Raw genomic sequence first — 54,782 nt, 5'->3', positions numbered from 1 at the left:
CTACCTGGCCTACCCGGTGAGCAGCCTGGTGAACGGTGGGCACAGCACGGGCGCGCGGGTGCTCGGCTGGATCTGCCTGGGCTTCTTCGTGGGCAGCTACGTCCTGCTGGTGATCTTCCGCTCGACCCAGGGGATGTGGCCGCGCACCTGCCGGGTGATCGTCGCGCTGATGGTGGTGCTCGCGGTCGCGTCCTCCGTCGTGCTCGGCGAGGCCTTCCTGACCCTCTTCATCTACGCCTCGGTGTGCGTCGCGATCATCACACCGGCGCGGTACGCGCTGCGCGCCCTGGCCGCCATGGCCGGGCTCATCGCCGCCGTCGGCCTCGTCATCCACGCCAGTACGGACAACATCGCCACCTTCGCGCTCAGCGGCTTCCTCTCCGGCATCGCGATGACCGGCCTGCAGCGGCTGGTCGCCACCATGAAGGAACTGCGCGAGGCCCGCGCCGCCGTCGCGCACCTGGCCGCCTCCGAGGAACGGCTGCGGCTCGCCCGCGACCTGCACGACCTGCTCGGGCACTCGCTCTCGCTGATCACCCTGAAGAGCGAGCTGGCCGGACGGTTCATGGACGCCGGCAAGGACGAGGCGGCGCGAGCGCAGGTCGCCGACATCGAGCAGGTCGCCCGGCAGTCGCTGATCGACGTCCGGGAGGCGGTGACCGGCTTCCGCCGCCCGACCCTGCCGGTCGAGATCGCCGCCGCCCGTACCGCGCTGGCCGCCGCCCAGGTCCGGCTGGAGGTCGCGCCGGAGCTGGTGGACCGCTGGCCGGGGCTGGCCGACGAGGAGGCGGGCGCGCTGGCCTGGGCGCTGCGCGAGGCCGTCACCAACATCGTCCGGCACGGCGAGGGCGCCACCGTCTGCACGGTGACGGCGGACGAGAACTGGGAGGCGAGCGGCGAGCGCTACGCCGTCCTGGAGATCGCCGACGACGGACGCGGGCCGGGCAAGTCCCAGCCCGGGAACGGCCTGTCCGGGCTGGAGGAGCGACTGGCGCTGGTCGGCGGGCGGCTGGAGACCGGGCCGGGGGAGCGGGGCAGGGGCTTCCGGCTGCGGGCCTCGGTGCCGCTGCGGACGGTGTCCGTCGCACCCGAGTCCTCGGCCGCCGACCGGGCCGACCGGGCCGACCGGGCCGGCTAGGCGGACGGCAGCTCCAGTACGAAGCGGGCGCCGCGCGGCGCGTGGGCGACGCGCAGGGTGCCGCCGTGCCGGGTGGCGACGTCCGCCGCGATGGCCAGGCCCAGGCCGCTGCCGCCGGCGTCCCGGCTGCGGGCCTCGTCGAGCCGGGTGAACGGTTCGAAGATCCGCTCACGGTCCTCCGGCGGCACGCCCGGGCCGTCGTCCCGGACCTCCAGGACGCAGCCGAACGCGGTCTGCCGCGCGGACAGCACCACCTCGGTCGCCGCGTGCCGCTTGGCGTTGTCCAGCAGGTTGCGCACCAGCCGGTGCAGCCGGATCCGGCTGCCGCGCACCAGGACCGCCTCGGGCGTGTCCACCCGCAGGACGAGCCGGGCGTCGAGGACCGGGCGGTACTGGTCGGCGAGTTCGCGCAGCACGGCGGCCAGGTCGACGGTGGTGAGCTGGCCGGCCGTCGCCGGGTGCGTGCCCCGGGCCAGGAACAGCAGGTCCTCGGTGAGCTGCTGGAGGCGCTCGACCGAGGTGAGCGCCTCCTGGGTGGCGGCCGGCCAGTCGGTGCGCTCGGGGTGGGCCAGCGAGACTTCGAGGTTGGTGCGCAGCGCCGCGATCGGGCTGCGCAACTCGTGCGAGGCGTCCGCGACGAAGCGCTGCTGCTGGGCGGCCGAGCGTTCCAGCCGGTCCAGTGTGGCGTTGGTGGTCCGGGCCATCCTGGTGATCTCGTCGCCGGACGGCGGCACCGGGACGCGGCGGTCCAGCCGGTGCTCGCCGATCTCGGCCAGCTCGGCGCGGATCGCCTCCACCGGGCGCAGCGCCCGGCTGGTCGCCACCCAGGCCATCAGCGCGACCAGCAGCGCCGCGGCGGGCACGCCGACCCGGAGCACCGGGTCGATGGTGTGCAGCGAGGCCTCGGCCGCGAACGGGGTGGCCAGCACGTAGATCGTGAACGGGCTGCTCCCCGGCTTCGGCTGCAGTCCGTCCTTGTCCAGCAGCGGGCTCCAGGCGCCCATCGCGACGAAGGTGCGTCCCGAGTAGCGGTTGGCGGCGGCCGTGCCGACGGGGCCGATGGCGATCCGCTGGACCGACTGCCAGTTGTCCGGCGCCAGGTCCGGTACGAGCGTGGGCAGCGGCCCGACCAGGTGCTGGGTGGTCAGCGGGCCGCCCATGAGGACCAGTTGGCCGCCTCTGTCCAGCACCAGGTACGGCAGCTGCCCGTTGTTCGCCAGCTGCCGGCCGTACTTGAAGCCGTTGCTGAGCTCGCGGGCCTGCGCCTGCGCCTCGGACTCGGCGGCCGCCAGCTGGGCGTCGTACAAGCGGCTGCGCAGCCACCAGGCGCCGCCGCCGAGCAGCAGCAGGGCCGCGAGGCCGGCCGCCAGCGAGGTGCGCAGGCGGGTGGAGAGGCGGCTGAGCACGGTCAGGCCTCCAGTCGGTAGCCGGCGCCGCGCACGGTGGTGATCGAGCGGACGCCGAACGGGGAGTCCACCTTGCGGCGCAGCATGCTGACGTACACCTCGACGATGGACTCCTCGCCGTCGAAGGCGATGTCCCACACCTCGTCGACGATCCGGCGCTTGGACAGCACCTCGCCGGGGTGCTCGGCCAGGCAGCGCAGCACGGCGAACTCGCGCTCGGTGAGGGTGATCTCGGCGCTGCCGCGGCCGCAGCGGCGGCCCGCCGGGTCCAGCCACAGCTCGCCCACCCGCAGCAGCGGGCCGGGGGTCTGGCTGCGGCGGATCAGGGCGCGCAGGCGGGCCAGGAAGACCAGGTAGGAGAACGGCTTGGTGAGGTAGTCGTCGGCGCCGGTGTCCAGGCCCTCGGCCTCGTCGTACTCGCCGTCCTTGGCGGTCAGCATCAGGATCGGGGTGGTCACGCCCTCGGCGCGCAGCGCCTCGCACACCTTGTAGCCGTTCAGACCGGGCAGCATGATGTCGAGCACGATCGCCCGGTAGGCGTGCCGCCGGGCCAGCCGCAGGCCGGTGAGGCCGTCCGGGGCGAGGTCGACGGTGTAGCCCTCGGCCTCCAGACCGCGCCGTACGGCCGCGGCGACCTGGGGATCGTCCTCCACCATCAGAATTTCCATGCGGATCAGGATGCCACCGGCGCCGGATCCGTTCCTTAAGCGGTCTTCAGCTTTCTCAGGCTCGCTTCAGGGCACTTGACGCATGCTCTCGCCGTTCTCGCCGGCCTGTTCGGGCCGGTGCCCGGAGCGAGAGGGGCTGGCGGATGACCGTTCTTCAGGAAGCCGTCGGGGCCCGTGAGCTCGGGCCCCGGGGGGAGCCGAGGTCCGGCGGGGAGCACGCGGCCCCGAGCGGTCGTGTCGGCGGGGGCTCCGCGCCCCGGCGTCCGGTGCCACCCGGCGTGCGGTCGGCGGTGGGCGTGCCCGGTCGGCCCGTTCCGTCGGCTCCGCCTGTTCCCACGGCCCCGTCCCTTCCGTCCGTTCCGTCCGCCCGGCACCGCAAGCCGCGGCGCACCGTCCCGCCGAGCCTGGTGATGGCGGTGGGGACGGTGGTGTCCCGGGCGACCGGCTTCGTGCGCTCGGCGGTCCTGGTGGCCGTCCTGGGCTCGGGGGTGCTCGCGGACGGCTACAACGTGGCGAACACGGTGCCCAACATCCTGTTCGTGCTGCTGATCGGCGGCGCGCTGAACACCGCGCTGGTGCCCCATCTGGTGCGCGCCGCCAAGGAGTCGGCGGACGGCGGGGCGGCGCACGTCAACCGGCTGGTGACGGTTCTGGTGGCCGCCCTGCTGGTGCTGACGGCGGTGGTGGTGCCGGCCGCGCCGCTCGTCGTCCGGGCGTACACCTCGTACGGCGGCGCCCAGTTGGACCGTACGGTGCTGCTGGCCTACCTGTGCCTGCCGCAGGTGTTCTTCTACGGCCTGTTCACCGTGCTGGGCCAACTCCTCAACGCCCGGCAGCGGTTCGCGCCGATGGCGTGGGCGCCGGTGCTCAACAACCTGGTCGTGATCGGGGTGTTCGGTGCGTACGTCGGACAACGGTCCTTCTCCGCCGCCGACTTGACGGTGCTGGGCGCCGGGACGACGGCGGGCGTGGTGGTGCAGAGCCTGGTGCTGCTGCCCTGCCTGCGGGCCGCCGGGGTGCGACTGCGGCCGCGCTGGGACTGGCGGCAGGCCGGGCTCGGCGAGCCGCTGCGGGCCGCCGGGTGGACGCTGCTGCTGGTGCTCAGCGACCAGGTGGGCTACTGGGTGGTGACCCGGCTGTCCACGCTCGCCGGCTCGCAGGCCGCCGCCGCCGGACTGCCCGGCGTCGGGTACACGGCCTACAGCAGCGCGTACCTGCTGTGGATCGTGCCGCACGGCGTGATCACGGTGTCCCTGGTGACCGCCGCCGTCCCCGCGCTCAGTGCGGCCGCCGACACCCCGCGCGCCGTCCGCGCGATCCTCTCCCGGACCGTCCGCACGATCGGGGTGGTGACCGTCCCGGCGGCCTGCGCGCTCGCCGTCCTCGCACCGCAGCTGTGCGCCCTCGCCTTCGGCCACGGCCGGACCGGCTCCGCCGACGTCCAGGCCATCGCGGGCATGCTGGCCGCCTTCGCGCCCGGCCTGGTCCTCTACTCGGCCGCGTACGCGCTGACCCGCACCTTCTACGCGCTCGGCGACAGCCGCACGCCCTTCCTGCTCAACCTCCTGCCCGTCGCCGCCACCGTGCTCGGCGCCCTGCTCTGCCACCGGCTGCTGCCGCTGCGCTGGGTCGTCACCGGGATGGCCGGCTGCTACGGCGGCTCCTTCCTGCTCACCTGCGTGGCGGCCCACCTGCTGCTGCGCCGACGCCTCGGCCCGCTGCGCGTGCTGGGCGCCCACCTCAAGCTGCTCGCCGCCGCCCTCCCGGCCGCGGCCGCCGCCTGGTGGACCGCCCGCTACGGCCTGCTGCCCGCCGGCGCCGCCCTCGCCGTCGTCTACCTGCTCCTCGCGCACCTCCTGCGCATCGAAGAACTGTCCGCCCTCACCACGCGATTGCGCCGCCGATGAACCAGCTCCCCGCCGACGTCCGCCACACCCTCGACGTCCTCCTGCCCGACGGCCACCCGCTGCGCGCCCAGGTCCCGCACCTGAGCATCCGGGCCCGCTGCGCCTGTGGCTGCACCGTCCACTTCACCGGCCCCGACCCCGCCGCCCGCCCGGAGATCGCGGCCGAGGAGGACCTCGGCGAGGACGGCGAGGTCCTCCTCTTCGCCGAGGACGGGCGACTCTCCCGCCTGGAGGTCTGCTCCTGGACCGACCCCAAGCTGACCCTGGCCGACGCCGCCCGCTTCCTGCGCGGGGAACCCGGCGAGGCCGCCTGATCGTCCTTCCGGACATGCCCACCGTTCTCGTTCTCGGCTTCGACCCGCACTCCGTCCCCGGCATGGACGGTGACGCCATGCGGGCCGTCCTCGACGCCGAACTCGCCCGCTTCGCCGACCACGGCATCGACGCCGCGATGACCCTGGTCGCCCCCGACGCCACGGCCGAGCCCGCGATCGTCGCCGCGCTCGACGGGCACGGGTGGGACGTGGTCGTCATCGGCGGCGGCATCCGCAAGCCCGAACCGGCCCTGCCGTTCTTCGAACTCGTCGTCAACCTCGTCCGCCGCCATGCGCCGCGGTCCGCGATCGCCTTCAACACCAGCGGTTCGGACAGCGTCGACGCCGCCCTGCGCTGGCTCTGACCGCTCCGCCCCCGGCCCGGCCGTGGCCGCCCGGTGCTCCGCTCCGGCTACTGCACCGGGCGCAGGTCGTCCAGGTCACGGCGGTAGGCGAGGGCCGGGAGATCGTCGAGCAGGAACTCGCGCTCGAAGCGGAAGCCGTTGCGGACGAGCACGGCCTGCGAGGCGGTGTTGTCGACGGTGGTGGCCGCCGTCAGGAGGCGCAGACCGTAGGGGCCGGCCGCGAGCCGGCAGACCTCGGCGACCGCGGCGGAGGCGACCCCGCGGCCGGCGGCGGCTTCGGCGACCCGGTAGCCGAGCTCGGCGGAGCCGTCGGCGACGTCGACCAGGTTGACGCGGCCGACGAGCTCGCCGTCCGCGTCCCTGATCACGTGGAACCGGCAGGTGCCCGCGGCCTGTTCGGCGAGCAGCGCGGCGTGCCGGGCCGGGAACCCTGCGAAGTAGTCGTCCCCGCGGTCGGGGACGCTGCGGGCGAAGTACGCGCGGTTGGTGCGTTCGAAGGCCAGCAGGGTCTCGGCGTGGTCCGGGCGGAGGGGTTCCAGGCTCAGCATCCCGACAGTCTGGCCCGCAGGGCCTCGCCGAGCCACTCGAATACCTCCCGCAGGCTCTCCGGAGCGGGCCAGCCGTTGACGGTCGCCAGCAGGTGCCAGTAGCGCTCGGCGCGCGGGTCGTCGGCGATCCCGAGGCGGTCCAGCAGCCACCGCCGGAGGTCGGCGTCGTCGGGGCGGTCGAAGGCCTCGGCGTAGGCGGCGGTGAGGGAGTCGACGACGGGGTCGGCGGCGGGGGAGTCGGGGGCGATGCCGTCCGCCAGGGCCGCGCCCACCGAGGACCGTACGGTCGCGGTGAGCCGGGTGTGCAGGCCGCCGCGGTCCCCGTCCGCCCGCTCCGCGGCCTGGCGCTCGGCCATCCTGCGCACCACCGCGCGGAAGTCCGGGTCCTGGACGAGTTCGCCCAGCTCGACCCAGGCCTCGACCTGCTCCGGCCTTGGCTCGTCGGGCAGTTCGGGCATGGCGGCGCGCATCATGGCGACGAACTCGGGGTTGGCGTCCAGGCCGCCGAAGGCCTCGTCGATGAAGTCGTGGACGAGACGCCGGCGTTCGGCGTCGGAGAGCTTGGCGAGTTTGTGCATGAGTTTCATCTCCTCTGGGGTGGAACCGCGTTGGGCGACCGCGAGCAGCACCGCCCGACGCAGCCGCAGGGTGCCGATCTGCACCTCCAGCGCCTCGGCGTGCGCGGCGGCGACCTCGTGCAGCGGGGACTCCCGCTCCAGGACCCGGCGGATCGCGGGCAGGTCGAGGCCGAGCTCGCGCAGCGTGCGGACGAGGTCCAGCCGGGCGAGCGCGTGGACGTCGTAGCGCCGGTAGCCGGCGGAGGTGCGGTCGGTGGGCGGCACGAGGCCGGTGTCGGCGTAGAACCGGATGGTCTTGACCGTGAGCCCGGTGCGCCGGGCGAGGTCGCCGATCGAGTACCGGATGCCGTCCGGGGAGCTGCCGTCCATGGGCACCACTGTGGACTCTCCCCCTACCGGAGACTCAAGTCCGTTGCCAGCCCGCCCGCTCGGCCAGCCTGCCCGCCCCGGCCCGCCCGCCCGCCCCCTAAGGTCAGGGCCATGGACGACACTGAGAACGGGGCCTCGATCCGCGTGCTGCTCGCCGAGGACCAGGGGATGGTCCGGGAGGCGCTGGCGGCGCTGCTCGGGCTCGAAGGGGACATCGACGTCGTCGCGCAGGTCGGGCGCGGTGACGAGGTGGTGGCGGCGGTGCTGGCGAACGACGTGCGGGTCGCCGTGCTGGACATCGAGATGCCGGGGATGACGGGCATCGAGGCGGCCGCCGAGCTGCGCCGCCGGGCGCCGCACACCAAGGTGGTCATCGCGACGACCTTCGGCCGCCCCGGCTACCTGCGCCGGGCGATGGAGTCGGGCGCCGACGCGTTCCTGGTGAAGGACGCGCCGGCCGCCGAGCTGGCGGAGGCGATCCGCCGGGTGCTGCGCGGCGAGCGGGTGATCGACCCGGCGCTGGCGGCGGCCGCGCTGGCGGAGGGCGCCAACCCGCTGACCCCGCGCGAGCGGGACGTCCTGGCGGCGGCCGCCGACGGCGCGGTGAACGCGGACATCGCCAAGCGGCTGCACCTGTCGGAGGGCACGGTGCGCAACTACCTGTCGATGGCGATCCAGAAGACCGAGGCCCGCAACCGCACCGAGGCGGTCCGGATCGCCCGCGAGAAGGGCTGGCTGTAGCCCCTGCCGGAGCTCAGTTCAGCCGGTGCCGGGCCGCCCGTGCCTCCTGCCGGACCTTGGCGGCGCCGTCCGGGTCGAAGGCGTCCAGGATCTGCGCGTACGCGTCCATCTCCGCCGAGCCGCCGAGGAAGTCCCCGGTGCGGACGAGGAGTTCGGCCCGCTCCAGCCGGAGTTGGGCGGGGTGGCGGGGCAGCAGCAGGGCGAGCTCGGTGGCCCAGAGCTGGGTGCGGGCCTGCTCGGGACGGTCGGAGGCCCAGGCGCGGATGTTGCCGAGCACGCGCAGCACGACGTCCAGGGGCTGGGCCGGGGTGAGCAGGGCGGGTGTGAACTCGTGCCCGGCGGCGGCGACCAGATCCTCGACGTCCTCGGGGTCGAGCAGCCGTCCGCCGTGGAACGGGTCGGCCAGGACGTAGTCATCGCCGCCGGCCGGCCCGCCGACGGCGACCACGAAGTGGCCGGGCAGCGCGATGCCGTGGATGGTGAGGCCGGCCCGCCGACCGACCGCCATCCACACCAGCGAGAGCATGATCGGCAGCCCGCGCCGCCGCCGCAGCACCTCGGGCAGGAGTGAGGACTCCAGTCGCCGGTAGTCCGCCTGTCGCCCGTGGAACCGCTCCCGCCCGCCGAGGACGGCCGCGAGCAGGGCGGCGGTCTCCTCGGGCCCGGCGGGCGCGCGCTCGGCGACGGCCAGCCGGACGGCGGCCGCGTGCCGGTCCAGCGCGGCCTCGCAGGCGGCGAGCAGGGCGTCCACGCCCGGCGGCTCGCCGGGATCGCCCGGGTCGAGCGCCGGGCCGTGCTCGGCGGCGGCGAGCAGGCAGAGCAGCACCGGGTCGGGCTGCTCGGCGCGGGCGGCGGTCCGGAAGCGGTCTCTGCTCTGCTCGGTCACGGTGACGGCGACGGCTTTCGTACGGCGGACGGACAAGACGACGGACGGGCTGGACGACTGGCGGACGGAACGACTGGCGGACGGACAGGACGACTGGCGGACAGGGGGCGACGGACGGGCGGGGCGGGGACAGACAAGCGGACGGACCGACCCGACCGCTACCCCTGGGGAAGACGGGCGTAGTGGTAAGTGTGACTGGTCGTGAAGCCGAGTCCGTCATAGAGCGCGATCGCCCCCGCGTTCTCCGCCTCGACCTGCAGGTATCCGCCGGTCGCACCCTCCTCGGCCGCCCGCGAGGCGAGCACCGCCATGACCGCCGTCGCCAGCCCGGCCCGCCGCGCGTACGGCTGCACCTCGATCGCGCCGAAGCAGGCCCAGGCCCCCTCGATGACGCAGCGTCCGATCGCCAGCGGCGGCTGCCCGGGCGCTCCCGGCACGGTGGCGAACCAGACCGACGGCCCGCCGTGCAGCACCCGCCGCGCCGCCTCCTCGACCTTCCGGTCGCCGCTCACCCGCCGGTACAGCGACAGCCACGCCTCGTCGGCCGTCCGGGACAGCCGCACCCGGTCGAGCCCGTTGCCGGCCCGCGCGAGCCCGGCCAGCGGGCCGGTGCGGACCAGGGTCGGCGCGTACCCGGCGCCCAGCCGGTCGAGTTCCGTGCGCAGCTCCTCCGGCGACCCGGGGGTGATCACCTCGACGTACGAGGGCAGCCCGCGCTCGGCGTACCAGGCGCGGACGGCCGCCAGGGCCTCCGGCAGCGGCAGCCCCGGGTCCCCGAGCGCCTGGACGGAGTTCGCCCGCCGGGTGAACCCGGCCGAGGCGCGCAGCGTCCACTCGCCGAGCGGCTCCTGCTCGACGGCCGGCCAGCCGCGCCCCGCGATCCGCTGCAGCTCGACCGGCGTCGCGACCGGCAGCGGGGCGCGCCGAGCGGGAAACGGCGGCACGACCTTGCCCGCGACCAGCAGCTTCTCCGGCAAGAAGACCGGATCCCCGGACCGCGGCACGATCGTCAATCCATGATCGTCCCACGATGTGAGCACGCCGATCGAATCCCGGAACACCGGACGGTCGTCCACGAACTCGCCGAGGCGTCGGACGGACACGCGTCGTCCCACGTCAGAGCGATCTATCCGGACCTCCGGACGGCCGTCCACCGGGTTGCCCGTCGCCATGTGGCCACCTCCTGTGCATTTGCGGTCTCCGACCCGCGATACTAGGGGCGGGCATCGACGACGCCGCGCTCACCGCGCACGCGAGCAGAACAGAACGGGCCACCAGGCCCTTCCGAGGAGGAACGACAGCGTGACCTACGTCATCGCGCAGCCTTGTGTCGACGTGAAGGACAAGGCGTGCATCGAAGAGTGCCCGGTTGACTGCATCTACGAGGGCGAGCGATCGCTCTACATCCACCCGGATGAGTGTGTCGACTGTGGCGCTTGCGAGCCGGTCTGCCCGGTCGAGGCGATCTTCTACGAGGACGACACTCCGGAGGAGTGGAAGGACTACTACAAGGCGAACGTCGAGTTCTTCGACGACCTGGGTTCGCCCGGTGGTGCCTCGAAGCTGGGCCTGATCGAGCGTGACCACCCGTTCATCGCCGCTCTGCCGCCGCAGAACGCCGACCACTGACGATCGGTGGCAACGAAGCTGTGAACAACGACAGCACGCGCGCGCCGTTCCCGGGCCACCCGGGGGCGGCGCGCCGCCATTCTGAGCGGGGAAGGCTGTCCGACCTCCTGCCGGTCTTCCCCTGGGACAAGCTGGAGCCGTACAAGACGACCGCCCTGGCGCACCCGGGCGGCCTCTGCGACTTCTCGGTCGGCACCCCGGTGGACCCGGTCCCCGAGCTGATCCAGAAGGCGCTGGCCGCGCACACCGACACGCCCGGCTACCCCACCGTCTGGGGCCCGCTGGAGCTGCGCGAGGCGATCGCCGGCTGGCTGCACCGGCGCCTCGGCGCCGAGATCGGCCCGCAGGCCGTCCTGCCGACCGTCGGCTCCAAGGAGCTGGTGGCCTGGCTGCCGACCCAGCTGGGCCTCGGCCCCGGCGACCAGGTCGCCTACCCGCGCCTGGCCTACCCGACGTACGAGGTGGGCGCGCGGCTGTGCGGCGCCGAGCCGGTCGAGTACGACTCGGTGGACGAGCTGGACGGCTCCCGGGTGCGCCTGCTGTGGGTGAACTCGCCGTCCAACCCGACCGGCCGGGTGCTGGGCGCGGACGAGCTGCGCCGCGCCGTCGAGTGGGCCCGGGAGCACCGGGCGCTGCTGGTCAGCGACGAGTGCTACCTGGAGCTGGGCTGGGAGGCCGAGCCGGTCTCCGTCCTGCACCCGGAGGTGTGCGGCGAGAGCCACGAGGGCCTGCTGGCCGTCCACTCGCTCTCCAAGCGCTCCAACCTGGCCGGCTACCGCGCCTCCTTCGTCGCGGGCGACCCGGTGGTGGTCAAGGAGCTGCTGGAGGTGCGCAAGCACGGCGGCATGATCGTGCCCGCACCGGTCCAGGCCGCGACCGTCGCCGCGCTCGCGGACGACGCGCACGTGGCCGAGCAGCGCGAGCGGTACGCGGCCCGGCGCTCGGCGCTGCGGGCGGCGCTGGAGGCCTACGGCTTCCGGATCGAGCACTCCGAGGCGAGCCTCTACCTGTGGGCGACGCAGGACCGCCCGTGCTGGGAGACCGTGGCCGAACTGGCGCAGCTGGGCATCCTGGTGGCGCCCGGCGACTTCTACGGTCCGGCCGGCGAGCGCTTCGTCCGGGTCGCGTTCACCGCGACCGACGAGCGGGTCGCCGCGGCCGTGGAACGGCTGAACGCGGCGCGCTGAGCGCACGGCACGACCGAAGGGCCGGTGTTCCTCCTCGGAACACCGGCCCTTCGGCATGGGGACTACCGCACGCGGGCTACCGCATCCGGACTACAGCGGCAGGCCGCTGATGCTGCCGCCGTTCACGCCGTTCAGCAGCCCGCCCAGCGGGCCGAGCGCGCCGGTGAGGCCGGACAGCGGGTTGTTCGGGCCGAGGTCGGCGCCGCCGAGGCGGTTGGCCGAACCGTGCTCGGCCAGGCCCAGGACGTCGGCGCCGGGGAGGTCGGCCGGCAGGGCGTGCTGCACCGAGCCGAGCGGCAGCGCGCGCTCCACCGAGCCCAGCGGCAGCGCGTCGGTGACGGCGTTGGTGCCGGGGAGGGCCCCGGAGAGCTTGCCGGCGCCCGGCAGGGCCTGCGCGACGGAGCCCGCCTGGGAGAGCCCGCCGACCGGGCCGGCGCCGGCGTCGGCGCTGCGGGTGGCCGCGCTCCTGCCGGTGACGGCCTCGCCGAGCTTGCCGGCCAGGGCCGAGGCGACCTTCGGGGTGACGGCGGAGAGCTGGCCGGTGGTGGCGGCGGTCTGGTCGACCGGCGCGGTCAGCGAACTGGCCTTCTCGTTCGCCTCGGGGAGCTGCTGGGCGACGATGTTGCCGGCGGCGTCGGCGGAGGCCGGTACGCCCGCGGCGACGGTGGCCGCGCCGGTGGTGCCGGCGGCCTGACCCAGCTGGTGGGTGGTGTGCTGCAGGGTGGAACCGGTGTCGGTGTTGGTCAGCTGGCCCAGCGGTGCCGCGAGGTCGCTCTTGGGCAGCAGGGCGTCCCCGCCCAGGGCGGACGCGGAGCCGGCCGCGAGCAGCGGGGTCGCTCCGGCGGCCACGACGAGCGCGGCCTGTGCGATCCGGCGCGTGAGGGGGTGAGACATGGGGCTCCTCGAAGGGGTCTGGGTCCGTCCCGTCCGCCCATGGGACCGGGCGTGGACGACCGGGCGGACGACGTTGTTACCGCTTGAGAAGCCAGAAGGTTTCGGTCGCTGCAAGGAGAGTTTCTGACCGACCATCGGATCGTACGACCGCAGGGGAGGCGCCCGCCGGGCCCCGCCGGACACCGTGGAACCGGCCCGGCCAAGGGGAGTGACGGTTCTCCGGCGGAGGGCGCCGAACGGGCTGCCGGTCCACCGGGGTTGACCGGAATCACCCGTCCGGCGGCAACCCGTACGTCTGTGCGTCAGCCCTTCCCGGACGCCGCCATGGTGACCTGGACGAGCTTGGTCGAGGTGCCCGACGGCTGCGTCTGCCAGCCGTCCTCCGACTTCGACTTGCGCCAGATCTTCCCGTCGTAGGCGACCGTCGCGATGCCCAGCTGCTGGGCCTGGGCGACCGCCCAGTGGGCCACCTCCCAGCCGCTGGCCCGCTCGGCGCTCACCCCGCCGTCGGCGCCGGCGTCCGCGGAGGAGGTCAGCGCGGCGGTGGCCGGGTCCGGGGTCAGCGCCACCGCGTTCTCGGCGCCCTTGATGGTCGAGGCGTAGCCGGTGGCCGGGGTGACGGTGCGCCCGAACTCCCGGCGCACCCGGTCGGACAGCACCTGGGCCCGGTCCGGCGCCGCTGCCGGGGTGGCGGAGGCGGTGACGGCCGCGGTGGGGGAGGGGGAGTCCTCCGGATCCGGCTTGGCGTAGTCGTGCACGATGCAGGAGAACGAGGCGGGCTCGCGACCGGCCAGCGCCGAGGTGAGCAGGGTCGCCTTGGTCTCGTGCTTGGCGTAGGCCTGCGGGTAGCCGCTCTTCTGCACCGCCTGCGCGGCGTCGGTCAGCGGCAGCCGGGTGTAGCCGGGGACCTTGACCAGGCCGTCCAGGAACTTGTTCGTCGCGTACACCGGGTCCGCGATCTGCTCCGGCGTGCCCCAGCCCATCGAGGGCCGCTGCTGGAAGAGGCCGATCGAGTCCCGGTCGCCGCCCGCGAGGTTGCGCAGCTTCGACTCCTGCATGGCGGTCGCCAGCGAGATCGCGGTGGCCCGGTCCGGCAGCCCGCGCGAGCGCGCCACCGCGGCGATCGTCGCGGCGTTGGCGGCCTGCGGCAGCTCCAGGGTGCCGTTGCCGGCCGCGGTCTTCACCGTGCAGCCCTCGGACTCGCCCGGCTTGAAGCCGAACCACCAGATGCCGACCACGGCCAGGCCCGCGACCAGCGCGAGGCCGAGCAGCCCGACGATCACCATCAGCAGCGCGCGCAGCGGCCCGCGGCGGCGGGCGGGCGCCGTCTCGTCGCCCGGCTCCTCGCTGCTCCTCTTCCTGGCCACCGTCGCCCCTCTCGCGCCTGCTTCTTGATCCGACACCGTACCCACTCGGACGGATGTGCGGCGCCCCCCGGTTGCCGTTACTCGCCCACTCACCTCCGGGCGCTCGGCATCCGGTGCCGACGGTCGGCGCTCCGATGCCCTCGTTCCTCGGGCCTCCTCGCGTCTTCCTCTCGGCTCCGGCGCGCCCTTCGGCTCGGGGCGGCGAGTCCCATCCGTGTCGCAGAACGTGTCCCGACGGTGACGCGGGAGCGTCCGTCCGGTGTCACTGGACGACCACGCGGAGCGCACGCGGCGCGGACTAGGCTGGCGCCATGAGCAGCCCCAACCCGACGCCCCTGGACCTCACTCTCGACGGCGGCACGCTGACCGCCCGGCTCGTCGACTTCCCCTCGGTGAGCGGCGACGAGCAGGCGCTCGCCGACGCAGTGGAGGCCGCCCTGCGCGGCTACCCGCACCTCACCGTGGACCGGTACGGCAACAACGTGGTCGCGCGGACGAACCTGGGCCGCGCCGAGCGGGTCCTCCTGGCCGGCCACCTGGACACCGTGCCGATCGCCGACAACCTGCCCTCGTACGTCGAGGGCGACCTGCTCTACGGCTGCGGCACCTCGGACATGAAGTCCGGCGTGGCCGTCCAGCTGCGGCTCGCCGCCACCCTGCCCGAGCCCAACCGCGACCTCACCTTCGTGTTCTACGACTGCGAGGAGGTGGAGGCCCACCGCAACGGCCTCGGCCACCTCGCCAAGGACCGTCCCGAGTGGCTGGCCGCGGACTTCGCGGTACTGATGGAGCCCAGCGGCGCCATGGTCGAGGGCGGCTGCCAGGGCACCCTGCGGGCGCAGGTCCGGCTCACCGGCGTGCGCGCCCACGCGGCCCGCAGCTGGCTCGGCGACAACGCCATCCACCGTGCCGCCGAGGTGCTCACCCGGCTCGCGGAGTACCAGCCGCGCCGGGTGGAGATCGACGGCCTGGAGTACCGCGAGGGCCTGAACGCGGTCCGGATCGACGGCGGCGTGGCCGGCAACGTCATCCCGGACGAGTGCGTCGTCACGGTCAACTTCCGCTACGCGCCGGACCGCAGCGAGGCGGAGGCGGAGAAGCACGTGCGCGAGGTCTTCGACGGCTTCGAGCTGACCGTCACCGACTTCGCCCCGGGCGCCCTGCCCGGCCTCTCCCAGCCGGCCGCGCAGGCCTTCCTGGCGGCCACCGGCGGCCAGGCCCGGGCCAAGTTCGGCTGGACGGACGTCGCCCGGTTCAGCGCGCTCGGCGTCCCGGCGGTCAACTACGGCCCCGGCGATCCGAACCTCGCGCACAAGCGGGAGGAGCACTGCTCGCTGAGCGCCATCGCGGAGACCGAGGAGCGGCTGCGGGCCTGGCTGACCGACTGAGCCCCCGGCCGCGGGCAGCCGATCCGATCAACGGTCGAATGCCACCTTCCGGTTGCCCAACCGACCTTCCCCCGTTGCCTGAAAACGGGGGAAGGCGGGCGTAGGGTTTCGTCATGACAGGCACAGGAGACGAAAAGCAGTACGGACACGGCCCCGAGCAGGTCGGCGTGCCGCGGAAGAAGAAGGCCTGGCCCGAGAAGCAGAAGGGCCCGGTGCTGGTGCGCCGGGACCAGGTCGGTACGAGCACCACGGACCAGCGCCTGCTGGACACCACCGGGCCGACCGACTGGCTGCACACCGACCCGTGGCGGGTGCTGCGGATCACCTCCGAGTTCGTCGAGGGCTTCGGCGCCCTCGCCGAACTCCCGCCCGCGATCAGCGTCTTCGGCTCCGCCCGGACCGCGGTCGACTCGCCCGAGTACGAGGCCGGCGTGGCCATCGGCCGGGCCCTCGCCGAGGCCGGCTACGCGGTGATCACCGGCGGCGGCCCGGGTGCGATGGAGGCCGCCAACCGCGGCGCCTCCGAGGCCGGCGGCCTCAGCGTCGGGCTCGGCATCGAGCTGCCCTTCGAGCAGGGCCTCAACGAGTTCGTCGACCTCGGGTTGAACTTCCGTTACTTCTTCGTCCGCAAGACGATGTTCGTGAAGTACGCGCAGGGCTTCGTGGTCCTCCCCGGCGGCCTCGGCACCCTGGACGAGCTGTTCGAGGCGCTCACCCTGGTGCAGACGAAGAAGGTCACCCGCTTCCCGGTGATCCTCTACGGCACCGCGTACTGGGGCGGCCTCTTCGAGTGGCTGAAGAACACCCTGGTCGCGCAGGGCAAGGCGGCCCCGCACGACCTGGAGCTGTTCCACATCACCGACGAGGTCGACGAGGTCATGAAGATCCTCGCCGACGCCCGCCGGCCCGTGAACGAGATCTAGGGCCGCAGGGGCGCCGCCAGGAGCCCCTAGGCCAGCCCCCGGCGGGCGACCGCCGGGGGGCGGGTGCCCCGGATCGAGGCGACCATGTCCAGCACCTGGCGGGTCTCCGCGACCTGGTGCACCCGGTAGACCTGCGCGCCCAGCCAGGCCGAGACCGCCGTCGTCGCCAGGGTGCCGAGCAGCCGCTCGTTCACCGGCTTGTCCAGGGTCTCGCCGACGAAGTCCTTGTTGGAGAGCGAGACCAGCACCGGGAAGCCGGTCGCGGTCATCTCCGGCAGCCGCCGGGTGGCCTCCAGCGAGTGCCGGGTGTTCTTGCCGAAGTCGTGCCCCGGGTCGATGATCACCGCGTCCCGCCGCACGCCCAGCTCCACCGCGCGCTCGGCCAGCCCCACGGTCACCCGCAGGATGTCCGCCATCACGTCCTGGTACCCGGTCCGGTGCGGACGGGTGCGCGGCTCGGCGCCGCCCGCGTGGGTGCAGACCAGCCCGACGTCGTGGCGGGCGGCCACCTCGGCCAGCTCGGGGTCGACCCCGCCCCAGGCGTCGTTCAGCAGGTCCGCGCCCACCTCGCAGACCGCCTCGCCGACCTCGTGCCGCCAGGTGTCCACGCTGATCACCGCGTCGGGGTGGCGCTTGCGCAGCTCGGCCACGAAGGGCACGGTGCGCCGCAGCTCCTCCTCGACCGTGACCTCGTCGCCCGGCCCGGCCTTGACCCCGCCGATGTCCAGGATCGCCGCACCCTCGGCCATCGCCCGGTCGGCGGCCGCGAACGCGGCCTCGTCGGCGAAGGTCGCGCCCTTGTCGAAGAACGAGTCCGGCGTCCGGTTGACGATCGCCATGATCACCAGTTCGTCGTCACCGAATTCCCGCGGTCCCAGGCGCAGTGCCACCGATGTCTCCTCCAGAGCTCCTGCGGGTGCGATGATGGCCCCCGGCCTCACTAAGGGACCATGCTGTCATGATCAGTCTGGTTCCCTGGCACCTCGACGAAGGCCGACCGGGAGTTCGGGAGGACAGCTCGTGTTCTGGGTGATCGTGGTCGCCATGGCCGTGGTGGTCGGCGGCGCCGCCCTGGTGGCGCTCGGCGGGGGCGGCTCGATGCCGGAGGCGGTACCGGACCGCATCTCCGCACGGCTCCCGCAGGACCGTCCGCTGGGCAAGGCGGACGTGGACGAACTGCGCCTGCCGATGGCGCTGCGCGGCTACCGGATGGACGAGGTGGACGACGTCCTGGACCGCCTGGGCGCCGAACTCGCCTACCGCGACGCGCGGATCGCCGAGCTGGAGGCCGCGGCCCATCTGCGCGGCGCGGTCGAGGCGACCAACGGCCCCGACCCGGCGGCCGAACCGCTGCCCGGCCTGGAGCAGTTCGCCAAGGTCGTCGAGCCGGCCGTCGCCCTCACCAAGCCGTCGGCCGGGGAGCCGGCCCGGGCCCCCGAGGACGCGAAGCCGGTGAACGACCAGTGACCGGACCCGTCGACGGTTCGGTGCTCGGCACGGACGGGCTGCGCCGCTGCGCCTGGGGCGACTCCACCGACGACTACCGGGTCTACCACGACACCGAGTGGGGCCGGCCGGTGCACGGCGACGACGCCCTGTTCGAGCGGGTCTGCCTGGAGGCCTTCCAGTCCGGCCTGTCCTGGCTGACCATCCTGCGCCGCCGCGAGGGCTTCCGGGCCGCGTTCGCCGGATTCGAGATCGGCAAGGTCGCCGAGTTCGGCGAGGCCGACAAGGAGCGGCTGCTCGCCGACGCCGGCATCATCCGCAACCGGGCCAAGATCGAGGCGGCGATCGCCAATGCGCGGGTCGCCCGGGACCTGGAGGGCGGGCTGTCCGCGCTGATCTGGGGGTTCGCCCCGGAGCCGGGCCGGCCGGCCCCCCGCCGGATGAGCGAGGTGCCGGCCGTCACGCCCGAGTCGACGGCGCTGGCGAAGGCGCTGAAGAAGGCGGGCTTCCGCTTCGTCGGCCCGACCACCGCCTACGCCCTGATGCAGGCCTGCAGGCTGGTGGACGACCACCTGGCGGACTGCCACGTCCGCACCGGGGCGAAGGGCTGAGCCGGCCGCTTCCCCGGCGGCCCGGACCCCGCGCCCGGACCCCCGGCGGCCCGTTCCCTAGCGGCCCACGTACGTCGGCTTCTCCTTGGCGATGAAGGCGCGCACCGCGATCCGGTGGTCCTCGCTCTCGCCGGCCAGGGTCTGCAGCTCGTCCTCCTTGTCGAGGAGTTCGGACAGCGAGTGCGAAGCGCCGTACGCCAGCGACTCCTTGATGGCGCCGTACGCGACCGTCGGGCCCTCCGCCAGCTCGCGGGCGAAGACCCGTGCGGTGGCGGCGAGTTCGTCGGCCGGCACCACCTTGGTGGCCAGGCCCAGCTCCATCGCCTCGACGGCCTTCACCGTCCGGGGCAGCATCAGCAGCTCGGTGGCCTTGGCGTGCCCGACGAGGCGGGGCAGCGTCCAGGAGGCGCCGGAGTCGGCGGTCAGGCCGATCCCGGCGAAGGCGGTGTTGAAGCCGGCCCGGTCGGACAGGATCCGGAAGTCGCAGGCGAAGGCGAGCGAGGCGCCCGCGCCGGCCGCCACCCCGCCGACCGCGGCGACGGTCGGCTTGCGCATCCCGGCCAGGGCCCGGGTCAGCGGGTTGTAGTGCTCGGCGACGGTGCGCAGCGCGCCCTCGCCGGTCTCGTCGGCCCGCTTCAGCATCGTCAGGTGCTCGTTCAGGTCCTGGCCGACGCAGAACGCGCGCTCGCCCGCCCCGGTCAGCAGGACGGCCCGCACCGCCGGGTCCTCGGCGGCGGCGGCCACGGTGTCGCGCAGCGCGACCTTGGTGGCGACGTCGAGGGCGTTCATCGCCTCCGGGCGGTTGATGGTGATGACGGCCAGGCCGCCGTCCAGCTCGTACAGCACGGAATCGGACATGGGCGAGGGCTCCCGGGTGATCGTCGTGGTGTCGGTGTCGTGTGCCAGGATGCCGGAGCACGCGGTGGCCTGGGGAGTGTGAGGTATCGCACCTTCCGGTGGCGTCCGCACTGCCGCCACGCCGGGGCTTATGACGTGAATTGCGGCGGTTGGGGGCGGTCCGGCCGATGTTGCACCGAGAGTGATGTTGGTCATCAGCCCGTGGCATGCGGGATAATGGCTTCCGATCAATGCGTTCGATACCGGCGGTGGACGGACTGCCGGTGCGTAGCTGAGCGGTTGCAGGAAGGGGAACGAGCATGGCGGCCATGAAGCCGCGGACGGGTGACGGCCCGCTCGAAGTCACCAAAGAGGGGCGGGGCATCATCATGCGCGTTCCGCTCGAAGGCGGCGGACGCCTCGTGGTGGAGCTCACGCCTGACGAGGCCGACGCCCTCGGCGAGGCCCTGAAGAAGGCCTGCGGCTGACCGCAGCGGGTGCTCGCCATCTCCTGGAGATGCGCTGCCGGGCCCGGGTACGACGTCATGTCGGCCCGGGTCCGCCCGTTTTCCCGGCAGGCCCGACGGGCCCGGCGGCTCGGGGGCGGGGGCCCGGGACGGACCCTAACGCTTGACGGCGCAGAGCAGCCCGTCGGAGACCGGCAGCAGCGCCGGCAGCAGGGCCTCGCTCTCCCGGACGTCCCGGACCAGGTCCCGCACCGCGCCGGTCTGCGGGTCCTGCAGCTCCGGCTCGGCCAGTCGGCCCTCCTGGAAGACCCCTTCGAAGCAGACCATCCCGCCCGGCCGCAGCAGCCGCAGCGACTCCAGCAGGTACTCGCGGGACTCGGCCGGATCGCCGTCGCAGAACACCAGGTCGTACTGGCCGTCGGCGAGCCGGGGCAGCACCTCCAGTGCCCGGCCCGGTATGAACCGGGAGCGGTTGGCCGCGAACCCGGCGGCCTGGTACGCCTCGCGGGCCAGCTGCTGGCGGACCGGCTCCGAGTCCACCGTGGTGAGCACGCCGTCCGGCCGCATGCCGCGCAGCAGGTAGACCCCGGACACCCCGGTGCCGGTGCCGATCTCGGCCACCGCCTTGGCGTCCAGCGCGGCGGCCAGCAGCCGCAGGCACGCCCCGCCGCTCGGCCCGATCGCGCGTATGCCGGTCCGCGCGGACTGCGCCCGGGCGTAGGTCAGCACCGCGTCCTCGCCCACGTAGGTGTCGGCGAGGGCCGCGTGCGCGGGCCCGAACTCGCTGATGGCTGCCTCTTTCGGAGCCCCGGGTGGCGGCCCGGTGCCGGGGGATGTCGATATTTCCTGCCACAGATTACTGGCCGACCGGGAACCGCGTACGGCGGCGGGCCGTTGTCATGACGGACCGGGCACGGAAGACCTCCCGGGCACTTTTATCCGGGCTTGACGGGTGAGGTGGATATGGTGGTGGCCCTGCTGGGCAGAAGAGCCGACCGAGGAGGTGTGGCCGAGGGCGACGTGCCCGTGCGGCGGCACTCCCGCGGCACCGCGTCGGCCCGTACGCCGAAGCCCGTGATGAACCAGCCTGCGCACTCCGACCTGGACCAGCCCGCCGCCGCGCCGGCCGCCGGTACCGCCGAGGCCCCCGCCCTCGCGACCTTCGCCGAGGGCCCCGACGCGCAGACCTGGACTCCGCCCTCCTGGGAGGAGATCGTCGAGGCGCACAGCGCCCGCGTCTACCGGCTCGCCTACCGCCTGACGGGCAACCAGCACGACGCCGAGGACCTCACCCAGGAGGTCTTCGTCCGGGTGTTCCGTTCGCTGTCCACCTACACCCCCGGCACGTTCGAGGGCTGGCTGCACCGGATCACCACCAACCTCTTCCTGGACATGGTCCGCCGCCGCCAGCGCATCCGCTTCGACGCGCTCGGCGAGGACGCGGCCGAGCGGCTCCCCTCCCGCGAGCCCAGCCCGGCCCAGCACTTCAGCGACACCCACTTCGACGCCGACGTGCAGCAGGCCCTGGACACCCTCGCCCCGGAGTTCCGCGCGGCCGTGGTGCTCTGCGACATCGAGGGCCTGTCGTACGAGGAGATCGCCGCCACGCTGGGCGTCAAGCTCGGCACCGTCCGCAGCCGCATCCACCGCGGCCGCTCGCACCTGCGCGCCGCGCTCAAGCACCGCGCCCCCGGCTCGGTCCCCGGCCGTGAGCGCCGCGGCGGCTCGGAGGAGCCGGTGCCGGTCGGCGTCGGCGCGGTCGAGGCCGCCGTCGCGCCCGGTGGGCGCGGACGGAGGCGATCGTGAGCGGAACCAGCCGGTCCGGCTCGGACCGTTCGGACACGTCCGGCCGGTCCTCGAACCGGCGGAGCTGGGCCCTGCCGGGACGTCGCGGTACCGACGAGCCCGGTGAGCCCGTGCTGCCCGCGCTGGCGCTGCCCGCCGACACGGCGCTGCACGCACTGCCCGTACGGCCCGCCGAACCCGCCGTCGAGGAGCACCACCTCGGCGAGCGCCTCTCCGCCTTCCTGGACGGCGAACTCGGCCACGACTCGCGCGACCGCGTCCAGGCGCACCTGGCGACCTGCCCGCAGTGCCTCGCCGAGGTCGACGAGGGCCGCTCCGTGAAGCACCTGCTGACCCGCACCGGGACGCCCGGCCCGTCCTCCGCGCTGATGGCCCGGCTGATGGCCGTCGGCAACCTCCCCGAGGACGGCCCGGCGGACAGCGCCTGGCCGCCCGGGCGGGCCCGCCACGATGACGACGACGACCTGCCGGGCGGCGGGGTCGGCGCCACCGGCACGCTCGGCGGCAGCCGACTCGACGGCGGCTCCTTCGGCCGCGGTGCCGGGGCCTCCTTCGGCGCGGGCGCGCTCGGCGCCGACACCCCGCTGCCCGGGGTCGACCCGCGGGCCTTCGGCCGCGGCGCGGTGCTGCGGCCGCTGATGGGCCGGCGCTCGGCCCGCCCCGAGCCCGCTGCCGGACCGGACCACGGGGCCCGGCCGCAGCCGTCCGCGGCCGCCGTCCGCCCCTCCGCGCGCGGGCGCCGACTGGTCTTCGCCGCCGCCGGCGCCTTCTCCGTCGCCGCGGTCACGCTCGGCGGCGTCGGCGGCCTCACCCCGCAGGGCGAGGACCGCCACGGCACGACCGTCAGCCCGGCCGGCGGCAACGCCGGTACCGGCCGCGGCGGCGGCCTCGTCCCGATGACCGCGCAGGTCCCGGTGGACTTCCCGGGCCGCCCGGTCGCCGCGACCCGTGAGCCGTCCCCGCTGTCCTCCCCGGAGCGCTACCCCGGCGGCGTCGCCGCACTGCGCCAGCAGACCCGCTAGAGCGTCCCTGGACGGGCCCCGGCATCCGGCTCCCGACGCGCTCGGCCACCGGCAGGTCTTTACCACGGCTTCATCGCAGCGTGGGTCGGAGACTCGCCGGTGGCCATTACCCTGTAGGAACCGTCGTCCGACGAGCTAGGGAGCAAAGGTGTTCAGCGACGTAGGCGGGCTGGAGATCCTGACCCTGATCGTGATGGCGATCATCATCTTCGGCCCCGACAAGCTCCCGAAGCTGATCCAGGACACCATGGGCTTCATCCGGAAGATCCGTTCCTTCGCCGACAACGCGAAGGAGGACATCCGCAGCGAGCTCGGTCCCGAGTTCAAGGACTTCGAGTTCGAGGACCTCAACCCCAAGACCTTCGTCCGCAAGCAGCTCATGGGCGGCCAGGAGGACCCGCTGGGCCTCAAGGAGATGAAGGACTCGCTGGACATCCGCTCCGTCCTGGACGACAAGCCCGCGGCGCCGGTGAACGGCCGCAGCGGCAGCGTCAGCTTCGAGAAGTCCGCCCCGGCGACCGCCGCCGCAGGCGCCCCGCTGGCGCCCGGAGAGCGGCCCCCGTTCGACCCCGACGCCACCTGACCCGCGCTCCGGTACGACGCCCCGGCAGCACGCCACCGCCCCGCCCGGCCGCCCGGCTGAGCGGGGCGGCGGTGCGTGCGCCGCTATTGTGCTGATTGTTCCCGCTGAGCCGTCCGTCACATTCCGCGTGGTCGCGGACCAGGAACGGCCCCCGGGAACGCCGCGGTACGCCACCATGGGAGCGCGCCACGGCAGGCACACGTGCGTTTGAGGAGGCCCGGGGATGGACGCGACGAGTCAGGCGGGAGGGGCGACGGCCACGGCCGGCGGCCCGGTGGTCGGCGGACAGGCCGGCCCGGCGGACCCGCTGGTGCCCTACCTGTCCGCCGACTTCCCCTGGTACGGGCTGGACGAGGGTTGGACCGGCCGCCGCTACCTGATGCAGGCCGGCGCCGGCACCCGCGCCGCGGGCAGCGTCGACTACGGAGCGCTCGGCCACGGCGACGAGCCGGCCAAGCACTACGAGCCGCGCGACATGCGGAAGTTCGCGGCCGTGGTCACCGTCGCCCGCCGCGACAGCCGCCGCAGCGCCGACAACACCGGCACCCTGGAGGCGACCTCCGCCTCCTCCGCCGCCTGGCTGGCCGGCTCCGGCCTGCTCGCCGCGACCTGGCCCGGCCAGCTGGACCGCGCGCTGCGCCAGGACTGGCTGGACCAGCAGAGCAGCCTCGCCTGGGACCTCGCGGACGACCTGGCCGGCCCCGGCTGGTCCACCCTCAGCCTGCCGGTCAACGGCCTGCCGCAGCCCTTCCGCTACCGCGAGTCCGAGTACGGCTGGGTGCTGGCCGGGGAGGCCCCCGGTGTCCTGCTCGGCGCGTACGGCCGCGGCGTCAGCGCCTACGGCGTCGGCTTCTCCACCGTTCCGGACCTGGCCGCCTACACCCGCCCGTAGGAGGGGCCCAGGGACCCGCCCGTGACGACGGAGGGGCCCGGTGACGCACGCGTCACCGGGCCCCTCCGTCGTGGCTGCCTCAGAACTTGTTCTTGGGCGTCAGTCCGAGCGACATCCCGGACAGGCCGCGCTGGCGGCCGCCGAGCTTGCCGGCCACCGCGCGCAGGGCGGCGCCGGCCGGGGAGTCGGGCGCGGCGAGCACGACCGGGCGGCCGTCGTCGCCGCCCTCGCGCAGGCGCACGTCGATCGGGATCGAGCCGAGCACCGGAACGGTCGCGCCGACCGTGCGGGTGAGCGCGTCCGCGACGGTCTGGCCGCCGCCGGTGCCGAAGACGTCGATCATCTCGTCGCAGTGCGGGCACGGCATGCCGGACATGTTCTCGATCACGCCGACGATCTTCTGGTGGGTCTGCACCGCGATGGTGCCGGCCCGCTCGGCCACCTCGGCGGCGGCCATCTGCGGGGTGGTGACGATCAGGATCTCCGCGTTGGGGACCAGCTGGGCCACCGAGATCGCGATGTCGCCGGTGCCGGGCGGCAGGTCCAGCAGCAGCACGTCCAGGTCGCCCCACCAGACGTCGGCGAGGAACTGCTGGAGCGCGCGGTGCAGCATCGGGCCGCGCCAGACCACCGGGGCGTTGCCCGGGGTGAACATGCCGATCGAGATGACCTTCACGCCGTTCGCCTGCGGCGGCATGATCATGTCCTGGACCTGGGTCGGCCGGCCCTCGACGCCCAGCATGCGCGGCACGCTGTGGCCGTAGATGTCGGCGTCCACGACGGCGACCTTCAGGCCGTCCGCGGCCATCGCCGCCGCCAGGTTGACCGTCACCGAGGACTTGCCGACACCGCCCTTGCCGGAGGCGACGGCGTAGACGCGGGTCAGCGTGCCCGGCTTGGCGAACGGGATCTCCCGCTCGGGGGCGCCGCCGCGCAGCAGCTGGGAGAGTTCCTTGCGCTGCTCGTCGCTCATCACGTCGAGCTCGACCTCGACGCCGGTCACGCCGGAGACCTTCCCGACCGCCTCGCGGACCCGGGTGACGATGGTGTCGCGCATCGGGCAGCCGGAGACCGTCAGGTAGACCGCGACGCGCACCGCGCCGCCGTCGGCGATCTCGACCGATTTCACCATGCCGATCTCGGTGATCGGGCGGTTGATCTCCGGGTCGTTGACGGTCGCCAGCGCCTGGCGTACGGACTCCTCCGTGACGCCGGCCGCGACCTCTGTCTCGTTGGCCATGCCTTGATGGTACGGCGCCGACGGATCCCCTTAACCCGCCGGTAGCGTGCCGCCGGTCACAGCGACCCGGAGTTCTCCCGGCGCTCCTCGATCTCCCGGAGCAGCGACTGGAGTTCGGAGCGGATGCTGCTCATCTCGGAACTGATGAAGGCCCGGGTGGCGACCTCGCCGAGTCCGTGCCGCAGGGCCGCGACCTCGCGGGTCAGGTACTCGGTGTCCGCGATGTTGCGATCGCTGCGGGCCCGGTCCTGCTCCATGTTGACCCGGTCCCGGTTGTCCTGCCGGTTCTGCGCCAGCAGGATCAGCGGGGCCGCGTAGGAGGCCTGGAGCGACAGCGCCAGGGTCAGGAAGATGAACGGGTACTCGTCGAAGCGCACGGCCGCCGGCAGCAGGGTGTTCCAGGCTATCCAGACGACCACCACCACCGTCATCCAGACGATGAACCGCCCGGTGCCGAGGAAGCGGGCGATCCGCTCGGACAGGACGCCGAAGGCCTCCGGGTCGTAGGAGGGCAGCGAGAGCAGGCCGGGCCGGGCGGTGCGCGGCTGGTCGAGCCGGGCGCGGCCGGTGCCGGTGATCGTGGCGGCCTCCGCCCGCCGTTCCCGGCTGCCCTCGCGGGTGCGCAGTTCGCGCAGTTGCCGCAGCTGCCGCAGTTCGCCCTGCAGGCGCCGACGCGCGGAGTCGTCCGGCCGGCCGTTGCGGTCACCGTCCACCGGTCACCCCTTCCGTCTCGTGCTGCCAGGCGTCCCCGGAGTGCAGCGCGGCGTCGCGCCAGTCCTCCGGCAGCAGGTGGTCGAGCACGTCGTCCACGGTCACCGCGCCGAGCAGGTGGTCCGCCTCGTCCACGACCGGCGCGGCGACCAGGTTGTATGTCGCCAGGTAGCTGGTGATCAGCGACAGCGGGGTGTCCGGCGGCAGCGGGTCCAGGTCGTCGTCCACCAGCGAGCCGACCAGGACGTACGGGGGCTCGCGCAGCAGCCGCTGGAAGTGCACGGTGCCGAGGTAGCGGCCGGTCGGGGTCTCGTTCGGCGGGCGGCAGACGAAGACCTGCGCGGCGAGGGCGGGCTTGTGGTCGCTGATCCGGACCCGGGCCAGCGCCTCGGCGACCGTCGCGTCCGGCTCCAGGACGATCGGCTCGGTGGTCATCAGACCGCCGGCGGTGTCCTCCTCGTAGGTGAGCAGGCGGCGCACCGGCGCGGCCTCGTCCGGCTCCATCAGCTGGAGCAGCCGTTCGGCCTCGTCGCCGGGCAGCTCGGAGAGCAGGTCGGCGGCGTCGTCCGGGTCCATCGCCTCCAGGATGTCGGCGGCGCGCTCCTCCTTGAGCTTGCCGATGATCTCGACCTGGTCGTCCTCGGGCAGCTCCTCCAGGACGTCGGCCAGCCGCTCGTCGTCCAGGGCGGCGGCGACCTCGGCCCGGCGCTTGGCGGACAGGTGGTGCATCACGCTGGCGAGGTCGGCGGGGCGCAGCTGCTCGAAGGTGGCGAGCAGGTTGGCGGCGCCCTGGTCCTGTTCGGGCAGCGAGAAGCCGGTGACGTCCTGCCAGTCCAGGGTCAGGCGCTCGCCCTTGGCCTTGCGCAGCCGGCCGGCCCGGCCGACCTGGACGAAGACCTTGCTGACCTCCCACTCGCGCACGCGGGACTGCACCATGCCGACGTCCAGCACGGTGACGTCCTCACCGGTCTTGGACCAGGTGACGGTGCGGTCCAGCAGCTCGGCGAGCACCAGGGTCTCGGACGGGCGCTGCTCGAAGCGGCGGAGGTTGATCACGCCGGTGGTGAGCACCTGGCCGGACTCCAGGCTGGTCACCCGGGTCATCGGCAGGAAGATCCGGCGGCGGCCGACCACCTCGACCACCAGGCCGAGGACACGCGGCGGGCGCCCGCCGAGCCGCAGCGAGACGACCACGTCCCGGACCCGGCCGACCTGGTCGCCGTTGGGGTCGAAGACCGCGATGGCCGACAGGTGGGAGATGAAGACCCGGGTGCCTGGCCCTGCCATGGACTCCCTCGACTCGCTCGACGCCGTGCCGGTACGCCCAGGCGCACCCGCGGCCAAATCTACCCGCGAGTGCGGGGCCCGGCCCGACGAGGCACGGTAGCGGGGGGAGGCGTCCTCGGCGTGAACCTTTATCGGCGCTTGAACAGCAGTTTGGGCAGGCCGGCCGGGATCGGGCGGCGGGTGGTGGCCGGGGTGGCCATCGGCCGGGCGGCGTGCGAACCGTCCGGCATCGCGCCCGGGCCCTCGGTGAGCGGGCCGGAGGGCTCCAGCCGCAGCACCCGGCACTCGCGGGCCCAGCGTTCGGTGATGGCGTCGGTGTCGGGCGCGTTCAGCCGCTTGCCCTTGAGTTCCTCGACCGCGCCCAGCCACTGCGGGCTGCCCGGCGCGAGTTCGACCACCCGGGCGTGCCAGCCGGTCAGCCGGCCGCCCTTGTCTTTGCTGCGGACCGTGACCGTGGCGCCGGTGCCGGGGGCCAGGCCGTGCAGCGGCTGCTCGCCGCCCTCGCCGACCACCACGACCGCGCCGTCGTGCCAGGCGTGCCACAGCGGCCGGGCCTGCTCCTGCCCGTCCGCGCGCACCCAGAGCAGTCCGGACTTCTTCGCGGCCTCCTCCAGCAGTGCCTGTTCGAGGAGGGCGTCGGCGGTCACGGCGGCGGGCGTACGGTCCATGGCCGACAGCGTACGGGTTTCCGGTCCATTGCCGTCCACGGGACGTCTCAGCCTCCGGGCGACAGTTCCATTGCGACCCCACGGGCCTTACCGTATGAGCGCCCCACCACCGCGACCAGCAGAGGAGCGCCGTGCCCGCCGCCCGGCCCGCGACCGCCCCCGCCGCCACACCCACCGCCGACCCGCGGCCGACGCATCCGCTCCCCACCCTCGACCTGCTGCTGCTCGCCGTCTCGATCGGCGGCATCTCGCTGTCCGGTCCGCTGATCAGCGCCACCGCCGCGCCCGCGCTGGCGATCGCCTTCTGGCGCAACGTCATGTCGGTCGGGGTCCTCGGCCCGTACGCGCTGCTGCGCCACCGCGCCGAGCTGCGCGGGATCGGCCGACGGGCGCTGCTGCTCGCGGTCGCGGCCGGGGCGCTGCTCGCCGTGCACTTCGCGCTGTGGATGCCCAGCCTGCGGATGACCTCGGTGGCCTCCGCCACCGCCCTGGTCACGACCACCCCGCTGTGGACCATCCTGCTGATGCGGCTGATGGGCGTCCGGGCGCCCCGGATGGTGTGGTTCGGCACGGTCGTGGCCTTCGCCGGCGTGCTGGTGCTCACCGGGGTCGACCTCTCGCTCTCCCCGCGCGCGCTGCTCGGCGACGCGCTCGCCCTCGCCGCCGGCCTGGCCGCGGCGGGGTACATGCTGCTGGGCGCCGAGGTCCGCAAGACCGTCAGCACCACCGCGTACACCCTGGTCTGCTACGCCACCACGGCGGTGGTCCTGCTCGGCATCTGCCTGGTCGCCGGGACGCCGCTGGCCGGGTGGCCGGCCGGGGTGTGGTGGCAGATCGTGCTGCTGATGGCCGCCGCCCAGCTGCTCGGGCACTCGCTGAGCAACCGCGTGGTGCGCAACCTCGGCCCGTCGATCACCTCCACCGCGATCCTGCTGGAGACCCCGGGGGCGACGCTGATCGCCGCGCTCTGGCTGGGCCAGTGGCCCCCGGCGGCCGCCTACCCGGCGGTGGTGCTGATCCTGCTCGGGCTGGTCCTGGTCGCCCGCGGCGGGCGGCGCTGACCGGCGCCGCGGTCAGAGCCAGCCGTTGCGGCGGAAGCCCCGGTACATCCCGACGCAGATCAGCGCGATCGCGCCGAGCACCATCGGGTAGCCGTACTCGTGGTGCAGCTCGGGCATGTAGTCGAAGTTCATGCCGTACACGCCGGTGATCATGGTGGGTACGGCGAAGATCGCCGCCCACGCGGTGATCTTGCGCATGTCCTCGTTCTGCGCCACCGAGACCTGTGCCAGGTTGGCCTGCAGCAGCGAGTTGAGCAGCTCGTCGAAGCCGTGCACCTGCTCGGCGACCCGGGCCAGGTGGTCGGCGACGTCCCGGAAGTACTTCTGGATGTCCGGGTCCACCAGGCGCTGCAGCGGCTCGGACAGCTGCTGCATCGGGCGCAGCAGCGGCACCACGGCGCGCTTGAACTCCAGGACCTCGCGCTTGAGTTGGTAGACCCGGCCGACGTCGGCGCTGCGGCCGCCCTTGGCCGAGAACACGCCGTACTCGATCTCGTCCACGTCGTTCTGCAGCCGCTCGGCGACCAGCAGGTAGTTGTCCACGACGTGGTCGGCGATCGCGTGCAGCACCGCCGCGGGGCCCTTGGCGAGCAGCCCGGCCTCGTCCGCGTCGGCCTCCAGGCGGTGGCGCAGTTCCTGCAGCGAGCCGTGGCCGCCGTGCCGGACGGTGATCACGAAGTCCCGTCCGGCGAACACCATCAGCTCGCCGGTGTCCACCACCTCGCTGGTCGGCGTGAGCTGGTCGTGCTCGACGTAGCGGATGGTCTTGAAGACGGCGAACAGGACGTCGTCGTAGCGCTCGACCTTGGGCCGCTGGTGCGCGTGCACCGCGTCCTCGACCGCGAGCGGGTGCAGGCCGAAGCGCTGGGCGATCCCCTCGAACTCCGCCTCGGTCGGCTCGTGCAGTCCGATCCAGCTGAACGAGCCCGCGCCGTCCTGGAGTTGCTGCTCGGCCTTGACCCGGCGGGCGGCCTCACGCGGGCTGCAGGTCTCGCCCTTGCGCTTGCCGTGCTGGTAGACCGCGCAGTCCACGACCGCCGAAGCGGCGTCCTCGGGCAGGACGTCGTACACCCCGGCCGCGACCCGGCGGCGGTTGGTGCGGACGGCGGCACGCAGGCTGTTGATCATCGACATGGCAGGCTCCCAGGGGCAGGGAGCCGTCGCAAGGCGGCGCGGAAGAAGAAACGTTCGGCCGCGGTACGACGGCGAAGAACACCGGTGTGAGGGGGGATGAAGGTGCTCTCCCGGCCGGTCCGTCCGCCGCTGTCCTGCGCCCGGGGCTACTGCGGCTGATTCAGCCGATTGGGCCTGCGGGGTGAGGGGTACGGGGAAGTCGGGGCCGGGCAGAGCTGCCGGTACTGCATGGTCGGCCGGTATCCACCGCAACCACCTCCTTCGCGCCGCCGCCCCGGGACGGAAGGATCCCGGTGGCCAGTCGCTCACCCTAACATCTGACCGGCCATCGGCGCCCGGGGGTTCCCCAAGGCTTTACGGGTCCTTGACGGGCCGGTCCACCGGGCCGCCCGCACGCGGCCCGCGCGCCCCACCGGGTTACGCTCACCGGCATGGCCCACGACTTCCCGCTCTTCGGCGATCCCCACGGCGGCAGCTCCCCGGAGCTCTCCCGGGAGGCGGTGCTGGCCGCCGTCGAGGCCCGGCTGATCTCCACCTTCGGCGAGCCGGGCGGCCGGGCCGCGGTCACCTTCCTCGGCACCGACCGGATCGAGGTGCTGCGCTTCGGCCCCGACGCCGAGGGCCTGGTGCGGTACGCGACGCTCGGGATGTCGGCCGCGCCGATGGCCGACCCGACCGCGATGGTCGCCGACCAGGTGCGCGGCCCGCGCGCCGAACTGGTGCTGACCGTCCGCGGCGGACGTGACGGCGTTCTGCGCAGCCTGGCCACCTTCGCCGCCACGCCGCAGGTCGAGGGCCTGGTGGTGGCCCCGGGCGGCTCGTTGGACCTCGGTGCCCCGCTCTGGGAGGGCGCGCCCTTCACCTCGGTGCTGGCCGCCGAGCCGGGCGGCCTGGTCGAGGACCTGGAGCTGGCCGAGCCGGCCGAGCCGGTCCGCTTCCTGCCGCTGCTGCCGATGACGCCCAACGAGGCGGGCTGGAAGCGGGTGCACGGCGCGGCCGCGCTCCAGGAGCGCTGGCTGAACCAGGGCACCGACCTGCGCGATCCGGAGCGCCGCGGCGTCCGGCTGGACTGACGGCCCGCTCCGCGGCCCGGCCGGTTCGCCCGGTCGGCGGTCTCCGATGCCCGCTGAAGGCCGCTGACGACTGTTCAGGCGCCGCGCGGTCAGGGCACGCACGGACCCGGGCAGGGCGTGCGGGCCGCGCCCGTACGCCCCGGCCGCGCCCCGCGTGCCGGAGCGCGACAGCCCGTACCCTCAGCGCTCGATCGGCTTCGCGCCGGTGGCCTGTGCCAGCAGCGCCTCGTAGACGGCGGGGTCGGTGGTGTGCTCGCCGAGCCGGACGGTCTTGCGGGTGCCGTGGTAGTCGCTGGAGCCGGTGACCAGCAGGCCGAGCTCGCCGGCCAGGCCGCGCAGCCGGGCCCTGGTCTCCTCGTCGTGGTCGGTGTGGTCGACCTCCAGCGCGGCCAGCCCGGCCGCCGCGAGGTCGGCGATCACCGCGTCCGGGACGGTCCGGCCGCGCTTGACCGCGCCCGGGTGGGCGAACACCGGCACCCCGCCGGCCGCCCGGACCAGCCGGACCGCCTCCCGCGGGTCGGTCTCGTGCTTGCGGACGTCCGCCCGCCCGCTGTTGGCCAGCCACGCGGGGGTGAAGGCGTCCGAGACGGTGGCCACCACGCCCGCCTCGACCAGTGCGCTGGCGATGTGCGGCCGACCGACCGAGCCGGTGCCCGCGATCCGCTGCACCTGCTCCCAACTGATGTCCGCGCCGAGCTCCCGGCAGCGTTCGACGACCGCCCGCCCGCGCCGGAACCGGTCGGTGCGCACCAGCTCCCGCTCGCGCGCGAACTCGGGCTCCTCGGGGTCGAACAGGTACGCCAGCAGGTGCATGCTGATGCCGTCCACGACGCAGGACAGCTCCGCGCCGGGCACGACGGTCAGCCGGGCGCCGTCGGGCAGCGCGTGCACCGCCCCGGCCGCCTCGGCGTGGCCGGCCACGGTGTCGTGGTCGGTGAGCGCCACGACGTCGAGGCCCGCGGCGACGGCCGCCGCGACCAGCTCGGCCGGACTGTCGGTGCCGTCGGAGGCGTTGCTGTGGGCGTGCAGGTCGATGCGCACGGGTCGGGCTCCTGGAGGCTCGTGGGTGCCGACCAGGATAGGCCGTCCGGGCGAGGGACGGGCCGTGCGGACGAGGATCGGGCGGGCCCCGGGCGGGGTCAGCCGAGCAGTCGCGGGGAGAGCGCTCCGCAGGGGAGCAGGTCCAGCTCGGCGCCGGCGTCGCGCAGGTCGGTGAGCACCAGTTCGTCGTACATCACCAGGGCGGACTGCTCGGGCCAGGCGATCGCCCAGAGCCAGAGTCCGCGCGCCTCGCCGACGAAGACCGCGCGGTCGGCCGGGGCGTCCGGGACGTGGAACATCGGGGTGGGCCGGCCGGCGGCCATCAGCTTGGCGTCGGCGGGCTTGTAGAGGCCGACGGAGTCGCCCGGGTCGGGCCCCGGGAGTCCGGCGTAGCGGGCGCCGAGTCCGACGCCCAGTTCCTCGGCGACCAGCACCAGTTCGCCGAAGCCGCCGAGCGGTGCCGGGCCGGAGCAGGCGACGGCGGTGGCGCGGGCGCCCGAGACGTCGTCGCCGACGTGGGCGATGCCGGTGTAGAGCCAGCCGACCGGGAGCGGCCAGGGCATCCAGACGGGGACCTGTGAGCGGGCGACGGCGACGCCCAGGGCCTCGACGCTCGGGGGCAGCACGGGCTGCATCGGGTGCACCGCTCCGTGCCGATCGCACTGCCAGGTGTCTGAGAACAGACCGGGGGCGCGGACCCGACCGGCGCACCTCGGGCAGCTTGGCTCGCCCCTCATAGCCGACAACGCTCCTCCCTCCGGACCGCCGCGTCAAGGACGATCACCCGTACGGAGGGCTCGGCGGCACCTGTCGGTGGCGGACGCCCGGCCGGCGCGGGGTGGGCGCGGCGCGGGGTGGTTCCCGTTGGGGGATGTCCCGTGACGGGCGGCGGCAAACGTCGGGGCGCGACCCCGGACACACTGACGCCCCGTCATCGGGGATCGTGATGACGGGGCGTCAGTCCGGTATCGGGACGTCCGGATCGGACGCCCCCGGCTCGTCTGCGGCGGGTGAGGCCTCCCGGTCGGAGGCGCCGCGCGGGGTCAGACGGTCGGGCACGGCCGGATGAGCAGGCGTTCGCCGGTGCGGGCGGCGGCCTGGACGTGCTCGCGGACGGTCGCGGCGTCGGCGATCAGACGGTCGGTGGCGGAGCCGTTGGCGTCGTCCAGTCGGACGATCTCGAAGCGCATGGTCTTCGTCATGGGCGTCTCCTTTCCTTGCCCCGTCGGGCGGGGCGATCGCGGCTGAGTCGGTATCAGCCCTTTCGGGGTCCTGCGGGTCCGGCGAACGGGCCGGACCGGGCGCGTCGTGCGTGCGGCGGTCTGCTGCGGCAAGGGCTCCCCCTGCTTGCCTGGTGCGTCCAGTGCCTCGTGAACCACGGTGTCGTGGTGGTGCTACCGGGCCGTTGCCCGTCCGTGAAGTCCAGGTTTCGGGTGGTACGCATCGGCGTCGACGCCGACGATGATTCCCGGACAGAATCAAAGATTACCGTAACTAACGAATTTTGTCCTGCGTTGAAGCCGGTCGAAGTTCCAGAAGTGGTAGAGACCACTTCTGGGGGGTGGTGACATGACGGCGGCCGGTCAGGCCCGGAACGCGGTCAGGCCCAGAACGCGGCCAGCGCCTCGGCGGTCGCGGCCGGCTGCTCGGCGTTGGGGGAGTGGCCCGCGTCCGCGACCACCACCCGCCGGGCGCCCAGGCGCTCGGCCATCCCGGTCTGCTCCGGGACCGGCCAGGCGTAGTCCCGCACACCGGACAGCACCAGCACCGGCAGCCCGGCAGTGGCGGCGGCCAGCTCGCCCACCCGGTCCGGCGCGGCGATCAGGTGGCCGCCGGTGACGGACAGCGCCCGCGGCACGTTGGCCAGCCAGCGGCGGTGCAGGAACTCCGCGACGGCGGGGTCGAGGCACGGCTGCGGCTGCCCGCTGTCCGCCTCCATCTGTCGCATGACCTGCCAGATCTCCTCCAGGCCCATCACCTGCAGCGCGTCCAGCAGCAGCTTGGTGCGGGCCGCCTCGGCCGGGTCGATCGCGCCCGGCCCGGTGGACATCAGGGTCAACGACCGCCACGGCAGCGGGCCTTGCGCGGCGGCGGCGAGCACCGCCTCCCGCACCACCTGGCCGCCGAAGGAGTGCCCCAGCAGGTGCAGCGGCCCGCCGTCCGCCGCCAGCACCTCGGTGAGCGCCCGCACGTCCGCGCCCAGCTCACCGACGGCGTACGCCTCCGGGTCGTCCGGGCCGCCGGTCTCGTTCTGCCCGCGTTGGTCCACGGCCGTCACCCGGTACCCGGCCGCCGCGAGCGGTTCGAGCAGCCCGATGAAGTCCTCCTTGCTGCCGGTGAACCCCGGCACCAGCAGCGCCGAGCCCAGCACCGCCCCGTCCGGCTCCGCGCGCAGCGCCGCGAACTCGCCGCGTCCGGTCACCACCCGCTCGGCCCGTGCACACCGGGGCAACCTCAGGAACGGCGGCGTGCTCATGGCGTGGTCTCCCTGCTCTCCTGCCTGCGACTTCCCGACGACCCCGAGCTTAGGGCGTGCCGTGCCCCCGCCCGGTGTCGGTCGGGGCCGCGGACGGAGGAGGGCCCGTTGTCGCCGGTGCGGCCGGGCCCGGGAACGCCCGAGGGGGCGGGCCGGGCCGGGTGGCCTGGCTCGCCCCCTCGGGGATGCGCCGGGATCAGCTCTCCGGGGTCGCCTCGACGGCCGCGGTGGCCTTGCGGGCGCGGGTGCGCTTGCGCGGGGCCGGGACCTCGGCCGCCTCGGCCTCGGCGGCCGAGGCCGCGGGGGCGGTCTCGGCGGTGGCCGCGGCCTTGCGGGCACGGCTCCGGGTGCGGGTGGCGGGCTTCTCCTCGGCCGGGGCCTCGGTGGTGACCGCCTCGGCGACGGCCTCCACGGCCTCCGCCTTCGGCTTGCGCGTGCGGGTCCGGGTGGCGGGCTTCTTCTCCTCGGCCGGAGCCTCGGCGTCGACCGCCTCGACCGCCTCGACGGCTGCGGCCTTCGGCTTGCGGGTCCGGGTCGCAGGCTTCTTCTTCTCGGCCGGGGCCTCGGCGACGACCGCCTCGGCGACGGCAGCCTCGGTGACGACGACGGCCTCGACGGCCGGAGCGGCCTCGACCGCCTCCGCCTTCGGCTTGCGCGCCCGAGTCCGGGTGCGGGCGGCCGGCTTCTCCGCCGCGGGAGCCTCGACGGTCGGAGCGGCCTCGACGGCCGGAGCCGCCTCCACCACGGTCGCCTCCACCGCGGCCACGGCCTCACCGGCGGCGGCGCCGCGCGAGCGGCGACGGCGACGGCGCGGAGCGGCCTCGCCCTCGGCGCCCTCGACGGCCGGGGCCGCCACGGCGGCCTCGGTCACGGTGGCGACGGCCTCGCCCTCGGCGCCGAGCGCCGAGCCCCGACGGGTGCGGCGGCGCTCACGGGTGCGGCGCGGCTTCTGCTCCTCGGTCTCGGCCGGGGCGGCGGCCGGACGGCCCGGGCCGCCCTGGCCGCCCTGCGCGCCGCGACCGCGGCCCGAACGGCCGGAACGGGCGCCGCGTCCGCCGGTCTCGCCGAGGTCCTCGACCTCCTCCGCGTTGAGCCCCGCCCGGGTCCGCTCCGAGCGCGGCAGGACACCCTTGGTGCCCGGCGCGATCTTCAGCAGCTCGTACAGGTGCGGCGAGGTGGAGTAGGTCTCCTCCGGGTCGTTGAACGGCAGGTCCAGCGCCTTGTTGATCAGCTGCCAGCGCGGGATGTCGTCCCAGTCGACCAGGGTGACGGCGGTGCCGGAGGCGCCGGCCCGGCCGGTGCGGCCGATCCGGTGCAGGTAGGTCTTCTCGTCCTCGGGGCACTGGTAGTTGACGACGTGCGTGACGCCCTCGACGTCGATGCCGCGGGCGGCGACGTCGGTGCAGACCAGGACGTCCACCTTGCCGTTGCGGAAGGCCCGCAGCGCCTGCTCGCGGGCGCCCTGGCCGAGGTCGCCGTGGACCGCGCCGGCCGCGAAGCCGCGCTGGGTCAGCTGGTCGGAGACGTCGGCGGCGGTGCGCTTGGTGCGGCAGAAGATCATCGCCAGCCCGCGGCCGTCGGCCTGCAGGATGCGCGAGACCATCTCGACCTTGTCGAGCGAGTGCGCACGGAAGATGTGCTGCTCGATGTTGGCGACGGTGGTGCCGGTGTCGTCCGGTGCGGTGGCCCGGATGTGGGTCGGCTGGCTCATGTACCGGCGGGCGAGGCTGATGACCTGGCCCGGCATGGTGGCCGAGAACAGCAGGGTCTGCCGCTTGGCCGGCAGCATGGTGATGATCTTCTCGACGTCCGGCAGGAAGCCGAGGTCGAGCATCTCGTCGGCCTCGTCCAGGACCAGCGAGCGGACCTTGGACAGGTTCAGCTTCTTCTGGCCGGCCAGGTCGAGCAGTCGGCCCGGGGTGCCGACCACGATGTCGACGCCCTTGGCGAGCGCCTCGACCTGCGGCTCGTACGCCCGGCCGCCGTAGACGGCGAGGACGCGCACGTCGCGGACCTTGCCGGCGGTCTGCAGGTCGTTGGTGACCTGGGTGCAGAGCTCGCGGGTCGGGACGACGATCAGCGCCTGCGGGAACTCCGAGAGCTGCTCCTCGGTGGCCCGGCCGGCGTCCAGGTCGGCGCGCACGACGACCCGCTCGATCAGCGGGAGGCCGAAGCCGAGGGTCTTGCCGGTGCCGGTCTTGGCCTGGCCGATGACGTCGTGGCCGGTCAGCGCGACCGGGAGGGTCATCTCCTGGATGGGGAAGGGGTGGACGATGCCGACGGCTTCGAGCGCCTCGGCGGTCTCCGGGAGGATCCCCAGGTCCCGGAACGTCGTCTTGATGGGTTCAGCGGTGGTGGACAGGGTGCTGCCTCTTCCGTGTGGAGGGGCCGAGAGCGAGCGGCGGGCGGGCAGCCGCGCGGCTGTGTACGGGCCTGTGCGGCCCCGATTACAGCTGCGCGGACGCACAACCGCGCCGGTCCCTGCGGCGCGCCGGTGCGCGCTGCCCTGGTGCGGGGCGCGTCGCCGGCGGCGTCGGGGAGGGTTCCCGTGAGGGACCTGCGCGGGACCTCCGCCAGGGGGCGTGGTCTCGGCGGCCCTCGCTCGGCCACTGATGCGGTGCCAAGGCTTGAAGTCCAAGCCATGGTCGGAGCCGATCGGCTCTCCGACCGGGCATCCGCGTACGTGAGTACCCGTGCCTCCGGTGCGAACACGTCCGGCTGGACGGTGACGCTTCGGAGCGGGCTTGCGCGGGTTACCGAGACGGCGGTGACACCGTGCAAGCACGACGGGGCTCCGTACCACCATACAGTCAGGCGACGACTCGAACACGTGACGCGTGTGACATTGCCCCCGCCGACCGCCGCGCGATCCCACGATCCGGCCGGTCACCCGGCGTCGCCACGCAGGCGGGAGCCCGGGCACAGGCCTTAAGGTGACAGGTCATGGAGACCCATGGTGAGACGCAGGACGCCGCGGCCGGCTCGATCGGCGACTGGGCCGCGTGCTCGGCCGACCCCGGCTACCGGGCGGCGGTGCTGGATCTGCTCGGCGCGCTCGCGTACGGCGAGCTGAGCGCCTTCGAGCGGCTCGCCGAGGACGCCAAGCTGGCGCCGGACCTCGCCGACAAGGCGGCCCTGGCCCGGATGGCCTCCGCCGAGTTCCAGCACTACCAGCGCCTGCACGACCGGCTCGCCGAGATCGGCGCCGACCCGCAGGAGGCGATGCGCCCGTTCGTCGAGCCGCTGGAGCTGTTCCACCGGATGACGGCGCCCTCGGACTGGCTGGAGGGCCTGGTCAAGGCCTACGTCGGAGACGCCATCGCGACCGACTTCTACCGCGAGGTGGCCGTCCGGCTGGACGACGACACCCGCGATCTGGTGCTCGGCGTCATGTCCGACACCGGCCACGCCCAGTTCGCCGTCGACAAGGTGCGGGAGGCGATCGAGGCCGACCCGCGGGCCGGCGGCCGACTCGCGCTGTGGGGCCGGCGGCTGATGGGCGAGGCGCTCAGCCAGGCCCAGCGGGTGGTCGCCGAGCGTGACGCGCTGTCCAACCTGCTGGTCGGCGGCGTCCGCGTGCAGGGCTTCGACCTGGTCGAGGTCGGCAAGATGTTCAACCGGATCACCGAGGCGCACACCAAGCGGATGGCCGCCCTGGGCCTGGCCAGCTGACAGACCGGCTACGCGGGCCGGTGCCGCCGCGGCGCGCGGTGGGCGCCGGTCCGGTGCGGGCGCCGGCGGTGCGCCGGCGCCCGCCCGGCGACGAGGTCCGGCCGGGCCAGCAGCGAGGTGAGGACGGCCGAGGCCAGTGCGGCGGCCGCCACCGACGCCGCCGGGTAGCGCCCGTCCAGGCAGAAGTGCGCCACCACCCCGCCGACCAGTGCCGCCGCCAGTGCGGTGCCGAGCGTCAGCGCGCGCGGAGCCCGGAAGTACGCGGGCAGGGCCAGCAGCGCGGCGCCACCCGTGACCAGGCCGACGAGGGCGAACGCGAGCGACTCGACCAGCAAGGCTGCCTCCCGGGGGGACGGGCGTGCGGCACCGTTGCCGCACCAGTCGCCGTACCCCGCCCCTCCCGGCCGTACACGCAACGGTGCCCCGCTCCCTCGCGGGAACGGGGCACCGGGTAACGACTGCTCGGGCGGCGCCTCAGAGGGTGCCGAAGCCGACCTTGCGGACGGCCTGCTCGCCGATCTCCACGTACGCCAGGCGCTCGGCCGGGACGATGACGCGACGGCCGTGCTCGTCGGTCAGCGTGAGGAGCTTCTCCGAGCCCTCCAGCGCCTTCGCGACCGCGCTCTGGACCTCATCGGCAGTCTGCGAGCTCTCGATCACGATCTCGCGCGGCGCGTTCTGCACGCCGATCTTGACCTCCACGGCTTCCGTCCCTCCGGGGTTGCAGCCTCCACGCGCGGACACCGGACCGCCTGGAACAAGCGTTCGCGGCGACCGCGCCGTACGGCTTCACCATAGAGCACCGGATCAGCGCCCAGGCGAAGGTCGGCGGATCACCCCTGGTGGGCAGCCTCGCCGGGCTGGTCGCTCGGGTGCATCGGGAAGCCCTTCAGGCCGCGCCAGGACAGGCTGGCGACCAGCCGCACCGCCTCGTCGCGCGGGATCTCCAGACCCTGCGAGAGCCAGTACCGGGCGGTGATCTGGGCCAGGCCGCAGACACCGGCGGCAAGCAGCTTGGACTCCGCCTCGGGCAGGTCGGTGTCCTCCTGGATCACCTTGCTGACCAGCGTCGCGCTCGCCTCGGAGGCCCGCTCGACCCGCTCGCGCACGGCCGGCTCGTTGGTCAGGTCCGACTCGAAGACCAGGCGGAAGGCACCCGACTCGCTGGAGACGTAGTTGAAGTACGCCTCCATGGTGTTGGCCACGCGCTGCTTGTTGTCGGTGGTCGTCGACAACGCCTCGCGGGTCGACTCGACCAGGGCGTCGCAGTGCTTGTCCAGCAGCGCCAGGTAGAGCTCCAGCTTCCCGGGGAAGTGCTGGTACAGCACCGGCTTGCTGACCCCGGCGCGGTCGGCGATGTCGTCCATGGCGGCCGCGTGGTAGCCCTGCGCGACGAACACCTCCTGGGCGGCACCGAGCAGTTGTTCACGGCGGGCGCTTCGCGGCAGGCGGGCACCGCGCGGGCGCTCCTGCGCCTCCTGGATGGCCGTCACGGCGCTCCTCACTTCGGGTCTGTTCGGGGCTGGCAAGATGGCCGATTCTACTTTTCGGTAACCGCGCCCGCGTTCGGCGAAGGCGATAAAAGACGGTCGGCTGGTTGTCAGGAGCCCACAATACGGCGCTGACCTCGGCCTCGGCAGTGGTGTGACGAAGGGAAGGGACGGCCGGACCACCCCGGGTGCTCCGGGCCCGGGCTCACTACCATCGTCCACCATGAGCAGCGCTGAGCAGCAGGTACGTACGGTCGAGGTCCCCGGCGCGGTGCTCGCGGTGCACCGGGCCGTCGACGACGGTGCCGCCGACGCACGCGAGCCGGGCCTCTTCGTGCACGGGCTCGGCGGCTCGGCCGCCAACTGGACGGCCCTGATGGACCGGCTCTCCGGACTGGTCGACGGCGAGGCCGTGGACCTGCCCGGCTTCGGCCGCTCCCACCCGCCGACCGACGGCAACCTCACCGTCTCCGGCCACGTCCGCGCGGTGATCGGCTACCTGGAGGCCGCCGACCGCGGCCCGGTCCACCTGTTCGGCAACTCCCTCGGCGGCGCGGTCGCCGTCCGGCTCGCCGCCCTCCGCCCGGACCTGGTGCGCAGCCTCACCCTGGTCTCGCCCGCGCTGCCCGAGCTGCCCCCGCAGCGCTCCGCCTGGTCGACCGGTCTGCTCGCGGTCCCCGGGGTGCCCGCCGTGCTGCGCCGGCTGGCCGCGAACGGGCGCGACGTCGAGGCGGCCACCGAGGACCTGCTGCGGCTGGTCTACGGCGACCCGGGCAGCCTGAGCCCGGCCGCCCGGGCCGAGGCGGTCGCCGAGTACCGGCGCCGGCTGGAGGTGCCGCACGCGATGCAGGCGCTGATCGGCTCGGCCCGCGGCATCGTCTCGGCGTACACCGAGCGCGGCGACCAGGCGCTGTGGCGGCAGGCCGAACAGGTGACGGCGCCGGTGCTGCTGGTGTACGGGCTGCGCGACAAGCTGGTCTCCTACCGCTCGGCCCGCCGCGCCTGCGCGGCCTTCGCGGACGCCCGGCTGCTGGTGCTGCCGGAGTCGGGGCACGTGGCGATGATGGAGCACCCGGACGAGGTCGCCCGCGCCGTACGGGAGCTGATCGCGCCGACCGCCGGCTGAGCGGGCGGGCCCGCCGGACGCGGGCGTCGCGGGCGGGCGCGCGTACCGCCCGGTAACGGCCCGGTCCGGGCCGAGGTCACGGCCTTTCACTCGTTCAGGTGGCAGCCACGCATGTGACCGATGGATTCCCCGGGGCCGGTCCTACCTTTCTGCTGTCGGACCGAACAGGTGTGGGGGAGTCGCGGCCGCCGGAGAAACCGGAGGGCGACCGCGGCCAGGGGTCCCGGCGGTCGGGTCCGGCCGCCGGAGCGGGCGGGCGCCCGGGGAACGGAACGCGGCACGGCCGCGGCCGTGCCGCCGGGCCGTCGCACGGGGCGCCGCGGCGCCGCCCGGCCGACCGACTCCCCGGCCCCGGCCGTCCCCGCCGCCGCGCGGGGGCGCCCCCGGCCACCGCTCGGGCCGCTCGGCCGTCCGTCGATCCGTCCGTGATCCGTCCGCGAACCGCTCTGTCCTGGAGGTCTCCCGTGCGCATTGCCCTGCTCACCGAGGGTGCCCGCCCGCATCCCCAGCGTGGCACCGGAGGCTGGTGCGACCGACTGGCCGAGGGCCTGCCGGAGCACGAGTTCGAGCTGTACCTGCTGACGGGCCCGGACGGCCCGGGTGCCGTCGAGCGGCTCTCGCCCGCCTGGCGCGACGTCCGCGAGCTGGCCCTGTGGGGGCGCCGGCCGGCCGGGCGGGCGCCCGGCGCGCTGCGCAGACGCAGATACTCCGCAGCGTACGAGCAGCTGGTGCGGGCGCTGGTGCTCCCGGGGGAGCGGGCCGGCTTCGGCCCCGGGCTGTACCGGCTGGCGGCGCTCGCGGCCGAGGACGGCGCGCTGCCCGCCTTCCTGGCCTCCGCGCCCGCCCGCCGGATCCTGGAGCGGACCTGGCGGCTGCCCGGCGCGGACACCTCGGCCGGGCAGCCGCTGGTGCGCGACGTGCTGGTCGCGGCCGACCTGCTGGAGCAGTGCCTGCGGCCGCTGTCCGCGCCCTGGTACGGCACCGGCCCCGGCGGCCTCGGCACGGCCGACCTGTGCCACGTGGTCGGCGGCGGGCTCGCCGCGCTGCCCGCCCTGGTGGCCCGGCACCTGCACGGGGTGCCGTTCGTGGTCACCGAGCACGGCCTGCACCTGCGCGAGCAGTACCTCGGCTACCGCGAGGCGCCGTACCGGTGGCCGGTGCGGGTGCTGCTGCTGTCCTTCTTCCGGGCGCTCACCGGGGAGACCTACCGGCAGGCGGCCGTACTGACCCCGGGCAGCGCCCACGACCGGCAGTGGCAGCGCCGCTGCGGCGCCGACCCGGCCCGCACCCGGGTGGTGTACGAGGGGATGCCGGCGGTGGACCGACCGGCGGCCGGGCCGGAGCCGACCGCGCCGACCCTGGTGTGGGCGGGCGCGCTGGAGCCCGGCCGGGACCCGGAGCTGGCGCTGCACGCCTTCGCCCGGGTCCGCGCCGAGCTGCCCGGTGCCCGGCTGGTGCTGTACGGCGAGGAGACGGCGCCCGGCTACCGGGCGCACTGCGCGGCGGTGGCCGAAGGGCTGGGGGTGGCCGCCGCGGTGGACTTCGCCGGACGGCCGGGGACGCTCGCCGAGGTGTGGGAGGCCGGTACGGCGGTCGTGTTCTCGGCGCTGTCCCAGCGCGCGCCCCGGCTGCTGGCGGACGCCTTGCTCAGCGGCCGGGCGGTGGTGTCCACCGATGTCGGGGTGGCCCGCGAGGTGGTCGGGCCCGCCGGGCTGCTGGTGCCCGCCCGCGACCCGCGCGCCCTGGCCGGCGCCTGCCTGGCGCTGCTGCGCGACGAGGAGCGGCGGGCCCGGCTCGGGCTGGCCGGGCGGCTGCGGGCGCAGGAACGCTTCGCCGTCGAGCCGGTGATCGGCGCCTTCCGGGAGATATACCTGGAGCTGGTCTCGCAGTACCCGGCCTTCCCCGGCGGCGGGGGCGGCGGCGAGGGCGGTTCGACGCCGCGTCCGTTCGCCCGGCCCGCCGAGTACTGGCTCGCGGACGGCCGGGGAGCCCCCGCAGGGGGCGGCGGGGACACCGACGCCCGGGTGGCGGCCGGGTCGGAGCCCGCCGCGCTCGCGGAGGCCGTCTGATGTCCGGCCGTGCGGTGCTCGGCGGCAGCGCGGACCCGGTGCGCGAGGTGATGGCGGAGCACCGGGAGCTGTGCGAACGCGCGGTCGATCCGTTGGAGATCGCCGCCGGGCTGGAGGAGGCCGGGTTCGGCCCGGACGCCGCCGCCCGTTGCCGGCACGCCGACGTGTTCTCGCTCGCCGAGGAGCTGTACGCCCGGGTGCCCCGACTCCCGTCGGAGCCCGGGCCGGCCCGGCCGCGGCGGCGCGGGGTCGGGGCCCGGGCGGCGCTGACCGCCGCCGCGCTGGCCGCGCTGCCCTGCGCGGGCGTGGCCGCGCTCGGTGCCCGCTGGCCGGTGCTGCTGACCGCCGCCGTACCGCTGGTGCTGCTGCCCGTGCTGACCGCGCCGCCGGAGGACGGGCCCGGCCGGTCGTCCGCACTGCCGCCGCGCCCCTCGGACGCCCTCGGGCCGGCACCGGTGCCGCGGTGGCCCGCCCGGTCCCGCCGGCGCCCGGCCGCGCTCGGGCACGGGCTGGGGCTGGCCGCGCTGCTGCTGCTCCCGTTGGCCGTACCGGCCGGGGACGGCCCGTCGGCCGTCGCGCTGGTACTGGCGGCGGCGGTGTCGGCCGGGTCGGCCGAGCGGGCGGCCGGCTGGTACCGGCAGGTCGGCCGGGGCCACCTCGACACGGCGGGAACGCTGGCCGAGTTCCGGTCCCGGATGCGGCCGGTGCTGCCGGTCGCGGTCGCCCTGCACCTGGCGGTGCTCGCCGCGCTGACCTTCGCCGCGCTGGCCGTGCGGACCGTCGTCGCGCCGACTCCGGCACCGGGCCACGACGGCGGGCTGCTGCACCTGGCGGCCGAGCGGGCCGGCCCCGGGCCGTGGGCGGCGCAGGGCGTGCTGGGCCTGCTGCTGGTGCTGCCCGCACTGCTGGCGCGCTGCGACCGGCCGGCCGCGGCGGCGGTGGGGGCGTTGGCCGGGCCCGCCGCGACGCTGGGCCTGCTGGCCGCGGGCCGCCCGCTGCCCTCGGCCCTCCTGCTCGGCGGCGGCGCCGTCGCGGCGGTGCTGCTGGCGTACGCCTGGGCGGTGCTGGGCCGGGCGGGCTCGTACCGCTGATCCGGCTCGTGCCTCCCGCTCCCCGATGCCCGATCCCCGATCCGTGTTTCGTCCCTTCGTTGATTTCAGTCCGCCAGGTCGTCCCCGACCTCGCTTCGTGGAAGGACACCCCCGATGAGGGTGCTGCTGCTGGGCGCCGACGGCTTCATCGGCCGCCGGGTCACCGACCGTCTGCTGATGGACCAGGAGTTGCAGGTGACGGTGCTCGGCCGGCGCGACTCGGCCGACATCCGCTTCGACCTGACCACCGGGAGCCCGGGCGCGCTGGCCCGCTTCCTGGACGCGGTCGCGCCGCAGGTGGTGATCAACTGCGCGGGCGCCACCTACGGCAGCTCGCGCACCCTGATCCGGTCGAACACGCTGGCCGTCGCGACGGTCTGCGAGGCGATCCGGCGCAGCCGGGAGCCGGCCCGGCTGGTGCACGTCGGCTCGGCCGCCGAGTACGGGCCGGTGCCCGGCGGGGTGCCCGTGTCCGAGGCGGCCGAGCCGCGGCCGGTCGGCCCGTACGGGGTGTCCAAGCTGGCCGGGACGGAGCTGGTGCTGGCCTCCGGGCTGGACGCGGCGGTGCTGCGGGTGTTCGACGTGGTGGGGCCGGGGGCGCCGACCGCCTCGCTGTTCGGTCGGCTGGCCGAGGGCCTGCGGCGGGCGCTGGAGCGGGACGAGAACCAGGTGCGGATGCCGGACCTGTCCGGATACCGGGATTTCGTCGACGTGCGCGACGTCGCGCGGGCCGTCCGGGCGGCCGCGGTGTCGGCCGCCACCGGGGTGATCAACATCGGCAGCGGGCACGCCGTCCGGGCCCGGGACGCGGCCCAGCTGCTGGTCCGGGCCTCGGGCTTCGAGGGGTCGATCGTCGAGGAGAACCGGCAGGTCATGCTGCCCGCGCAGGCCGTCGGGGCGGGTGGCGACCACCTGCCCGGCCATCACCACCAGCCCGGCCCGTACCTGCCGGGGCACCGGGCGGAGGGGCAGCGGCCGGACGGCCGGGCGGTGCCGGGCGAGCCGGTGCCGTGGCGGCAGGCGGACGTGCGCACCGCCAGGGACCGTCTCGGATGGCGGACGCAGGTGCCGCTGGAGGAGTCCCTGGGGGACGTCTGGCTGGAGACGGCCTGCCGGGTCTGAGGGTGTTCCGGGGGTGTCCCGGGGGTGCCCCGGGCCCGGGAAACCCGGGCCCGGGGCGCCTGCCGGGGGCCTCCCGGCCGATTCCACGATCCGGCGCCGCCCGTCTCGCCCATCGGACGAGCTGTCTCGGAATACCGAGGGGACGTGACACTGTTGGTCTGGACAGCCACCCGAGTGGCGGAGCAACAACCCCACACCGAGGCTGGCCCTGGCCACCCCGAACAAGACACCCATCGGAGTCCCCGTGTCGTTGCCACCCCTGGTCGAGCCGGCCGACGAGCTCACCGTCGATGAGGTCCGCCGGTACTCCCGCCACCTGATCATCCCCGACGTGGGCATGGCCGGGCAGAAGCGGCTGAAGAACGCCAAGGTGCTGTGCGTCGGCGCCGGCGGTCTGGGCTCGCCCGCGCTGCTGTACCTGGCCGCGGCCGGTGTCGGCACGCTGGGCATCGTCGAGTTCGACGTGGTGGACGAGTCGAACCTGCAGCGGCAGATCATCCACGGCCAGTCGGACGTCGGCCGTTCCAAGGCCGAGTCGGCGCGCGACTCGGTCAAGGAGATCAACCCCTACGTCGACGTGGTGCTGCACGAGGAGCGCCTCGACAACTCCAACGTCATGGAGATCTTCTCCGGCTACGACCTGATCGTGGACGGCACCGACAACTTCGCCACCCGCTACCTGGTGAACGACGCCGCGGTGCTGCTCGGCAAGCCGTACGTGTGGGGCTCGATCTACCGCTTCGACGGCCAGGCCAGCGTGTTCTGGGCCGAGCACGGCCCCTGCTACCGCTGCCTGTACCCGGAGGCCCCGCCGCCGGGCATGGTCCCCTCCTGCGCCGAGGGCGGCGTGCTGGGCGTGCTGTGCGCGTCCATCGGCTCGATCCAGGTCAACGAGGCGATCAAGCTGCTGGCCGGCATCGGCGACCCGCTGGTCGGCCGGCTGATGATCTACGACGCCCTGGAGATGAACTACCGCCAGGTGAAGGTCCGCAAGGACCCGAACTGCGCGGTCTGCGGCGAGAACCCGACGGTCACCGAGCTGATCGACTACGAGGCCTTCTGCGGCGTCGTGTCGGAGGAGGCGCAGGCCGCGGCCGCCGGTTCGACCGTCACCTCGCACCAGCTGAAGCAGTGGCAGGACGACGCGGAGGACATCTACCTCATCGACGTCCGCGAGCCGGGCGAGTTCGAGATCGTCAACATCCCCGGCGCGGTGCTGATCCCGAAGAACGAGTTCCTGATGGGCGACGCGCTGGAGAAGCTGCCGCAGGACCGGAAGATCGTGCTGCACTGCAAGTCGGGCGTGCGCTCGGCCGAGGTGCTGGCCGTGGTGAAGGCCGCGGGCTTCGCCAACGCCGTCCACCTGGGCGGCGGCGTGCTCGGCTGGGTGAACCAGATCGAGCCGCACAAGCCGGTCTACTAGCAGGTCCCACACGACGGAGGGCCCCGCCGCACGGCGGGGCCCTCCGTCGTGTGCCGGGCACCCCGGCGACGGGTCAGAGCACGTTCCTGCGCTGCAGCACGTTGTAGGCGATCCAGCCCGGCAGGACCGGCAGCCAGAAGGTGAGCGCCCGGTAGAGGAAGACCGCCGGGGTGGCGACCGCGGGGGACACGTCCGCGACGGTCAGGGCGCCGATCAGGGCGACCTCGACCGGGCCGATGCCGCCCGGGGTGGGGATCGCCGAACCGGCCGCGTTGGCGGTCAGGAAGACCACCGCGACGGCCGAGAAGCTGATGTCGCCGCCGAAGGCCTGCACCGAGAAGTCCAGGCAGGCGGTGAAGGAGAGGGTCAGCAGCAGGATGCCGCCGAAGCCGGTGACCAGCTTGCTGGGCGTCTGCATCAGGTCGAGCATCCGCGGCACCACGCCGAAGAACAGCGAGCGCAGCCGGCCCAGCACGAACCGGCGCAGCGGTGCGACGGCGGCCACCACCAGGGCGAGCACGGCGGCGGTCAGCACGCCGATGATCACCGCGCGGGAGGCGGAGAGGTCGCCGTTGGTCTGGCTGCCGGTGATCAGGCCGAAGCTGAACAGCAGCAGCAGGTGCCCGGCCAGGCCCGCCAGCTGGGAGGCGCCGACCGAGGCGACCGCCTGGCCGGAGCGGATGCCGGCCTTCTGCAGGTAGCGGGTGTTGAGCGCGATGCCGCCGATCGCGGCGGGGGCGACCAGCTTGACGAAGGAGCCGGCCAGCTGGGCGGCGACGGTGCGCCGGAACGGCAGCCGCTCGGGGACGAAGCCGGTCAGGCTCATCGCGGCGGCGACGTAGCTGAAGGCGGCCGCGAGCAGGGCGGCCGCGGCCCAGGCCCAGTTCATCTGGGAGAGCTTGAGCTGGGCCGGCTTGATGGTGGTCAGGGCCAGGTAGGCGGCGAAGGTGAGCGCGATGACCATGATCAGGGTCTTCGGCTTCAGCCGTTCCAGCTTGGCCGGCTCCATCGGCGCCTCGGGGGCGATCTGGAGGATCTGGCCGCGGATGCGGCTCAACAGGTCCTCGCCGGCCACCGCGATGTCCTCCTCGGCCTGCTGCTGGGTGCGCTCGCCGGCCGCGACCTGCTCCAGCGCCTTGGCCCGGGCGGTGGCCTTGCGCTCCTTGCTGAGCTTCGCCAGATCCACCCTGGTGGAGCGGCTCATCCCGACCGGCTGGAGCAGCGGCAGCGCCTGGGCGACCCGCTCGGCGCCGAGCACCGCGTTGGCGGTGGCGACGGCCCGCTCCGGGCCGATCCGCAGCGCGAAGGTGGTGAGCAGCTGGGCGACGTCGATGCGCAGGGTCAGGTCGGTGGCGGCGATGTCGCCGCCGGAGAGGTTGACCAGGCAGCCGCTCCGCTCGTCCACCACCAGCAGGGACTCGCCGGTCAGCCGGCGGTGGGCGATCCGGCGCTCGTGCAGCGCGGCCACCGACTGCCAGATCGAGGCCATCACCGGGTCGGTGACCTCGTCGTCGGCCAGCTCGTCGAGGGTCCGGCCCTCGACGTTCTCGTACACCAGGATCGCGGCGTCCGGGCCGAGCTCGGAGGTGGCGACCAGCTGCGGCGCGTGGGCGCCCGAGGCGGCCGCCGCGTACGCGATCAGGGCCTCCTGCTCCAGCGCCTGCCGCAGCGACTGCGGGCTGCGGCGCACCGCGACCGAGCGCAGCCGCAGCCGCCGCCAGGCCCGGTAGAAGAAGCCGGAGGCCTGCTGCTCCCGGTCGATGATGTGGACGTCCAGGGGCGGGCCGCCCTGCTGGGTGACGTAGTAGCGGCGGGTGCCGCCGGGGGCGTCGGGGGCGCGGTGGGCGCCGTCCGGGGTGAAGCCGACCTTGCGCAGGCCGATCATCAGGTGCTGGCCGGTGGGCCGGATGTTGGGGGACCCGATCGCGTACAGCGTGCCGTAGGCGACGGACCAGCCGATCAGCACGGTGAGCATCAGCGACAGCGGGGTGGTGTAGCCGCCGAGGAGCTCGGTGACGCCGCTGAAGACCACCACCACCCACAGGGCGACCCGCCAGCGCGGTCTGCTCGACATGCCGACGGCGGTCATGTAGGCGATCACCGGGGCGAGGTAGCCGTGCACCGGGTCGGTGAGGGTGCCGTTGCTGTCCAGCGGCAGCCTGGTCAGCGCGTCGCGGATGTGTTCGGAGGCGCCCTCGGCCACCCACCAGTCGATGCCGAGCGAGACGCCGTAGGCGAGTACCGAGGCGAGCACGCCGTCGGCGACCCGCAGGCCGTCGCGTTTGATCAGCCGTTCGACGGCGAAGGCCAGCGGTACGGCGAGCACCGCGACGCTGGAGACCAGGCCGGTGATGGTGGAGAGCACCGCGGAGAAGTGCGGCGCGTTGGTCGCGATGTCCTGCTCGATGCCGGTGGTGGTCGAGGTGGCGATGCCGGCCAGCACGAAGACGGCGACTATCCCGAAAACGCCGGCCAGGAAGCGGATCAGGTCGGACGGGCGGTGCGCGCGGGCGGCGAGCAGCGGCTCGTCGACGTCCAGGTGCGGGGCGTCGTCCAGCGGCTCCTGGTGGTCGGGCGGCTCCAGGGGCGTCGGTTCCTGGGTCGTCGGTTCCGGGGCTGGCGGCTCGGGGGCCGTCGGCCCCGGGACGACCGCCTTCGGGGCCGCGGCCTCCGGCGGTGCGGTCCGTTCGGGCTGTTCCGGGGCCCGGGTGGGCGCGGGGGTCTTGATCGTCCGGTCCTTGATCAGGGAGACTTCCGGCGTCGGCCCGGGTTCGGGTCGGCCTTCGGTCCCGCCGCCGGGCGCCGGGGGCACGGCGGCAGAGGACTCGTCGGAGTCCTTGTCCACGCCCACGTCAGCCGTCCCGGTCATCTGGTCTTGTCCTCGTATCACCACTCACCGCCCCGAAGATGGTGGCATGCCCCGGCCCCCCGTGCTGGACAGGGGGCGGATCGGGCGCGGCGTCCCGTTCGTACGGGACCAAGGGTGCGCCCCCGTGAGGAAGAATGCCGCAGGTGACGGACGTAACAGACGACGGCCTCCCGGACGCCCTACCGCCGTTCGCCGAACTGGTGCTCGACCTGACCGAGCGGATTCCACCCGGCAGGGTGATGACCTACGGCGACGTCGCCGAGTACCTCGGCCAGGGCGGGCCCCGCCAGGTCGGCCGGGTGATGGCCCTCTACGGCGGCTCGGTGCCCTGGTGGCGGGTGATCCGCGCGGACGGCCGCTTCCTGCCCGGGCACGAGCAGCGCGCCCTGGCCCACTACGGCGATGAGGGAACCCCGCTGCGCGAGCTCGCCGACCCGCCCCGGGTCGACCTCGAGCGGGCCCGCTGGGACGGCCGGGAGATTTCCCCGAACTCCCCGCACGGACGGGATTGACGGGGGAGGATCGTAGGCTCGATGCGGGCGGGCCCGAGCAGGGCCCGCCCCGCCGTGCCCGCCCCGCCCTGCTCGACCCCAGGATCCGTCGTTGACTTCCCCCTACCGGCTCGTGCGCAGCCCGCTCGTCCAGCCCGACCCACCGGTGCTGGACGCCTACCAGCGTGCCGTGGTCGAACACGCCGACGGGCCGCTGCTGGTACTGGCCGGGCCCGGCACGGGCAAGACCACCACCCTGGTCGAGGCGGTCGCCCGGCGGATCGCGGACGGCACCGACCCCGACCGGATCCTCGTCCTCACCTTCAGCCGCAAGGCCGCGATGGAGCTGCGCGACCGGATGTCCGGTCGGCTCGGCAGCTCCGCCGCCGCCCCGCAGGCCACCACCTTCCACTCCTTCTGCTACGCCCTGCTGCGCGCCCACCAGGACCCGCAGGACTACGCCGAGCCGCTGCGGCTGCTCTCCGGCCCCGAGCAGGACGTCATGGTCCGCGAACTGCTGGCCGGCGGCGCCGAGGACGCCCGCCTCGGCAGCTCCCGGATCGCCTGGCCGCTGGACCTGCGGGCCTGCCTGACCACCCGGGGCTTCGCCGACGAGGTCCGCGCCGTCCTCGCCCGCAGCCGCGAGCTCGGCCTCGGCGAGGCCGAGCTGGAGCGCTTCGCCCAGGGAGTCCAGCGCCCCGACTGGGCCGCCGCGGCGCACTTCCTGGCCGACTACCTCGACGTGCTCGACCTGCGCGGCGTCCTGGACTACGCCGAACTCGTCCACCGCGCCGTCCTGCTCGCCGAGCGCCCCGACGTCGAGGACCAGCTGCGCCGGCGCTACGACGTCGTCTTCGTCGACGAGTACCAGGACACCGACCCCTCCCAGGTCCGGCTGCTGCGCCGGCTCGCCGGCGGCGGGCGCGACCTGGTCGCCGTCGGCGACCCCGACCAGTCCATCTACGCCTTCCGCGGCGCCGACATCAACGGCATCCTCGACTTCCCGCAGACCTTCCGCCGCGCCGACGGCGAGCCCGCCGAGGTCAAGGTGCTGCGGGTCTCCCGCCGCTCCGGCGCCCTCCTGCTCGCCGCCTCCCGGGAGGTCGCCCGGCGGATGCCGATGGGGCGGCTGCCCGCCGACAAGCTCGCCCAGCACCGCGCCCTGCTGCCCTCCCGCGAGGGCGGCCGGGTCGAGGTCTACACCTACCCGACCCCCGGGGCCGAACTCGACTCGATCGCCGACCTGCTGCGCCGCGCCCACCTGGAGGACGGCGTGCCCTGGGGCGAGATGGCCGTGCTCGTCCGGGCCGGTGCCCGCTCCATACCGGGCGTGCGGCGGGCGCTCGGCGCGGCCGGCGTCCCGCTGGAGATCGACGGCGACGACCTGCCGCTGCGCGAGGAGCCCGCCGTCGCCCAGCTGCTGCTCGCCCTGCGCGTCTGCGCCCAGCAGGCGGCCTGGCAGGCAGCCCGCGACCGGCGCGGCGACCCGGACCCCGACGACGGGGACGACGGCGCCGACACCCCCGACCCGCTCACCACCGAACTGGCGCACGCCCTGCTCACCGGCCCGCTCGGCGGCCTCGACGGCTCCGACCTGCGACGCCTGGGCCGCGCCCTGCGCGAGGAGGAACGCGCCGCGCTGCGCGCCGAAGGCCGTCCCGCCGCCGCCCCGCGCCCGGCCGGCGAGCTGATCCGCGAGGCCCTCGCCGAGCCCGAGCGGCTGGTCGCCCTCGACCCCGCGCAGGCCCGCCGGGCCCGCGACCTCGGCACCCTGCTGCGCAAGGTCCGCGAGCTGCTGGCCGGCGGCTGCACCGCCGAGGAGGCGCTCTGGGAGCTGTGGGACGGCAGCCGCCGCTGGCGCGAGCGGCTGGAGCGGTCCGCCCTGCGCGGCGGTGCCGCCGGCCGCAACGCCGACCGTGACCTGGACGCGCTGTGCGCCCTGTTCGAGACCGCGGCCCGCGCCGAGGAGCAGGTCACCGGCCACCGCAGCGCCCTGGACCTGCTCGCCGAGCTCGAAGCCCAGGACATCGCCGCGGACACCCTCACCGTCCGCGCCGTACGCCCCGAAGCCGTCCGGCTGATGACCGCCCACCGGTCCAAGGGCCTGGAGTGGCGCCTGGTCGTCGTCGCCGGAGTCCAGGACGGCCTCTGGCCCGACCTGCGCCGCCGCGGCTCCCTGCTGGAGGCCGACCGGATCGGCCGGGACGGACTGGCCGAACCGCTCTCCCCGGCCGCCCTGCTCGGCGAGGAGCGCCGCCTCTTCTACGTCGCCGCGACCCGCGCCAAGGAGCGGCTGATCGTCACCGCCGTCAAGGCCCCGGCCGACGACGGCGACGAGCCCTCCCGCTTCCTGCGCGAGCTCTACCGCGAGGACGTCGATCCGCGTACCGGCAAGGTGGTGCGCCGCACCCCGCCGGTCACCGTCGAGGACGTCACCCACCGCCCGCGCCGCCCGCTGTCCGTCGCCGCGCTGGTCGCCGAGCTCCGGGCGGTCACCGTCGACCCGGCCCGCTCGCCCGAGCTGCGCCGCGCCGCCGCCGAACGGCTCGCCACCCTCGCCGCCGCCACCGACGAGGACGGGCTGCCGCTGGTGCCCGCCGCCCACCCCGAGCGCTGGTGGGGACTGGACGACGCGACCGCCGCCCCGGAGCCGCTGCGCAGCGCCGACCTGCCGGTGCGGCTGTCCGGCAGCGGTCTGGAGCAGCTGGAGAGCTGCTCGCTGCAGTGGTTCCTGGACAAGGAGGTCAAGGCCCGCAGCGCCGGCTCGGCCGCCCAGGGCTTCGGCAACGTGGTGCACGCCCTCGCCGACGAGGTCGGCTCCGGCCGCACCCCCGCCGACCTCGCCGTCCTGATGGAGCGCCTGGACACCGTCTGGGACGCGCTCGCCTTCGACGCGCCCTGGAAGTCCCAGCAGGAGAAGACCGAGGCCCGCGCGGCCCTGGAGCGCTTCCTCAACTGGCACGTCCTGGAACGCGGCCGGGACGTGGTCGCCACCGAGCACGGCTTCGACGTCACCCTCGACGTCGGCGGCGTCTCGGTGCGCATCCGCGGCTCGATGGACCGGGTCGAGAAGGACACCGCCGGGCGTGCCTACGTGGTCGACTTCAAGACCGGCAAGCAGCTCCCCACCGACAAGTCCCTGCCCGAGCACAAGCAGCTCGCCGTCTACCAGCTCGCCGTCCGGGCCGGCGCCCTCAACGAGCTGCCCGGCTTCGCCGAGCGCCCCCCGGCCACCGGCGGCGCCGAACTGGTGCACCTGCGCGAGCCGGCCGGCAAGGCCTCCCAGGACGCCCCCAAGGTGCAGCGGCAGGACCCGCCGGAGGGCGAGCCGTGGATCGAGGGCCTGCTCGCCGAGGCCGCCGGGAAGGTCCTCGCCGAGCGCTTCGTCCCGCAGACCGGCGGCGGCTGCGACCGCTGCACCTTCCGCCGCAGCTGCTCGGCCCAGCGGGACGGCGCGCAGCTGGTCGAGTAGCCGGTCAGTGGCCGTCGGGTGGCCGTCGAGTAGCCGGGGTCACTCCGGCCGGGCGTCCGCAGTGTCGGTCCGGCCCGTTAACGTTGCGGGGTGACCGCCGTGCTCAGCCATCCCGACCAGCTCAAGGAGCTGCTGGGGATCCCGTTCAACCGGGAGCAGATGGCGGCCATCGGCGCGCCCCTGGCACCGGCCGTGATCGTGGCCGGCGCCGGCTCCGGCAAGACCACGGTGATGGCCGCCCGGGTCGTCTGGCTGGTCGGCTCCGGCGCCGTGCGGCCCGAGGAGGTGCTCGGCCTCACCTTCACCAACAAGGCCGCCGGCGAGCTCTCCGAACGCGTCCGCGCCGCCCTGCTCCGGGCCGGCGTGGCCGACCGGGACGCCGCCGAACCGCTCGGCGACCCGGAGATCTCCACCTACCACGCCTTCGCCGGCCGCCTGCTCAAGGAGCACGGCCTGCGGATCGGCATCGAGCCGGACGTGCGGCTGCTCGCCGACGCCACCCGCTTCCAGCTCGCCGCCAAGGTGCTGCGCACCTCGCGCGGCCCGTTCCCCGCGCTCACCGGCACCTTTGCCAACCTGGTCGCCGACCTCACCGCGCTGGACGGCGAACTCGCCGAGCACCTGGTCGAGCCGCAGGCCCTGCGCGACTTCGACGAGGGGCTGCTGGACACCCTCGCCACCGTCAAGCTGACCAACGACGACCTGCGGGCGGTGCCGGCCACCGCCCGGGCCCGCCTGGAGCTGCTGCGCCTGGTCGAGGAGTACCGGCGCCGCAAGCGCTCCGCCGGGCTGATGGACTTCGGCGACCAGATAGCCGCCGCCGCCCGCCTCGCCCAGCAGCGCCCCGAGGTGGGCGAGCTGCTGCGCGGCCAGTTCCGGGTCGTGCTGCTGGACGAGTACCAGGACACCTCGGTCGCCCAGCGCCTGATGCTCGCCGGGCTCTTCGGCGCCGGCCCCGACGGCGCGGGCAGCGGCCACCCGGTGACCGCCGTCGGCGACCCGTGCCAGGCGATCTACGGCTGGCGCGGCGCCTCGGTCGCCAACCTCGACGAGTTCCCCCGGCACTTCCCCCGGGCCGACGGCCGCCCCGCCGACCGCTACGCGCTCAGCGAGAACCGGCGCAGCGGCGGACGCCTGCTCGCCTTCGCCAACGCGCTCGCCGCGCCGCTGCGGGAGATGCACGCGGGCGTCGAGGCGCTGCGCCCGGCCCCCGGCGCCGAACTGGACGGCTTCGTGCGGACGGCGCTGCTGCCCACCCACGCCGAGGAGGTCGACTGGCTCGCCGACTCGATCG

Annotated in this window: 52 protein-coding genes (1 of these 52 running past the window's edge); 27 read left to right on the top strand and 25 right to left on the bottom strand. The window is 74.5% G+C overall.

From position 1 onward, the window contains the following. The coding region (locus ABTY56_RS11195; RefSeq protein WP_350628268.1) for a sensor histidine kinase at positions 1-1,138 on the top strand (1,138 nt) is incomplete at its 5' end. On the opposite strand, the gene ABTY56_RS11190 is transcribed toward ABTY56_RS11195, so the two are convergent. Both ABTY56_RS11190 and ABTY56_RS11185 read right to left on the bottom strand, forming a co-directional pair. After that, positions 1,135-2,544: a sensor histidine kinase gene (locus ABTY56_RS11190; protein WP_350628267.1), complete on the bottom strand. Its 1,410-nt coding sequence runs from the start codon at positions 2,542-2,544 to the stop codon at positions 1,135-1,137. The two genes, ABTY56_RS11195 and ABTY56_RS11190, sit on opposite strands and share 4 nt — an antisense overlap. Positions 2,545-2,546: 2 nt before the next feature. Further along, positions 2,547-3,212, bottom strand: a complete 666-nt coding sequence (locus ABTY56_RS11185) for a response regulator transcription factor (protein ID WP_350628266.1) — start codon at positions 3,210-3,212, stop codon at positions 2,547-2,549. 143 nt (positions 3,213-3,355) lie between these two features. On the opposite strand from ABTY56_RS11185, the gene murJ reads away from it, so the two are divergent. The 3 genes from murJ to ABTY56_RS11170 are packed head-to-tail and all read left to right on the top strand — an operon-like array spanning position 3,356 to position 5,798. Continuing rightward, positions 3,356-5,119, top strand: coding sequence for a murein biosynthesis integral membrane protein MurJ (gene murJ, locus ABTY56_RS11180; protein WP_502893076.1), 1,764 nt, complete (start codon positions 3,356-3,358; stop codon positions 5,117-5,119). Further along, positions 5,116-5,433, top strand: coding sequence for a hypothetical protein (locus ABTY56_RS11175; RefSeq protein ID WP_350628265.1), 318 nt, complete (start codon positions 5,116-5,118; stop codon positions 5,431-5,433). Before murJ ends, ABTY56_RS11175 begins: the two co-directional genes overlap by 4 nt. Positions 5,434-5,447: 14 nt before the next feature. Continuing rightward, a complete protein-coding gene (locus ABTY56_RS11170; protein ID WP_350628264.1) occupies positions 5,448-5,798 on the top strand; it encodes a hypothetical protein in 351 nt (116 codons plus the stop codon). 47 nt (positions 5,799-5,845) lie between these two features. Here ABTY56_RS11170 and ABTY56_RS11165 read toward each other — a convergent pair whose 3' ends face one another. Both ABTY56_RS11165 and ABTY56_RS11160 read right to left on the bottom strand, forming a co-directional pair. Beyond that, positions 5,846-6,346 carry a GNAT family N-acetyltransferase gene (locus ABTY56_RS11165; protein ID WP_350628263.1) on the bottom strand — a complete coding sequence of 167 codons (501 nt, stop codon included), beginning with the start codon at positions 6,344-6,346 and terminating at the stop codon, positions 5,846-5,848. Continuing rightward, a complete protein-coding gene (locus tag ABTY56_RS11160; RefSeq protein WP_350628262.1) occupies positions 6,340-7,293 on the bottom strand; it encodes a MerR family transcriptional regulator in 954 nt (317 codons plus the stop codon). Before ABTY56_RS11160 ends, ABTY56_RS11165 begins: the two co-directional genes overlap by 7 nt. Before the next feature lie 111 nt (positions 7,294-7,404). Between ABTY56_RS11160 and ABTY56_RS11155 the strand changes: the two genes are divergently transcribed. After that, positions 7,405-8,034, top strand: a complete 630-nt coding sequence (locus ABTY56_RS11155) for a response regulator (protein ID WP_350628261.1) — start codon at positions 7,405-7,407, stop codon at positions 8,032-8,034. Positions 8,035-8,047: 13 nt separating this feature from the next. Here the strand turns inward: ABTY56_RS11155 and ABTY56_RS11150 are convergent, their stop codons facing one another. After that, positions 8,048-8,920: a transglutaminase family protein gene (locus ABTY56_RS11150; protein WP_350628260.1), complete on the bottom strand. Its 873-nt coding sequence runs from the start codon at positions 8,918-8,920 to the stop codon at positions 8,048-8,050. Positions 8,921-9,078: 158 nt separating this feature from the next. Next, a complete protein-coding gene (locus ABTY56_RS11145) occupies positions 9,079-10,092 on the bottom strand; it encodes a GNAT family N-acetyltransferase (protein ID WP_350628259.1) in 1,014 nt (337 codons plus the stop codon). A gap of 130 nt (positions 10,093-10,222) precedes the next feature. Here ABTY56_RS11145 and fdxA point away from each other — a divergent pair, with 130 nt between their 5' ends. Next, on the top strand, positions 10,223-10,549 hold the full coding sequence (fdxA, locus tag ABTY56_RS11140; protein WP_030061559.1) for a ferredoxin: 327 nt from the start codon (positions 10,223-10,225) through the stop codon (positions 10,547-10,549). A 95-nt stretch (positions 10,550-10,644) separates the two neighbouring features. Then, the gene (gene dapC, locus ABTY56_RS11135) at positions 10,645-11,736 is read left to right on the top strand and encodes a succinyldiaminopimelate transaminase (RefSeq protein WP_350628286.1); all 1,092 of its coding nucleotides are present in this window, start codon (positions 10,645-10,647) and stop codon (positions 11,734-11,736) included. A 90-nt stretch (positions 11,737-11,826) separates the two neighbouring features. Here the strand turns inward: dapC and ABTY56_RS11130 are convergent, their stop codons facing one another. After that, the gene (locus ABTY56_RS11130) at positions 11,827-12,630 is read right to left on the bottom strand and encodes a prolipoprotein diacylglyceryl transferase (RefSeq protein WP_350628258.1); all 804 of its coding nucleotides are present in this window, start codon (positions 12,628-12,630) and stop codon (positions 11,827-11,829) included. A 302-nt stretch (positions 12,631-12,932) separates the two neighbouring features. Beyond that, on the bottom strand, positions 12,933-13,916 hold the full coding sequence (locus tag ABTY56_RS11125; protein WP_502893084.1) for a VldE C-terminal domain-containing protein: 984 nt from the start codon (positions 13,914-13,916) through the stop codon (positions 12,933-12,935). A 392-nt stretch (positions 13,917-14,308) separates the two neighbouring features. Here ABTY56_RS11125 and dapE point away from each other — a divergent pair, with 392 nt between their 5' ends. Further along, a complete protein-coding gene (gene dapE, locus ABTY56_RS11120; RefSeq protein ID WP_350628256.1) occupies positions 14,309-15,385 on the top strand; it encodes a succinyl-diaminopimelate desuccinylase in 1,077 nt (358 codons plus the stop codon). A 113-nt stretch (positions 15,386-15,498) separates the two neighbouring features. Then, positions 15,499-16,308 carry an LOG family protein gene (locus ABTY56_RS11115; protein ID WP_350628255.1) on the top strand — a complete coding sequence of 270 codons (810 nt, stop codon included), beginning with the start codon at positions 15,499-15,501 and terminating at the stop codon, positions 16,306-16,308. Positions 16,309-16,334: 26 nt separating this feature from the next. Here the strand turns inward: ABTY56_RS11115 and folP are convergent, their stop codons facing one another. Next, the gene (folP, locus tag ABTY56_RS11110; protein WP_350628285.1) at positions 16,335-17,147 is read right to left on the bottom strand and encodes a dihydropteroate synthase; all 813 of its coding nucleotides are present in this window, start codon (positions 17,145-17,147) and stop codon (positions 16,335-16,337) included. A 181-nt stretch (positions 17,148-17,328) separates the two neighbouring features. On the opposite strand from folP, the gene ABTY56_RS11105 reads away from it, so the two are divergent. Together ABTY56_RS11105 and ABTY56_RS11100 are read left to right on the top strand one after the other, a co-directional pair. After that, positions 17,329-17,775, top strand: a complete 447-nt coding sequence (locus ABTY56_RS11105) for a DivIVA domain-containing protein (protein ID WP_350628253.1) — start codon at positions 17,329-17,331, stop codon at positions 17,773-17,775. Further along, positions 17,772-18,365, top strand: coding sequence for a DNA-3-methyladenine glycosylase I (locus ABTY56_RS11100; protein WP_350628252.1), 594 nt, complete (start codon positions 17,772-17,774; stop codon positions 18,363-18,365). Before ABTY56_RS11105 ends, ABTY56_RS11100 begins: the two co-directional genes overlap by 4 nt. Positions 18,366-18,422: 57 nt before the next feature. Here ABTY56_RS11100 and ABTY56_RS11095 read toward each other — a convergent pair whose 3' ends face one another. After that, positions 18,423-19,223 carry an enoyl-CoA hydratase-related protein gene (locus ABTY56_RS11095; protein WP_350628251.1) on the bottom strand — a complete coding sequence of 267 codons (801 nt, stop codon included), beginning with the start codon at positions 19,221-19,223 and terminating at the stop codon, positions 18,423-18,425. A 299-nt stretch (positions 19,224-19,522) separates the two neighbouring features. On the opposite strand from ABTY56_RS11095, the gene ABTY56_RS11090 reads away from it, so the two are divergent. Continuing rightward, positions 19,523-19,690: a DUF3117 domain-containing protein gene (locus ABTY56_RS11090; RefSeq protein ID WP_014137929.1), complete on the top strand. Its 168-nt coding sequence runs from the start codon at positions 19,523-19,525 to the stop codon at positions 19,688-19,690. A 135-nt stretch (positions 19,691-19,825) separates the two neighbouring features. On the opposite strand, the gene ABTY56_RS11085 is transcribed toward ABTY56_RS11090, so the two are convergent. Then, on the bottom strand, positions 19,826-20,458 hold the full coding sequence (locus ABTY56_RS11085; protein WP_350628284.1) for an O-methyltransferase: 633 nt from the start codon (positions 20,456-20,458) through the stop codon (positions 19,826-19,828). Between the two features lie 288 nt (positions 20,459-20,746). Between ABTY56_RS11085 and sigE the strand changes: the two genes are divergently transcribed. From sigE to ABTY56_RS11065, 4 genes are all read left to right on the top strand, one after another. Further along, positions 20,747-21,475 carry an RNA polymerase sigma factor SigE gene (sigE, locus tag ABTY56_RS11080; protein ID WP_502893083.1) on the top strand — a complete coding sequence of 243 codons (729 nt, stop codon included), beginning with the start codon at positions 20,747-20,749 and terminating at the stop codon, positions 21,473-21,475. Beyond that, positions 21,472-22,497 (top strand): zf-HC2 domain-containing protein, encoded by a 1,026-nt coding sequence (locus ABTY56_RS11075; protein WP_350628250.1) that lies wholly within the window; start codon positions 21,472-21,474, stop codon positions 22,495-22,497. The genes sigE and ABTY56_RS11075 overlap by 4 nt, the downstream gene beginning before the upstream one ends. Positions 22,498-22,645: 148 nt before the next feature. Further along, positions 22,646-23,080 (top strand): sec-independent translocase, encoded by a 435-nt coding sequence (locus ABTY56_RS11070; protein WP_350628248.1) that lies wholly within the window; start codon positions 22,646-22,648, stop codon positions 23,078-23,080. 223 nt (positions 23,081-23,303) lie between these two features. After that, positions 23,304-23,972 carry a hypothetical protein gene (locus ABTY56_RS11065; protein WP_350628247.1) on the top strand — a complete coding sequence of 223 codons (669 nt, stop codon included), beginning with the start codon at positions 23,304-23,306 and terminating at the stop codon, positions 23,970-23,972. Between the two features lie 79 nt (positions 23,973-24,051). Here ABTY56_RS11065 and ABTY56_RS11060 read toward each other — a convergent pair whose 3' ends face one another. The 4 genes from ABTY56_RS11060 to ABTY56_RS11045 form a co-directional block, all read right to left on the bottom strand. Beyond that, positions 24,052-25,212, bottom strand: a complete 1,161-nt coding sequence (locus ABTY56_RS11060) for an Mrp/NBP35 family ATP-binding protein (RefSeq protein ID WP_350628246.1) — start codon at positions 25,210-25,212, stop codon at positions 24,052-24,054. A gap of 56 nt (positions 25,213-25,268) precedes the next feature. Then, a complete protein-coding gene (locus ABTY56_RS11055; protein ID WP_502893082.1) occupies positions 25,269-25,865 on the bottom strand; it encodes a DUF1003 domain-containing protein in 597 nt (198 codons plus the stop codon). Positions 25,866-25,914: 49 nt separating this feature from the next. Then, positions 25,915-27,210, bottom strand: a complete 1,296-nt coding sequence (locus ABTY56_RS11050) for a magnesium transporter MgtE N-terminal domain-containing protein (protein ID WP_350628245.1) — start codon at positions 27,208-27,210, stop codon at positions 25,915-25,917. Between the two features lie 128 nt (positions 27,211-27,338). Continuing rightward, on the bottom strand, positions 27,339-27,878 hold the full coding sequence (locus ABTY56_RS11045; RefSeq protein WP_350628244.1) for a hypothetical protein: 540 nt from the start codon (positions 27,876-27,878) through the stop codon (positions 27,339-27,341). A 131-nt stretch (positions 27,879-28,009) separates the two neighbouring features. Here ABTY56_RS11045 and ABTY56_RS11040 point away from each other — a divergent pair, with 131 nt between their 5' ends. Beyond that, on the top strand, positions 28,010-28,939 hold the full coding sequence (locus ABTY56_RS11040) for a DMT family transporter (protein WP_502893075.1): 930 nt from the start codon (positions 28,010-28,012) through the stop codon (positions 28,937-28,939). 12 nt (positions 28,940-28,951) lie between these two features. Here the strand turns inward: ABTY56_RS11040 and corA are convergent, their stop codons facing one another. Then, entirely contained in the window at positions 28,952-30,073 is a 1,122-nt protein-coding gene (gene corA, locus ABTY56_RS11035) for a magnesium/cobalt transporter CorA (RefSeq protein ID WP_350628243.1), read from the bottom strand. Between the two features lie 431 nt (positions 30,074-30,504). Between corA and ABTY56_RS11030 the strand changes: the two genes are divergently transcribed. Further along, on the top strand, positions 30,505-31,146 hold the full coding sequence (locus ABTY56_RS11030; RefSeq protein ID WP_350628242.1) for a suppressor of fused domain protein: 642 nt from the start codon (positions 30,505-30,507) through the stop codon (positions 31,144-31,146). Between the two features lie 180 nt (positions 31,147-31,326). Here ABTY56_RS11030 and ABTY56_RS11025 read toward each other — a convergent pair whose 3' ends face one another. The 5 genes from ABTY56_RS11025 to ABTY56_RS11005 all read right to left on the bottom strand — a co-directional run bounded on the left by ABTY56_RS11025 (position 31,327) and on the right by ABTY56_RS11005 (position 36,911). Further along, complete coding sequence (locus ABTY56_RS11025) at positions 31,327-32,187, bottom strand: PHP domain-containing protein (protein WP_350628241.1); 861 nt, start codon at positions 32,185-32,187, stop codon at positions 31,327-31,329. Positions 32,188-32,285: 98 nt separating this feature from the next. Then, a complete protein-coding gene (locus ABTY56_RS11020) occupies positions 32,286-32,924 on the bottom strand; it encodes a DUF6758 family protein (protein ID WP_350628240.1) in 639 nt (212 codons plus the stop codon). Between the two features lie 306 nt (positions 32,925-33,230). After that, a complete protein-coding gene (locus ABTY56_RS11015; protein WP_502893081.1) occupies positions 33,231-33,377 on the bottom strand; it encodes a DUF8834 family protein in 147 nt (48 codons plus the stop codon). 410 nt (positions 33,378-33,787) lie between these two features. Next, entirely contained in the window at positions 33,788-34,663 is an 876-nt protein-coding gene (locus ABTY56_RS11010) for an alpha/beta fold hydrolase (RefSeq protein ID WP_350628239.1), read from the bottom strand. 196 nt (positions 34,664-34,859) lie between these two features. Beyond that, positions 34,860-36,911: a DEAD/DEAH box helicase gene (locus ABTY56_RS11005; protein WP_502893080.1), complete on the bottom strand. Its 2,052-nt coding sequence runs from the start codon at positions 36,909-36,911 to the stop codon at positions 34,860-34,862. A gap of 695 nt (positions 36,912-37,606) precedes the next feature. On the opposite strand from ABTY56_RS11005, the gene ABTY56_RS11000 reads away from it, so the two are divergent. Next, positions 37,607-38,335, top strand: coding sequence for a ferritin-like fold-containing protein (locus ABTY56_RS11000; RefSeq protein WP_350628238.1), 729 nt, complete (start codon positions 37,607-37,609; stop codon positions 38,333-38,335). A gap of 8 nt (positions 38,336-38,343) precedes the next feature. Here ABTY56_RS11000 and ABTY56_RS10995 read toward each other — a convergent pair whose 3' ends face one another. The 3 genes from ABTY56_RS10995 to ABTY56_RS10985 form a co-directional block, all read right to left on the bottom strand. Next, positions 38,344-38,670: a hypothetical protein gene (locus ABTY56_RS10995; protein WP_350628237.1), complete on the bottom strand. Its 327-nt coding sequence runs from the start codon at positions 38,668-38,670 to the stop codon at positions 38,344-38,346. 139 nt (positions 38,671-38,809) lie between these two features. Next, positions 38,810-39,037 (bottom strand): DUF3107 domain-containing protein, encoded by a 228-nt coding sequence (locus ABTY56_RS10990; RefSeq protein ID WP_350522120.1) that lies wholly within the window; start codon positions 39,035-39,037, stop codon positions 38,810-38,812. A 131-nt stretch (positions 39,038-39,168) separates the two neighbouring features. Then, entirely contained in the window at positions 39,169-39,828 is a 660-nt protein-coding gene (locus ABTY56_RS10985) for a TetR/AcrR family transcriptional regulator (RefSeq protein WP_350628235.1), read from the bottom strand. 220 nt (positions 39,829-40,048) lie between these two features. Between ABTY56_RS10985 and ABTY56_RS10980 the strand changes: the two genes are divergently transcribed. The 5 genes from ABTY56_RS10980 to moeZ all read left to right on the top strand — a co-directional run bounded on the left by ABTY56_RS10980 (position 40,049) and on the right by moeZ (position 46,656). Beyond that, complete coding sequence (locus tag ABTY56_RS10980) at positions 40,049-40,951, top strand: alpha/beta fold hydrolase (protein WP_350628234.1); 903 nt, start codon at positions 40,049-40,051, stop codon at positions 40,949-40,951. Positions 40,952-41,415: 464 nt separating this feature from the next. Further along, positions 41,416-43,020 carry a DUF3492 domain-containing protein gene (locus ABTY56_RS10975; protein WP_350628233.1) on the top strand — a complete coding sequence of 535 codons (1,605 nt, stop codon included), beginning with the start codon at positions 41,416-41,418 and terminating at the stop codon, positions 43,018-43,020. Further along, on the top strand, positions 43,020-44,111 hold the full coding sequence (locus tag ABTY56_RS10970; protein WP_350628231.1) for a hypothetical protein: 1,092 nt from the start codon (positions 43,020-43,022) through the stop codon (positions 44,109-44,111). The genes ABTY56_RS10975 and ABTY56_RS10970 overlap by 1 nt, the downstream gene beginning before the upstream one ends. Positions 44,112-44,225: 114 nt before the next feature. Continuing rightward, a complete protein-coding gene (locus ABTY56_RS10965; RefSeq protein ID WP_350628230.1) occupies positions 44,226-45,233 on the top strand; it encodes an NAD-dependent epimerase/dehydratase family protein in 1,008 nt (335 codons plus the stop codon). A 244-nt stretch (positions 45,234-45,477) separates the two neighbouring features. Beyond that, positions 45,478-46,656, top strand: coding sequence for an adenylyltransferase/sulfurtransferase MoeZ (gene moeZ, locus ABTY56_RS10960; protein WP_350628229.1), 1,179 nt, complete (start codon positions 45,478-45,480; stop codon positions 46,654-46,656). A 73-nt stretch (positions 46,657-46,729) separates the two neighbouring features. Here moeZ and ABTY56_RS10955 read toward each other — a convergent pair whose 3' ends face one another. Next, positions 46,730-49,525: a flippase-like domain-containing protein gene (locus ABTY56_RS10955; RefSeq protein WP_350628228.1), complete on the bottom strand. Its 2,796-nt coding sequence runs from the start codon at positions 49,523-49,525 to the stop codon at positions 46,730-46,732. 134 nt (positions 49,526-49,659) lie between these two features. Between ABTY56_RS10955 and ABTY56_RS10950 the strand changes: the two genes are divergently transcribed. The 3 genes from ABTY56_RS10950 to ABTY56_RS10940 form a co-directional block, all read left to right on the top strand. Next, complete coding sequence (locus ABTY56_RS10950) at positions 49,660-50,037, top strand: MGMT family protein (RefSeq protein WP_502893074.1); 378 nt, start codon at positions 49,660-49,662, stop codon at positions 50,035-50,037. Positions 50,038-50,128: 91 nt separating this feature from the next. Further along, the gene (locus ABTY56_RS10945) at positions 50,129-53,488 is read left to right on the top strand and encodes an ATP-dependent helicase (RefSeq protein WP_350628225.1); all 3,360 of its coding nucleotides are present in this window, start codon (positions 50,129-50,131) and stop codon (positions 53,486-53,488) included. A 90-nt stretch (positions 53,489-53,578) separates the two neighbouring features. Beyond that, on the top strand, positions 53,579-54,782 hold the 5' end (the start) of the coding sequence (locus tag ABTY56_RS10940) for an ATP-dependent helicase (RefSeq protein WP_350628223.1). The gene runs 2,009 nt beyond the window's last position; the window shows 1,204 of its 3,213 coding nt (coding positions 1-1,204); it begins with the start codon at positions 53,579-53,581; its stop codon lies beyond the right edge, outside the window.

Source organism: Kitasatospora sp. NPDC097691 (genome assembly GCF_040302665.1).
In the GTDB taxonomy this organism is placed as follows: Bacteria; Actinomycetota; Actinomycetes; order Streptomycetales; family Streptomycetaceae; genus Kitasatospora.
This window is presented reverse-complemented; position numbering and strand designations above follow the sequence as displayed.

Bases quoted from the DNA above. Each gene is read 5' to 3' on its own strand.
- dapE (WP_350628256.1), top strand. From the start codon at position 14,309: ATGAGCAGCCCCAACCCGACGCCCCTGGACCTCACTCTCGACGGCGGC.
- ABTY56_RS11170 (WP_350628264.1), top strand. From the start codon at position 5,448: ATGCCCACCGTTCTCGTTCTCGGCTTCGACCCGCACTCCGTCCCCGGC.
- ABTY56_RS11010 (WP_350628239.1), bottom strand. From the start codon at position 34,663: ATGAGCACGCCGCCGTTCCTGAGGTTGCCCCGGTGTGCACGGGCCGAG.
- ABTY56_RS11095 (WP_350628251.1), bottom strand. From the start codon at position 19,223: ATGTCCGATTCCGTGCTGTACGAGCTGGACGGCGGCCTGGCCGTCATC.
- ABTY56_RS11130 (WP_350628258.1), bottom strand. From the start codon at position 12,630: ATGTCTCACCCCCTCACGCGCCGGATCGCACAGGCCGCGCTCGTCGTG.
- ABTY56_RS11020 (WP_350628240.1), bottom strand. From the start codon at position 32,924: ATGAGGGGCGAGCCAAGCTGCCCGAGGTGCGCCGGTCGGGTCCGCGCC.
- ABTY56_RS11185 (WP_350628266.1), bottom strand. From the start codon at position 3,212: ATGGAAATTCTGATGGTGGAGGACGATCCCCAGGTCGCCGCGGCCGTA.
- ABTY56_RS11060 (WP_350628246.1), bottom strand. From the start codon at position 25,212: ATGGCCAACGAGACAGAGGTCGCGGCCGGCGTCACGGAGGAGTCCGTA.
- ABTY56_RS11160 (WP_350628262.1), bottom strand. From the start codon at position 7,293: ATGGACGGCAGCTCCCCGGACGGCATCCGGTACTCGATCGGCGACCTC.
- ABTY56_RS10950 (WP_502893074.1), top strand. From the start codon at position 49,660: ATGCCGCAGGTGACGGACGTAACAGACGACGGCCTCCCGGACGCCCTA.
- ABTY56_RS11050 (WP_350628245.1), bottom strand. From the start codon at position 27,210: ATGGCAGGGCCAGGCACCCGGGTCTTCATCTCCCACCTGTCGGCCATC.
- murJ (WP_502893076.1), top strand. From the start codon at position 3,356: ATGACCGTTCTTCAGGAAGCCGTCGGGGCCCGTGAGCTCGGGCCCCGG.
- ABTY56_RS10970 (WP_350628231.1), top strand. From the start codon at position 43,020: ATGTCCGGCCGTGCGGTGCTCGGCGGCAGCGCGGACCCGGTGCGCGAG.
- ABTY56_RS11155 (WP_350628261.1), top strand. From the start codon at position 7,405: ATGGACGACACTGAGAACGGGGCCTCGATCCGCGTGCTGCTCGCCGAG.
- ABTY56_RS11165 (WP_350628263.1), bottom strand. From the start codon at position 6,346: ATGCTGAGCCTGGAACCCCTCCGCCCGGACCACGCCGAGACCCTGCTG.
- ABTY56_RS11005 (WP_502893080.1), bottom strand. From the start codon at position 36,911: ATGACCCTCCCGGTCGCGCTGACCGGCCACGACGTCATCGGCCAGGCC.
- folP (WP_350628285.1), bottom strand. From the start codon at position 17,147: ATGGCGATCGTCAACCGGACGCCGGACTCGTTCTTCGACAAGGGCGCG.
- ABTY56_RS11065 (WP_350628247.1), top strand. From the start codon at position 23,304: ATGGACGCGACGAGTCAGGCGGGAGGGGCGACGGCCACGGCCGGCGGC.
- ABTY56_RS11175 (WP_350628265.1), top strand. From the start codon at position 5,116: ATGAACCAGCTCCCCGCCGACGTCCGCCACACCCTCGACGTCCTCCTG.
- ABTY56_RS11090 (WP_014137929.1), top strand. From the start codon at position 19,523: ATGGCGGCCATGAAGCCGCGGACGGGTGACGGCCCGCTCGAAGTCACC.
- ABTY56_RS11030 (WP_350628242.1), top strand. From the start codon at position 30,505: ATGGCCCACGACTTCCCGCTCTTCGGCGATCCCCACGGCGGCAGCTCC.
- ABTY56_RS10980 (WP_350628234.1), top strand. From the start codon at position 40,049: ATGAGCAGCGCTGAGCAGCAGGTACGTACGGTCGAGGTCCCCGGCGCG.
- ABTY56_RS10955 (WP_350628228.1), bottom strand. From the start codon at position 49,525: ATGACCGGGACGGCTGACGTGGGCGTGGACAAGGACTCCGACGAGTCC.
- ABTY56_RS11000 (WP_350628238.1), top strand. From the start codon at position 37,607: ATGGAGACCCATGGTGAGACGCAGGACGCCGCGGCCGGCTCGATCGGC.
- ABTY56_RS11145 (WP_350628259.1), bottom strand. From the start codon at position 10,092: ATGGCGACGGGCAACCCGGTGGACGGCCGTCCGGAGGTCCGGATAGAT.
- ABTY56_RS11015 (WP_502893081.1), bottom strand. From the start codon at position 33,377: ATGCGCTTCGAGATCGTCCGACTGGACGACGCCAACGGCTCCGCCACC.
- ABTY56_RS11045 (WP_350628244.1), bottom strand. From the start codon at position 27,878: ATGGACCGTACGCCCGCCGCCGTGACCGCCGACGCCCTCCTCGAACAG.
- ABTY56_RS11125 (WP_502893084.1), bottom strand. From the start codon at position 13,916: ATGGTGATCGTCGGGCTGCTCGGCCTCGCGCTGGTCGCGGGCCTGGCC.
- corA (WP_350628243.1), bottom strand. From the start codon at position 30,073: ATGTCGATGATCAACAGCCTGCGTGCCGCCGTCCGCACCAACCGCCGC.
- ABTY56_RS10965 (WP_350628230.1), top strand. From the start codon at position 44,226: ATGAGGGTGCTGCTGCTGGGCGCCGACGGCTTCATCGGCCGCCGGGTC.
- sigE (WP_502893083.1), top strand. From the start codon at position 20,747: ATGAACCAGCCTGCGCACTCCGACCTGGACCAGCCCGCCGCCGCGCCG.
- ABTY56_RS11115 (WP_350628255.1), top strand. From the start codon at position 15,499: ATGACAGGCACAGGAGACGAAAAGCAGTACGGACACGGCCCCGAGCAG.